Annotated in this window: 45 protein-coding genes (2 of these 45 running past the window's edge); 19 read left to right on the forward strand and 26 right to left on the reverse strand. The window is 62.5% G+C overall.

Annotated features, from left to right (window positions below; translation table 11 throughout):
- Both MKD49_RS10935 and MKD49_RS10940 read left to right on the forward strand, forming a co-directional pair.
- Window positions 1–514 carry the 3' portion of a ketopantoate reductase family protein gene (locus MKD49_RS10935; RefSeq protein ID WP_252696269.1) on the forward strand. The gene continues 374 nt to the left of window position 1, outside the view, so 514 of the gene's 888 nt are visible here — the last part of the coding sequence; the start codon falls outside the window, past its left edge; the stop codon is at window positions 512–514.
- 78 nt (window positions 515–592) lie between these two features.
- Entirely contained in the window at window positions 593–3148 is a 2556-nt protein-coding gene (locus MKD49_RS10940) for an RNA-binding domain-containing protein (protein ID WP_252696270.1), read from the forward strand.
- Window positions 3149–3553: 405 nt separating this feature from the next.
- On the opposite strand, the gene MKD49_RS10945 is transcribed toward MKD49_RS10940, so the two are convergent.
- From MKD49_RS10945 to MKD49_RS10980, 8 genes are all read right to left on the reverse strand, one after another.
- Entirely contained in the window at window positions 3554–4396 is an 843-nt protein-coding gene (locus MKD49_RS10945) for a M55 family metallopeptidase (RefSeq protein ID WP_252696271.1), read from the reverse strand.
- A 33-nt stretch (window positions 4397–4429) separates the two neighbouring features.
- Entirely contained in the window at window positions 4430–5470 is a 1041-nt protein-coding gene (locus tag MKD49_RS10950) for a P1 family peptidase (RefSeq protein WP_252696272.1), read from the reverse strand.
- Complete coding sequence (gsiD, locus tag MKD49_RS10955) at window positions 5470–6414, reverse strand: glutathione ABC transporter permease GsiD (RefSeq protein WP_034337513.1); 945 nt, start codon at window positions 6412–6414, stop codon at window positions 5470–5472. The genes MKD49_RS10950 and gsiD overlap by 1 nt, the downstream gene beginning before the upstream one ends.
- A gap of 8 nt (window positions 6415–6422) precedes the next feature.
- Window positions 6423–7343: a glutathione ABC transporter permease GsiC gene (gene gsiC / locus MKD49_RS10960; protein WP_039786532.1), complete on the reverse strand. Its 921-nt coding sequence runs from the start codon at window positions 7341–7343 to the stop codon at window positions 6423–6425.
- A gap of 260 nt (window positions 7344–7603) precedes the next feature.
- Window positions 7604–9148 (reverse strand): glutathione ABC transporter substrate-binding protein GsiB, encoded by a 1545-nt coding sequence (gsiB, locus tag MKD49_RS10965; protein WP_371925456.1) that lies wholly within the window; start codon window positions 9146–9148, stop codon window positions 7604–7606.
- Between the two features lie 135 nt (window positions 9149–9283).
- Window positions 9284–11137, reverse strand: a complete 1854-nt coding sequence (locus tag MKD49_RS10970) for a dipeptide ABC transporter ATP-binding protein (RefSeq protein ID WP_121039344.1) — start codon at window positions 11135–11137, stop codon at window positions 9284–9286.
- A 25-nt stretch (window positions 11138–11162) separates the two neighbouring features.
- Complete coding sequence (locus MKD49_RS10975; protein WP_252696273.1) at window positions 11163–12149, reverse strand: isoaspartyl peptidase/L-asparaginase family protein; 987 nt, start codon at window positions 12147–12149, stop codon at window positions 11163–11165.
- The gene (locus tag MKD49_RS10980) at window positions 12146–13123 is read right to left on the reverse strand and encodes a MurR/RpiR family transcriptional regulator (protein WP_121039338.1); all 978 of its coding nucleotides are present in this window, start codon (window positions 13121–13123) and stop codon (window positions 12146–12148) included. The genes MKD49_RS10975 and MKD49_RS10980 overlap by 4 nt, the downstream gene beginning before the upstream one ends.
- A gap of 418 nt (window positions 13124–13541) precedes the next feature.
- Between MKD49_RS10980 and MKD49_RS10985 the strand changes: the two genes are divergently transcribed.
- The 11 genes from MKD49_RS10985 to MKD49_RS11035 all read left to right on the forward strand — a co-directional run bounded on the left by MKD49_RS10985 (window position 13542) and on the right by MKD49_RS11035 (window position 25953).
- Window positions 13542–14477, forward strand: coding sequence for a LysR family transcriptional regulator (locus tag MKD49_RS10985; protein WP_039786540.1), 936 nt, complete (start codon window positions 13542–13544; stop codon window positions 14475–14477).
- 303 nt (window positions 14478–14780) lie between these two features.
- Window positions 14781–16094, forward strand: a complete 1314-nt coding sequence (locus tag MKD49_RS10990; RefSeq protein ID WP_252696274.1) for an MFS transporter — start codon at window positions 14781–14783, stop codon at window positions 16092–16094.
- Between the two features lie 78 nt (window positions 16095–16172).
- Window positions 16173–16850, forward strand: a complete 678-nt coding sequence (locus tag MKD49_RS10995; RefSeq protein ID WP_252696275.1) for a DUF2848 domain-containing protein — start codon at window positions 16173–16175, stop codon at window positions 16848–16850.
- A 109-nt stretch (window positions 16851–16959) separates the two neighbouring features.
- A complete protein-coding gene (locus MKD49_RS11000; RefSeq protein WP_252696276.1) occupies window positions 16960–18312 on the forward strand; it encodes an amidase in 1353 nt (450 codons plus the stop codon).
- Window positions 18313–18559: 247 nt separating this feature from the next.
- On the forward strand, window positions 18560–20548 hold the full coding sequence (locus tag MKD49_RS11005) for a DNA topoisomerase IV subunit B (protein ID WP_121039329.1): 1989 nt from the start codon (window positions 18560–18562) through the stop codon (window positions 20546–20548).
- Window position 20549: 1 nt separating this feature from the next.
- Entirely contained in the window at window positions 20550–21446 is an 897-nt protein-coding gene (locus MKD49_RS11010; protein WP_252696277.1) for a lytic transglycosylase domain-containing protein, read from the forward strand.
- Between the two features lie 33 nt (window positions 21447–21479).
- On the forward strand, window positions 21480–23795 hold the full coding sequence (gene parC / locus MKD49_RS11015; RefSeq protein ID WP_252696278.1) for a DNA topoisomerase IV subunit A: 2316 nt from the start codon (window positions 21480–21482) through the stop codon (window positions 23793–23795).
- A gap of 205 nt (window positions 23796–24000) precedes the next feature.
- The gene (locus MKD49_RS11020) at window positions 24001–24552 is read left to right on the forward strand and encodes a PAAR domain-containing protein (RefSeq protein WP_252696279.1); all 552 of its coding nucleotides are present in this window, start codon (window positions 24001–24003) and stop codon (window positions 24550–24552) included.
- The gene (locus MKD49_RS11025) at window positions 24549–25169 is read left to right on the forward strand and encodes a T6SS effector amidase Tae4 family protein (RefSeq protein ID WP_252696280.1); all 621 of its coding nucleotides are present in this window, start codon (window positions 24549–24551) and stop codon (window positions 25167–25169) included. Before MKD49_RS11020 ends, MKD49_RS11025 begins: the two co-directional genes overlap by 4 nt.
- Window positions 25166–25771 carry a hypothetical protein gene (locus tag MKD49_RS11030; protein WP_252696281.1) on the forward strand — a complete coding sequence of 202 codons (606 nt, stop codon included), beginning with the start codon at window positions 25166–25168 and terminating at the stop codon, window positions 25769–25771. Before MKD49_RS11025 ends, MKD49_RS11030 begins: the two co-directional genes overlap by 4 nt.
- The gene (locus tag MKD49_RS11035) at window positions 25768–25953 is read left to right on the forward strand and encodes a hypothetical protein (RefSeq protein WP_252696282.1); all 186 of its coding nucleotides are present in this window, start codon (window positions 25768–25770) and stop codon (window positions 25951–25953) included. Before MKD49_RS11030 ends, MKD49_RS11035 begins: the two co-directional genes overlap by 4 nt.
- A gap of 7 nt (window positions 25954–25960) precedes the next feature.
- On the opposite strand, the gene MKD49_RS11040 is transcribed toward MKD49_RS11035, so the two are convergent.
- From MKD49_RS11040 to MKD49_RS11075, 8 genes are all read right to left on the reverse strand, one after another.
- Window positions 25961–26125: a hypothetical protein gene (locus tag MKD49_RS11040; RefSeq protein ID WP_157845743.1), complete on the reverse strand. Its 165-nt coding sequence runs from the start codon at window positions 26123–26125 to the stop codon at window positions 25961–25963.
- Between the two features lie 67 nt (window positions 26126–26192).
- A complete protein-coding gene (locus MKD49_RS11045) occupies window positions 26193–27329 on the reverse strand; it encodes an ABC transporter permease (protein ID WP_252696283.1) in 1137 nt (378 codons plus the stop codon).
- A 1-nt stretch (window position 27330) separates the two neighbouring features.
- Window positions 27331–30078 carry a ribosome-associated ATPase/putative transporter RbbA gene (gene rbbA, locus MKD49_RS11050; protein ID WP_252696284.1) on the reverse strand — a complete coding sequence of 916 codons (2748 nt, stop codon included), beginning with the start codon at window positions 30076–30078 and terminating at the stop codon, window positions 27331–27333.
- Entirely contained in the window at window positions 30075–31151 is a 1077-nt protein-coding gene (locus MKD49_RS11055; RefSeq protein WP_252696285.1) for an HlyD family secretion protein, read from the reverse strand. The genes rbbA and MKD49_RS11055 overlap by 4 nt, the downstream gene beginning before the upstream one ends.
- Window positions 31148–32590: an efflux transporter outer membrane subunit gene (locus tag MKD49_RS11060; protein ID WP_252696286.1), complete on the reverse strand. Its 1443-nt coding sequence runs from the start codon at window positions 32588–32590 to the stop codon at window positions 31148–31150. The genes MKD49_RS11055 and MKD49_RS11060 overlap by 4 nt, the downstream gene beginning before the upstream one ends.
- 237 nt (window positions 32591–32827) lie before the next feature.
- Complete coding sequence (locus tag MKD49_RS11065) at window positions 32828–33196, reverse strand: Hpt domain-containing protein (RefSeq protein WP_134222026.1); 369 nt, start codon at window positions 33194–33196, stop codon at window positions 32828–32830.
- A 258-nt stretch (window positions 33197–33454) separates the two neighbouring features.
- Window positions 33455–33910 (reverse strand): Hsp20 family protein, encoded by a 456-nt coding sequence (locus MKD49_RS11070; RefSeq protein ID WP_134135119.1) that lies wholly within the window; start codon window positions 33908–33910, stop codon window positions 33455–33457.
- Between the two features lie 219 nt (window positions 33911–34129).
- The gene (locus MKD49_RS11075; RefSeq protein WP_252696287.1) at window positions 34130–34780 is read right to left on the reverse strand and encodes a hypothetical protein; all 651 of its coding nucleotides are present in this window, start codon (window positions 34778–34780) and stop codon (window positions 34130–34132) included.
- A 355-nt stretch (window positions 34781–35135) separates the two neighbouring features.
- Between MKD49_RS11075 and MKD49_RS11080 the strand changes: the two genes are divergently transcribed.
- On the forward strand, window positions 35136–35663 hold the full coding sequence (locus MKD49_RS11080) for a hypothetical protein (protein WP_252696288.1): 528 nt from the start codon (window positions 35136–35138) through the stop codon (window positions 35661–35663).
- A gap of 275 nt (window positions 35664–35938) precedes the next feature.
- On the opposite strand, the gene MKD49_RS11085 is transcribed toward MKD49_RS11080, so the two are convergent.
- Together MKD49_RS11085 and MKD49_RS11090 are read right to left on the reverse strand one after the other, a co-directional pair.
- Complete coding sequence (locus tag MKD49_RS11085) at window positions 35939–36565, reverse strand: FMN-dependent NADH-azoreductase (RefSeq protein WP_252696289.1); 627 nt, start codon at window positions 36563–36565, stop codon at window positions 35939–35941.
- Complete coding sequence (locus tag MKD49_RS11090) at window positions 36562–37047, reverse strand: GNAT family N-acetyltransferase (RefSeq protein WP_252696290.1); 486 nt, start codon at window positions 37045–37047, stop codon at window positions 36562–36564. Before MKD49_RS11090 ends, MKD49_RS11085 begins: the two co-directional genes overlap by 4 nt.
- A gap of 96 nt (window positions 37048–37143) precedes the next feature.
- On the opposite strand from MKD49_RS11090, the gene MKD49_RS11095 reads away from it, so the two are divergent.
- Window positions 37144–38616, forward strand: coding sequence for a PLP-dependent aminotransferase family protein (locus tag MKD49_RS11095; RefSeq protein WP_252696291.1), 1473 nt, complete (start codon window positions 37144–37146; stop codon window positions 38614–38616).
- A gap of 98 nt (window positions 38617–38714) precedes the next feature.
- Window positions 38715–39167, forward strand: coding sequence for a carboxymuconolactone decarboxylase family protein (locus MKD49_RS11100; protein ID WP_252696292.1), 453 nt, complete (start codon window positions 38715–38717; stop codon window positions 39165–39167).
- A gap of 20 nt (window positions 39168–39187) precedes the next feature.
- Here MKD49_RS11100 and MKD49_RS11105 read toward each other — a convergent pair whose 3' ends face one another.
- The gene (locus MKD49_RS11105) at window positions 39188–40033 is read right to left on the reverse strand and encodes a LysR family transcriptional regulator (protein WP_252696293.1); all 846 of its coding nucleotides are present in this window, start codon (window positions 40031–40033) and stop codon (window positions 39188–39190) included.
- Between the two features lie 152 nt (window positions 40034–40185).
- Between MKD49_RS11105 and MKD49_RS11110 the strand changes: the two genes are divergently transcribed.
- Both MKD49_RS11110 and MKD49_RS11115 read left to right on the forward strand, forming a co-directional pair.
- Entirely contained in the window at window positions 40186–40569 is a 384-nt protein-coding gene (locus MKD49_RS11110; protein WP_252696294.1) for a tautomerase family protein, read from the forward strand.
- A gap of 88 nt (window positions 40570–40657) precedes the next feature.
- Window positions 40658–41764, forward strand: coding sequence for an MBL fold metallo-hydrolase (locus MKD49_RS11115; RefSeq protein WP_252696295.1), 1107 nt, complete (start codon window positions 40658–40660; stop codon window positions 41762–41764).
- A gap of 108 nt (window positions 41765–41872) precedes the next feature.
- Here MKD49_RS11115 and MKD49_RS11120 read toward each other — a convergent pair whose 3' ends face one another.
- The 5 genes from MKD49_RS11120 to MKD49_RS11140 form a co-directional block, all read right to left on the reverse strand.
- Complete coding sequence (locus tag MKD49_RS11120; RefSeq protein ID WP_252696296.1) at window positions 41873–43069, reverse strand: PLP-dependent aminotransferase family protein; 1197 nt, start codon at window positions 43067–43069, stop codon at window positions 41873–41875.
- Window positions 43070–43154: 85 nt separating this feature from the next.
- Window positions 43155–43613 carry a RidA family protein gene (locus MKD49_RS11125; protein ID WP_121039284.1) on the reverse strand — a complete coding sequence of 153 codons (459 nt, stop codon included), beginning with the start codon at window positions 43611–43613 and terminating at the stop codon, window positions 43155–43157.
- Window positions 43614–43813: 200 nt separating this feature from the next.
- Window positions 43814–44737, reverse strand: coding sequence for a DMT family transporter (locus MKD49_RS11130; protein ID WP_121039282.1), 924 nt, complete (start codon window positions 44735–44737; stop codon window positions 43814–43816).
- Between the two features lie 60 nt (window positions 44738–44797).
- Window positions 44798–45397: a LysE family translocator gene (locus MKD49_RS11135; RefSeq protein ID WP_252696297.1), complete on the reverse strand. Its 600-nt coding sequence runs from the start codon at window positions 45395–45397 to the stop codon at window positions 44798–44800.
- Window positions 45394–46479: a threonine dehydratase gene (locus MKD49_RS11140; protein ID WP_252696298.1), complete on the reverse strand. Its 1086-nt coding sequence runs from the start codon at window positions 46477–46479 to the stop codon at window positions 45394–45396. The genes MKD49_RS11135 and MKD49_RS11140 overlap by 4 nt, the downstream gene beginning before the upstream one ends.
- A 166-nt stretch (window positions 46480–46645) precedes the next feature.
- Between MKD49_RS11140 and MKD49_RS11145 the strand changes: the two genes are divergently transcribed.
- A complete protein-coding gene (locus tag MKD49_RS11145) occupies window positions 46646–48142 on the forward strand; it encodes a PLP-dependent aminotransferase family protein (protein WP_134135103.1) in 1497 nt (498 codons plus the stop codon).
- 52 nt (window positions 48143–48194) lie between these two features.
- Here the strand turns inward: MKD49_RS11145 and MKD49_RS11150 are convergent, their stop codons facing one another.
- Window positions 48195–56162: an S-layer family protein gene (locus MKD49_RS11150; protein ID WP_252696375.1), complete on the reverse strand. Its 7968-nt coding sequence runs from the start codon at window positions 56160–56162 to the stop codon at window positions 48195–48197.
- A 149-nt stretch (window positions 56163–56311) separates the two neighbouring features.
- A protein-coding gene (locus MKD49_RS11155) for a peptidase domain-containing ABC transporter (protein ID WP_252696299.1) crosses the window boundary here: on the reverse strand, window positions 56312–57671 show its 3' portion. Its footprint extends 344 nt past the window's final position; only the last 1360 of its 1704 coding nucleotides appear in the window; the start codon falls outside the window, past its right edge; the stop codon is at window positions 56312–56314.

Consider the following 57671-nt stretch of genomic DNA (forward strand, 5'->3'; position numbering starts at 1 on the left):
GGCCACCGAGATGGCCGGACCCGGCCACGTCAAGCACCACGGCCGTGGCGAGCTGGTGATCGAACCGGCCGCACGCAGTCAGCAGGCGGCCGAGGCCCTGATTGCGGCGGGCGTGCCAACCGAAATTTCCGAGAACGTGCGCGGAGCGCTATGGTTGAAACTCATCATCAACTGCGCCTACAACGCGCTTTCAGCCATCACCCAGCTCCCCTACGGCAAGCTGGTCGAAGGCGTGGGCGTGCTGGAAGTGATGGGCCATCTGGTCAGCGAATGCAAGGCCGTGGCCGCCGCCGAGGGCGTGACCCTGGCGGGGGATGTGGACGTGGCCATCCGCAAGATCATCGAGACCATGCCCACGCAATTCTCTTCCACCGCGCAGGATGTGGCGCGCGGCAAGCCCAGCGAAATCGATCACCTCAACGGCTACATCGTGCGGCGGGGACAGGCGCATGGCATTGCCACGCCGGTCAACCTGACCGTGCATGCGCTGGTTAAACTAATCGAACGAAAATAATTAGCAAACTTACCCACAATACTTACTTATGAATTACATTATTTATTGTGTTTATAAATGTATTCAGGGGAAAGAACAATGGAGGAAGTTTCTATCGAGGGATTTGAGACGGGAAATATCCGTCGAAATTTAGCCCTCCTACTCGATTCAGGGGCATGTAACTCTGAAGTAATAACAACGATAAAAAGAGCCGACAATTTCGCTCCAATCGAATGTGAAATAATTGACTATAAAGAATCGCTTCCGGCAGATGCCTTCGGTGTCTGCAAACTGATTAGACATATCGTTGCCTTTTTCAATACGTATGGCGGCTACATAGTTTTTGGCGTTGAAGAGACTAAAGCGGAAACTGAGTTTTTGATCTGCGGATGCGACACCAGCACATTTGATCTAAAAAAAATAAAAGACAAAATTTACTCTTATGTAGGCATACATATAGCGCTTAGCTCTTGGTCGCACACTGATGAAAATGGACGAACAATTTTAATTCTCTATATTCCAAAAAGAATTGGAGAAGCCCCAGCGTATTTTGGCAAAGAAAGTGCGACCGACTCAAAGGGTAAATTTGCTTTCAGAAAAGGAGACACTTACCTTCGCTTAGGAGACAACTCGGAGCCAGCCAGTGGACCGGAGTTTGCTTTTCTTTTTAGCAAGCGCGAATGCAGGTATTTAATTTCAAATCTCGATCACATAAAGAAAAAAACGGAAACACTGGAACATAATCTCCCAGACCGCAATTTTATTTGCCCAAAATTTATCGGCAGAAAAAAAGTTATTGAATCTTTATGGTCTTGGTTCGCAGACGAATTCTCGTACGTCAGAGTCCTAGCTGGAGAAGGAGGGCTAGGCAAAAGTTCGATTGCGTACGAATTTGCCCAACAAGTTTGCGCAACAGGGCCTATAGGCTTGCAGCGCGTATTGTGGGTTACCGCGAAAAAAGAGCAATTCATAGCGGATGTTGACAAGTTTATCCAAGTGCCTGAGACCCACTACGGTTCTTATATCAGCCTGTTAGAAAGATTATGCGTTGAATCGGCCATCTCGCTAGATGAACTAAGTGGAGCAGACGATAAGCTCTTGAGACGCTTTCTAAAAGACGCGCTAGAAATCTTTCCCACTCTTGTCATTATTGACGACGTCGACTCTCTTTCTAAAGACGACCAAAGGCGCGTACTTGAACTGGCTATGCAGTTAGGAAAAACGAACTCAAGGTTCTTACTTACCACCCGGATGAACCTGACCTACTCACGCGATATTGCCATTGAAATCGAAGGATTAATCGAGGAGGAGTATCGAGACTACATTGCCCTACTGAGCGAAAGGTTCAAAGGCCCCCAGCTATCGCCAAAGGATATAGCTGCATTCCAGTCGACAACCCATGGATCTCCACTTTTTACTGATTCGTTATACCGTTTGGTTCGCAGAGGACAGTCTTGCAAAGCCGCTGCAGAAGAATGGAAAGGAAGGAAGGGCGTTGAAGCAAGATCTGCAGCCTTACAAAGGGAGATCACTAGCTTAAAGGTTGAGAGCAAACGCGTCTTACTCGCGGCAGCGATTCTACATAGTTGCTCCCTGACAGAACTTCGCCAAGCGACTCAATACACAGTTGAAACCTTAGAAGAAGCGATCGATGAGCTGTCGGCACTTTTCCTAATTTCCGCTCCAAGAATCGGTAGAGAGCCGAGATATGAAGTGCTGGATACTGTTGCAATTTTGGTTTTACAGATAAAGGATTCGCTAGTACCCGACCATGCCAAGTTCTCGGAATCTGTTCTCAAACTAAGAAAGACCATTCCGGGAACGCCATCCGTTAACCAAAATACTCTCGTCGGAAATGCAATCAATGAGGCTCTTGCGTTCATTAGGGCAGGGAACCCCGCAGAAGCATTAAACACCGTGACTATTGCGCAGCGAAGAAGCAAGTACCATCCGGATTTATATGTAATGCAGGGGAAATGTCTTCTCCTACTTGATCGACCCCGGTACGACGACGCACGCAAGGCACTACAAAAAGCATACGACGGGAAGGTCAGAAAACCTCTTCTTTTCGATCTCTGGTACGAAGCAGAAACGCAGCTAAACCACTCCGTAGGCGCATTGGCAGTCAGCGATATTGCCATCACAGATCGAATTGAACCGCAAGGCCAATGGAATGTTAACCGAGCCGTAGCATTAATAGGTGTAGCAAAGGATCATGAGAAGGCTGGTTACTTTGATAGCGCAATGAAGAGTTATGATCAAGCCGCCGACTCCGCGTTTGCTTCGTTAAACTTGATAAATCCTTCTGAACAACAAGGTGTAAAAGACGTCTTATTTGAAATTCACGATGCTATTTTTAGACAAACGAAATTTTTAAATCATACGCCCACCATTTACTTCGATACAGCTCAATATGTCCTTCGCATGACAGAAAGAAAGGATATCCGAAGGATTACACTATCAAGGTTGGTTGATTGTCTTGAGAATGGATCAAGAGAACTATCGAATATTCGCGGTAGTCTCTTCACCTTGTTAGTTAGCGAAAGAGAATCTCTTAAAGAGAAAGTGATCTCAACGTTCCAGAAAGCGAAGAAATTTCGTCAAAATGATGAAGCGTTCCTTGATGATCTGAGAATTCGGCTAACGCGACTTTAGGCCGAATCGACATTCACCGCAGCCACTCGAGTGGCTGCGCGTCGCTATTGCTTGAGGCGAGCAAAGCAGCGCTCGATGCGATTGCGTAGCCGCTAGCGGGCCTTGTCGAACACGCGCGGTTGTTGGCAACTTCACGGCGGAATTATCGCCTCGCTGCCTAGGCTCTCGATCAGTTTGATCAGTTCACGGCTATCATAGCCCTTGTCGGCCTGACGTATTGGGGGATTGAAGCTTGCTAGTGGAGCTAAGGCTAAGGCCTGGCCGAAGCCACTGCGCTGCCCGCACGTTAGCAAAATGCGCACCAGACATCGATTCAGCCTAGCGAGGCGAGACGCCGTCGCTCACTCGTTCCGTTCCCGAAAAACAGGATAAAAGCCCGTTTCAGCAAACGTAAACAGAATCCAATTAACGCAGAATTGAAGACATCGCCGACAAACTGTTGAGCACCCGCACCGCATATTCCGCCGTGGGCGCATCGAATTCGACGGTGACGTTGTCGGTACGTTCAAGAATCGGCAACTGGCTGAAGAGGTCAGTCAGCGCCACCGTCTGCGCCTGCAGGCGGCAACGCAGCGGGCCGCGCAGGGGCAGTACCGGCATGGCTGCCGGGTTGGCCACCAGCGCGGTGACCGCCTGGTGGGCGCGTTCTTCGAGCAGCACGCAGGACTGCTGGGGCGTGAGCGAATCGCCGCTGTTGGCACCATAGGCCTTCTTGGTTTCAGCAAAGACGGCATGCGGAAACAGCGGTGCATTCTCTTCGATGAAGGCATCGTCGCCGCTGCCGAAGATCACCGGCACGCCATGTTCGGCCGCCAGTGCGCCATACAGCCCGGCCTCGCCCAGCTCCTGCCCGCCCAGCCACACGCGGGCGAAGGCAAAGCTGTTGGTGGTGTGCGCCAGGATGCCGCGTCCTTGCGCGCGCGAGTGGTAACCCACCAGCATGACCGCATCGATATCGTGATCCACGCCGCCCATCATGCCCAGCACACGCGGCTTGCCCAGCACCATGCGCGCCTCGGGATGCAGCAGGTCCGGCAGCAGGTTGCGGAAGCCGCCATGCGAATCGTTGACCTTGATGGCCGTTGCACCCGCCGCCAGTGCGCCACGGATGACGGCATTGGCCTCTTCGGTCATCCAGCGCCGGGCGCGTTCGTATTCGCCATTGCCGGCGCGGGTCTGCTCGGTGTGGAAGACCCCGGCCACGCCTTCGATGTCGACGGAAACCAGGATGTTGGCACGCTTGTTCATGAGGCGGTCTTTCAGGGGAAGCAATTCAGGAATTCAGGAAGCCAGGCGCTCGCGCAGGCTCACACGGACATGGCCATCACGTCCGTGCACGGTCTCGGCTGCAAAGAGCGCATGCACGATGGCTTGTTCGACGCAATCAGCGACGGCATGGAACAGCGGGTCCAGCAGATGATCGGCCAGCAGCGCCAGGTGCAGGCAATCGGCCTCGGCCTCGATGGTCTGGGCCGTGGAGAAGGCCAGCGCAATATCGCCGCTGCCATGGCCGTAGGCGGACCCGGTGCGCGCCAGTCCGGCCCCGGCGCGGGTGGCCAGGCGTTTCAACTGCCGCGCATCCAGCGGCGCATCGGTGGCCAGGATCATGATGATGGAGCCCTTTTCGGGCGCGGTGTCGGGTGTCTCGCTGGCCGCCAATCGCGCGCCCAGCGGATCGCCCGCCAGGATCAATTCGGGCAGTCGCCCGAAGTTGGAGAGGACCAGCGCGCCGACGGTATAGGACTGCTCCGACGAATCCAAGGCAGCCACGCGCGAAGCGGTACCGATACCGCCTTTCAAACCAAAGCTGGACATGCCCCGTCCCGCCCCAACCGCGCCTTGCAGAACCTCGACCGACAAGGCTGCCATCGCTGCCTCAAAATGCTCGGGCTGCACGGCCATGGCCTGCAAGTCGTTGAGATAGCCGTCATTGCATTCCAGCACCAGCCCGTTGACCGTAGGCAGGCTGCGTCCGCATTCCGGATTGCCGCGCACCGTGTGAGCGATTTGCGCATTGAGCAGCGTCCCCACGGCAAAGGTGTTGGAGAGCGCGATGGGCGTTTCCAGCAAACCCAGTTCTTCCAGCTGCACCAGCCCCGCACTCTTGCCAAAGCCATTGATGACGGCCGCCGCTGCCGGCAGCTTTTGGGTGAAGAGATTGCCGCCATGCGGCGCAATCACGGTCACCCCGGTCTGCACCGCACCGGCATCGAGGGTGCAGTGACCGACGCGCACACCCTCCACATCGGTGATGCTGTTGCGCGCACCGGCGGGCAAGCGGCCAATATATGGCACCTGCGGCGGCACCTGCAGGTTCATCATCAGCGCTGGTCGATCTTGGGATCGAGCGCGTCGCGCAAGCCGTCGCCCAGCAGGTTGAAGGCCAGCACGGTCAGGAAGATCGCGATGCTGGGCACCAGCGCCACGTGCGGCGAGGTGACCATGTCGGCGCGGGCTTCGTTCAGCATCAGGCCCCACTCGGGTGTGGGCGATTGCGCGCCCAGGCCGAGGAAGGACAGGCCGGCCGCCGTGATGATGGAGGTGCCGATACGCATGGTGAAATACACCACGATGGCCGAGATGGTGCCAGGGAAAATGTGCTTCCACATGATGGTGGTGTCGGACGCACCAATGCTGCGGGTGGCCTCGATATAGGTCAGGTTTTTCAGCTGCAGCGTATTGCCGCGCACCAGGCGCGCAAAGGCCGGGATACTGAACACCGACACCGAGATGATGACGTTGATCATGCCGCCGCCCAGGATGGCGACGATACCGATGGCCAGCAGGATGCCGGGGAAGGCGAACAGCACGTCGCAGATGCGCATGACGATGCGGTCCCACCAGCCTTCATAGTAGCCGGCCAGCAAGCCGAAGACGGTACCGATCACGGCACCGATGGCCACCGAGAAGAAGCCCGAGGCCAGCGAGATGCGCGCCCCCATCAGGATGCGGCTGAAGATGTCGCGGCCCAGCGAATCGACGCCGAACCAGTGGGTCCAGGTCGGCGGCGAATTGAGGGCGTCGTAGTCGAAGAAGTTTTCGGCATCGAAGGGCACGATCCAGGGCGCCAGGATGGCGATCAGAATCAGCAGCAGGATGAACACGCCCGCATAGACGGCCAGGCGCTGCTTCTTGAACTTGCGCCAGAACTCGCGCCACGGGGTGCGAATCTTCTGGCCGGAGGCGGCGACTGCAGCCGGATCGGGCGGCGGCAGCGGCGCGCCGGTTTCGGAGGTAGTGGCCAGAGGCGAATTGGAGAGCGACATGATTCCCCTCACTTGAAACGAATGCTGGGGTTGATCACGGCATAAAGCACGTCCACCACCAGGTTGATGAAAATGAATTCCAGCGAGAACAGCAGGATCTCGGCCTGGATGATGGGGTAGTCACGCATCTCGACGGCATCGACCAAGAGGCGTCCCATGCCCGGCCAGTTGAACACCACCTCGACCAGGATGGAGCCACCCAGCAGGAAGCCGAACTGCAGGCCCATCATCGTCACCACCGGAATGAGCGCATTGCGCAGGCAGTGCTTGATGACCACCACGGTCTCGGTCAGGCCCTTGGCACGGGCGGTCCGCACGAAGTCCTCTTGCAGGATTTCGATGAAGGAAGAACGGGTAAAGCGCGCCATCACGGCGGCCACCGCCGCGCCCAGCGTCAGCGAAGGCAGGATGTAGTGGCGCCAGGTCTCGTCGCCGACCGTGGGCAGCCAGCCCAGTTCGACCGAGAAGACCTGCATGAGCAGGATGCCCAGCGAGAACGCCGGGAAGGAAATGCCGGAGACGGCCAGCGTCATGCCCAGGCGATCCGGCCACTTGTTGCGCCACACGGCAGAGGAGATGCCGATGATGAGACCGAACAGCACCGCCCAGATCATGGCCACGATGGTCAGCCACAGCGTGGGCCAGAAGCGCGCGGCGATCTCTTCGGAGACCGGGCGCTTGCTGCGGATGGAGCGTCCAAAGTCGCCGTGGGCGGCATTGATGAAGAAGTTGACGAACTGCTCCGGCAGCGGCTTGTCCAGGCCGAGGTCGGCGCGCACCAGGGCGACCGTCTTTTCATCGGCTTCGGGGCCGGCGGCCAGGCGTGCCGGGTCGCCCGGCAACAAGTGCACGAACAGGAAAACCAGCACCGCCACCAGCAACAGCGTGGGAATGAGGCCTAACAGGCGTTTGATGACATAGGAAAACATGGGACTCTCTGAATAAGGCTGCCCGTCGCTGGTGTGTCCACACCCTGCGGTGGAGTCGCTCCCTGCGCTGCCGGCTTGCATGGCAACGCATCGTGAATCTGTGGGGGAGGATGGCCAGCCACCCTCCCCGCTTCATTGCTGCTCTTTTCTGCTCGTTACGACGATGCAGAGAACCTGCCCAGTGCTGCAAAACTGCATGACGCGGTCTCACAGCACTGCATTTTGCATCGGCCCGCAAGGGCCGAAAACACGGCGCCTGCTTACTTGGTGAACTCGATGTTCTCAAATTCGTAAGCCTGGTCCGGCATGATGTAGATGCCCTTGAGGTTCTTGGCACGGGCATACAGCAGCTTTTCGGTGACCAGGAAGGCCCACGGTGCATCCTTCCAGACTTCCTGCTGCGCGTCCTTGTACAGCGCTTCCTTTTCCTTGCGGTCGGAGACGGTCAGGGCCTTGGCGATGTCGGCATCGACCTTGTCGCTCTTGTAGTAAGCGGTGTTGAACAGACGCGGCGGGAAGGATTCCGATGCCAGCAGCGGACGCAGGCCCCAGTCGGCTTCACCGGTGGAGGACGACCAGCCCACGTAGAACAGGCGGATCGGGGCAGTGGCGGGATCCTGCCAGCTTTCCACACGCTCCACGCGCTGGCCGGCTTCCAGGGCCTGGATCTTGGCCTTGATGCCCACTTGCGCCAGCTGCTGCTGCAGGAACTGGATCACCTTCATGGCGGTGGTATGGGTGTAGGCCGACCACAGTTCGGTCTCGAAGCCGTTCGGATATCCGGCTTCGGCCAGCAGGGCCTTGGCCTTCTTCACGTCATAGGGCCACGGGCCGGTCTTGAAGGCGTAATCCACGCCCTGCGGCAGCACGCCATCCATCGGGGTGGCATAGCCATTGAACGCGACCTTGGCCAGGGCATCCTTGTTGATGGCGTAGTTGATCGCTTCGCGCACCTTCGGGTTGTCGAACGGCTTCTGCTTGACGTTCATCGACATGTAGCGCTGGATGATGGAGGGACCGGCGATCACGTCCAGGTTGCCTTTGCTCTTGAGCAGGTCAGCCTGTTCGTAGGGCAGCGGATAGGTGAACTGGGCTTCGCCGGTCTGCAGCATGGCCGAGCGCGAGTTGTTGTCCACCACCGGCTTCCACAGGATCTCGTCGACCTTGGGGTAGCCCTGCTTCCAGTAACCGTCGAACTTGGCCACCTTCACGTAGTCGGTCTGCTTCCATTCCACGAACTTGAAGGGACCGGTACCGACCGGGTGGAAGGCGATGTCCTTGTTGCCGTACTGCTTCAGCGCAGCCGGGGAGATCATCGCGGCCGACGGGTGCGCCAGCACGTTGATGAAGGCCGAGAACGGCTCCTTCAGCACGACCTTGACCGTGTAGTCGTTGAGCACTTCGGTCTTGGCGATGCGGTTGAAGAGGTTGTAGCGCTTCAACTTGTTGTCCGGGTTGGTCACGCGGTCGAAGACAGCCTTGACGGCGTCGGCCTTGAAGACGGTACCGTCATGGAACTTCACGCCTTGCTTGAGGCGAATGGTGTATTCCAAACCATCCTTGCTCACCAGGTAGCCTTCGGCCAGCACCGGGATCAGCTTCATGTCCTTGTCGAAGCCATAGAGGCCTTGGTAGAAGGACTTCATCACCGACAGCGACAGCGTATCGTTGGCGTCATACGGGTCCATCGTGGTGAAGGTCGACGCTACGGCCACGGTAGCAGTCTTGGCGGCAAAGGCATTGGCCGCGCCGAACTGCAGGGCGGCGCCCAGGGTACCCAGGGCCAGCCATTTGGCGGCGCTCATTGCTTTGTTTTTTGCGGATGCGGACATTGGTCTCTCCTGATCAGTGACGCTTGAGTGGTTACAGCTTGATTGAGATTACTGCGCTGACTGCATTTACCAAATTACAGATACGACTGGGGAACATCACGCCCGCGCTCAAAAAGCGCCGGCAATACGGTGCTGGGCCACGAAGTGCCCCGGAGCCACTTCCCGCAGCGGCTCCACCTTGGGCTCATCGCCCACCAGCCGGATCGGGCTGGGAATTTCATCGGTCATCAGTTTCTTGCCCGGCTGGCGCAGGGTCGGATCGGCCACCGGCACGGCCGCCATCAGCTTGCGCGTGTACGGGTGCTGGGGATTTTCGAAGATGGCGCGGCGCGGTCCGATCTCCACGATCTGGCCCAGGTACATCACCGCTACCCGATGGCTGATGCGCTCCACCACCGCCATGTCGTGCGAGATGAAGATGAAGGAGATGCCCAGCTCGGCCTGCAGGTCCAGCATCAGGTTGACGATCTGGGCCTGGATCGACACGTCCAGTGCCGACACCGATTCATCAGCAATGACGATCTTGGGATTCAACGCCAGGGCGCGGGCGATGCAGATGCGCTGGCGCTGGCCACCGGAAAATTCATGCGGATAGCGCTGGCCATGCTCGGGCGTCAGGCCCACGCGGGTCAGCAGTGCATCCACGCGCTCTTGTGCGCCCTCCTTCAGGCCGTGCACCAGCATCGGCTCCATGATGGAGTAGCCCACGGTCATGCGCGGATCGAGCGAGGCGAAGGGATCCTGGAAGATGAACTGGATATCACGGCGCAGCTCGCGCAATTCCGAACGCGGCAATTGCGCCAGGTCGCGGCCGCCGAACTCGACCTTGCCGCCGGCAATGTCGACCAGGCGCAGCAGCGAGCGGCCGGTGGTGGACTTGCCGCAGCCGGATTCGCCGACGATGGCCAGGGTCTCGCCGGAATAGAGATCGAAGCTCACCTTCTCGACCGCATGCACGCGCTGCTTGACGCGGCCGAAGATGCCGCTCTTCACGTCGAAGCGTGTCGTCAGGTCGCGCACCTTGAGGATGGGCTGGCGCTGCGCGGCAATCTCCGCCTGCGCCTGCAGTTCGCTGGCGATCAGGTCGGGACGCACCTCGGCCTGCGGCGCGATGCCGAAGCGCAGCGGCTTGTCGGTGCCGCGCATGGAGCCCAGGCGCGGCACGGCCGCCAGCAGGGATTGCGTATAAGGATGCGCGGGCGCGGCAAAGAGTTGCTTGACTTCGTTCTCTTCCACCTTCTCGCCCCGGCACATCACCACCACGCGATCGGCCACTTCGGCCACCACGCCCATGTCGTGGGTGATGAAGATCACGCCCATCTGCATCTCCTGCTGCAGCGAACGGATCAGTTGCAGGATCTGGGCCTGGATGGTCACATCCAGCGCCGTGGTCGGTTCATCGGCGATGAGCAGCGAGGGCTTGCAGGACAGCGCCATGGCGATCATCACGCGCTGGCGCATGCCGCCGGAAAGCTGGTGCGGATGGCGGCCCAATACGCGCTTCGCTTCAGGAATGCGCACCATCTCCAGCATGCGCAGCGCCTCGGCCTGGGCGGCGGCGCGGCTCATGCCCTGGTGCAGGCGGATCGATTCGGCAATCTGCTCGCCGACGGTGAAGACCGGATTGAGCGAGGTCATCGGTTCCTGGAAGATCATGGCGATCTCCGCGCCCCGGATGCTGCGCATGGTGGCGTTGTCAGCCTGCGCCAAGTCCAGCGACTGGCCGCTGCGGCGCAGGAACTGCATGCTGCCGCTGGCGATCTTGCCACCGCCGTGTTCGATCAGGCGCATGATGGCCAGCGACGACACCGACTTGCCCGAGCCCGATTCACCGACGATGGCCAGGGTCTCGCCCTGGTTGACGTGGAAGGACAGGTCGCGCACCGCATCGACCGTCCGTTCGGAGGTGGCAAAGCGGACATTGAGCTGACGGACATCCAGCACGCGTTGGGACTGTTGCATCTTGATTCTCTCCTGCTCGGCCGCTTCAGGCCGGTGCTGCGTAAATGGCGGTGACCGGGGCCAGTTCGCCACAGCCCCAGGCGCGATACATGCCTTCGGTATTGAAGGGCAAGGCCAGGTTGCCGTGGCAGTCAATGGCGATGACGCCACCGCGTCCGCCCACCTTGGGCAGGGTGTCGAAGACCACGGCGCGGCTGGCTTCTTCCAGCGACTGGCCGGCATAGGCCATGCGTGCGCCGATGTCGTAGCAGGCGGCGGTGCGCATGAAAGCTTCGCCGGTGCCGGTGGCCGACACGGCCACGGTGGCGTTGTTGGCATAGCAGCCGGCGCCGATGATGGGCGAATCGCCTACGCGGCCAGGCTGCTTGTTGGTGATGCCGCCGGTCGAGGTGGCCGCAGCGAGGTTGCCGAACTGGTCCAGTGCGACGGCACCGACGGTGCCGAACTTGTTGTCCGGATCGATGGGTTCCTTGGGCTCGGCAGCTTTTTCTGCGAAGGCGAAGGAGGAGGCATCGTGGTCCAGCATCGCGCGCGACTGGCCGCGCACGCGCTGCCATTGTTCGTGGCGGGCATCGGTATGGAAATAATCGGGCTCGACCGTGACCGCACCATGGCGCGCCGCAAAGGCTTCGGCGGCAGGACCGACCAGCAGCACGTGTTCGCTCTTTTCCATCACCGTGCGTGCGGCCAGGATGGGGTTGCGCAGCTTGGTCACGCAGGCCACCGCGCCCGAGGAGAGGTCGGCACCGTTCATGACGCAGGCGTCCAGCTCATGCTTGCCTTCGCTGGTGTAGACGGCACCATGGCCGGCATTGAAGAGCGGGCAGTCTTCCAGCAGGCGCACGGCTTCGGTGACGGCTTCCAGTGCCGAGCCGCCGGCATTGAGCACGGCCTGGGCGGCGGCGACGATGTCGGACAGCGCCTGGTGATAGCGGGCCTCGTCCTCGGCCGAAAGCGAAGCGCGCGTGATGGTGCCTGCGCCGCCGTGGATGGCAATTACCGGAGTGGTCATGCGTTGGTCTTTCCTTTGGTTGGGGCGCGCTTGGCGGCCGCCCGCGCGGGCTTGCCGACCGGCGTGGTGCCGGCGCGCTGTTGCTGCTGGGCCAGGTACAGCCACGGCAGCACGAATTCAGCCATTTGCGTGGCGGCCTGCACCGAGCGGCGTGCGCGATGCGCCACGGCATCGCACAGGGCCTGGATCAGGATCAGTGCGGCCGCATCGGAAGTGGGCGCCAGGCGGCCGTCGGTCTGGGCATACAAGGCGACATCGGCCAGCGGCACCAGCGGCGAGCCGGGCGTGTCGGTGAGTGCGATCACGCGTGCGCCCTTCTCCACCGCACGCTGGGTGAGCCAGACGGTGTCAGCCGCATAGCGCGGGAAAACCATCGCAATCACCAGGTCATCGCTGTCGAGCTTGAAAAACTGGCGCGCCGCCTGCGAGGGTCCGCCTGCCATGGCCACCGAACTGACGGTGCGCACATAGGGCTCCAGCGTATGGGCCATCAGGCCGGAGAGATAAGCCGAGGCGCCGAAGCCGGTGATGAAGATGCGCTGCGCCGAGAGGATCATGTCGACCGCCTGCTCGCAGTGTTCCGGCGTGAGCATGCGGCGCGTCGCCTCGATGTTGGCAATGTCGCTGTCGAAGGCGGCGGCCATGATCTCGGCGCTGGTGGCAGTGCGCTGCACCTGCTCGCGCAGTTTTTCCACGGGGGCCAGGGTGGTCGCGAAATCCGAGACCAGCGCAGCACGGAACGAGGCATAACCGTCGAAGCCCAGTGCATGAGCGAAGCGGTTGGCGGTGGCCACCGAAATGCCGGCCGCTTCCGACAGTTCGTCGATGGTCATGGTGGCGGCGCGGAAGGGATTGCCCAGCACATAGTCCGCCGTCTTGCGGTGCGACTTGGACAATTGCGGATACAGCTTGCCCACAGCCTGTGCTACCGCACCGGCTCCCTGCAAACTGATGTTCTTCGGCTGTTGTGTCACCGCCCGCTACCCCGTCGTCATTGAATTCACTGCCCTCTGCAAAAAAACGCAAAAAAAATAAATCGTTTAAATCATTTATTTCATTTGCAGAGCGCCCTGCCACCACTGTTCTTGCAATGTTCTTGTGCTGTTGCGCCCGCTGATGCGGGCGTATTTATCATCGCGCAGGACTTGTCATTTGCATCAGTCCTGCCGAAAAAAATGTAAATATATTTTCATTTTCGCGGCGAGTAAAGAAAAAATACTTTCAAAAACCGAATATCCTTATAACGCACCAGAAGCACGCGATTGCCAACATGAAATGCACCAGATGTGCGCCAGATGAACGAAGATTCATTGCGCAGTGCACCAAAAATGACGGCCTGGATCACGACCTGAAGGCGATAAAATACGCCCCTTCACTCCGCCCTGCCCGCTCATGAATATCCGCTTCCTTGAAACCTTCGTCTGGCTGGCCCGCTTGCGCAATTTCCGGCTCACGGCCGAGCGGCTGCACACCACGCAGGCCGCCGTCTCCAGCCGCATCGCCTCACTGGAACAGGATTTCGGCGTGCGCCTGTTCGACCGCAGCGCGCGCGAAGTGGCGCTGACTGCCGATGGCAGCAAGGCGCTGGTGTATGCCGAGCGCATGGTCAAGCTCATGCGCGAAATGAAGGACGACATGTCCGACCGCGAGGTGTTTGCCGGTGTCATTCGCATCGGGGTGATCGAATCCATCGTGCACAGCTGGTTTCCGGATTTTCTCGGACGCCTTCACAAGGCCTTTCCGCGCCTGCAGATCGAGATCGTCAGCGACACCACCATCCACCTGCACGAGCAGTTCAGCAAGAGCAACCTGGACCTGGTGCTGCAGGCCGAACCGGTGATCGGCCCGCAGGTCAGCAATATCGCGCTGTGCGAATTCCCCATGCGCTGGGTCGGCAGCCCCAAGCTCGACATCGGCAGCGAGACGCTGTCGCTGGCGGACCTGGCGGCCTTCCCCATCATCAGCTTCGCCCGCAATTCGGGGCCGCATGCAGTCATCGAGCGCTTGTTCTCGGGCAGCGAGCGGGGTGAGCGCACATTGCACATCAACTGTATCGCCTCGGTGGCCACCATGATCCGCCTGGCCACCGATGGATTCGGCATCACGGCCGTGCCGCCGGCCATCATCCAGCGCGAACTCAACGAAGAGAGCCTGCACCTGCTGCGCGTGGATACCGAGTTCCCGGCACTGGCACTGATCGCCTGCTTCCGCTCGGACCATGAGAATCCGCTGACCGAAACCGTGGCGCGCATCGCGCAGGAAACGGCTTCCGACTTCGCACTCAATTGGGGCCAGGAGATCGCGCGGCTGCCCGCCCCGCTCGGCTGAGATCGCCCGCCCTCCCGCCTGCACGCTGCCCGGCGCGCCGATGCGCGGGCACGCATGAACAGCACCATCCTGAAGCAAACAGCGCCCTGCTTTTGCTCATAAGATTTTTCAATCAAGGCCGTTCAGATTTTCTTGTTGGACAGCGCCCGCCCTGCATCCCCATACTGAATTCAGACCGGCGCCTTCGGGCTGGCACCGGAACATGCCCGGCCCTGCAGTGCTTGCCGCCGCTCCCATCCCGTCCATGCAGAACACAACACGGCGCCGTCACACGGACGCCGGTCACACTTGAGGAGGTTTTACATGTCGTATTCCCCATCCGCTGCGGCCACCGCGGCGCCCCCGGCCAGCAGCAGTGCCAGCCTCGAGGCGACCTATGGCAAGATCGCCTGGCGCCTCATTCCCTTCCTGGTCTTCCTGTTCGTGCTGGCCTGGATCGACCGCGTCAATGTCGGCTTCGCCAAGCTGCAGATGCTGCAGGACCTGCAGTTCTCGGAGGCGGTGTATGGCCTGGGCGCGGGTATTTTCTTCATCGGCTATTTCCTTTTTGAAGTGCCAAGCAACCTGCTGCTGGAAAAGATCGGCGCCCGCAAGACGCTGGCGCGCATTACCATCCTCTGGGGGCTGGCCTCGATGGCCATGGCCTACGTCACCACGCCGACCAGTTTCTATGTGCTGCGCTTCCTGCTGGGCATCTTCGAAGCAGGCTTCTTCCCCGGCGTGGTGCTGTATCTGACTTACTGGTTCCCGGCCAAGCGCCGTGCCCGCGTCAATGGCCTCTTCATGACCTCCTTTGCCATCGCCGGTGCAGTCGGCGGCCCGATTGCCGGGCTCATCATGAGCGGCATGGAAGGCGTGGGCCATCTGGCCAACTGGCAATGGCTCTTCATCATCGAGGGCATTCCGTCGATCCTGGCGGGCTTCGCCGTGCTGGCCTGGCTGCCAGAAAAACCGGCCAACGCCAAGTGGCTGAGCGATGCTGAAAAAACTGCCGTCACGCAAGTGCTGGCCGCCGAGAACAGCGCACCGGGCAAGCATTTCTCCTTCAAGGATGCCTGTGCCAACTACCGCGTCTGGATCTGCGCCGCCGTGTATTTCTGCGTGGTCAGCGGCAATGCCACCATCGCTTTCTGGGCACCGTCCATCATCAAGGAAATCGGCGTCAAGGGTAACCTGCAGATCGGCCTGATCTCGGCCATCCCCTTCGTGGCCGGCACGCTGGCCATGGTGTGGAACGGCTTCCACTCCGACAAGACCGGCGAGCGCCGCCTGCACAGCGCCATCGCCACGCTCATCGCCTGTATCGGCTTGATCGCCACCGGCATGACGCTGGGCAATGCGACGCTGGCCCTGTGCTCGCTGACGCTGGCGGCCATCGGCATCCTGGCGGCCTTCCCGGTGTTCTGGTCGATTCCCGGCGCCTTCCTGGCCGGCACGGCAGCCGCCGGCGGCATCGCCCTCATCAACTCCATCGGCAACCTGGCCGGCTTCGTCGCCCCTTACATGATCGGCGCGTTGAAGACCAGCACCGGGTCGCTCTCCTCCGGCCTGTATTTCGTGGCCGCGCTCGAATTCCTCGCCAGCTTCCTGGTGGTGGTGTTCGTCAAGAAGCACTGATGATGCACTGATCTCCCCCTCTGGCTGGCCGCCTCCCCGGCCAGCCTCTCCTGAATCACCCTGTAGGAACAGAAACTCATGAAGCTGACCTTTACCCTCCCCGACCAATCCCCCCTCCACGCCGAGATCGATACCCTGGTCATCGCCGGCTGGGCCGGCCGCGACATGGCGGCCATCGAGCATCACATCGAAGAACTGGAAGCCCTGGGCATCTCGCGTCCCAGCGCGGTGCCGCTGTTCTACCGCGTCTCGGCCAACCAGCTCTCGCAAGCCGCGCAGGTGCAGGTGCTGGGCGAGGCGTCGTCCGGTGAAGTGGAGACCTTCGTCTTCAACAGCGGTGGCGACCTGTATGTCTCGATTGCCTCCGACCACACCGACCGCAAGCTGGAAGCGCACAGCGTGGCCTTCTCCAAGCAGGCGTGCGTGAAGCCCGTGGGCAACAGCGCGTGGAAGCTCTCGGAAGTGGCCGAGTACTGGGATGAACTGGTGATCCGCTCCTGGATCGAGGAAGACGGCAGCACCAAGCTCTACCAGGAAGGCACGCTGGCCTCGCTGCGTACGCCCGGCGACCTGATCGCGCGCTTCACGCAAGGCGGCGCCACCCTGCCCGAGGGCTGCGGCATGACCTGCGGCACCGTGGGAGCCATCGGCGGCATCCGTCCTGCGGCATCCTTCACGATGGAACTGTTCGACCCGCGCCGCCAACGCGCCCTGCGCCACCATTACGTGGCCGAGTCGCTGGCCGAGGTGGCCTGATTCCACGGGGCGGCCCAAGGGGCCGCCCATGCGCCTTTGTTGGATGCGCCAGGCAATGCGATACTTGCGCATCTGCGAATTTGTCACCGATCACACCGACTCCCTCATCATGCCGAGCACACTCTCCCAACTGGCCGCCGACCTCGATGCCGGCCGCATCACTTCCTTGCAATTGACCGAACAAGCCCTGGCCCGCATCGCCGATCCGGCGGGCGAAGGCGCGCGCGTCTTCACCAGCGTCTACGCCGACCAGGCGCGCGCCGCTGCCCGCGCTTCCGATACCCTGCGCGCGGCCAAACTGTGCCGGTCGCCGCTGGAAGGTGTACCGGTCTCGGTCAAGGATCTGTTTGACGTGGCCGGCGAAACCACCCTGGCCGGTTCCGTGGTCCTGCGCGGCAAGCCCGCTGCCACCGCACATGCGGCCGTGGTACAGAACCTGATGAAGGCCGGTGCCATCGTCATCGGCAAGACCAACATGACCGAGTTCGCCTACTCGGGTCTTGGCATCAATCCGCATTACGGTACGCCGCAGAACACCTGGGAGCGCAACGTCGAGGGCGGCCGCATTCCCGGTGGTTCTTCTTCCGGCGCGGCCATCTCGGTCACCGATGGCATGGCCTTTGCGGCGGTCGGTTCGGATACCGGCGGTTCCGTACGCATCCCCTCGGCACTGAATGGCCTGACCGGATTCAAGCCCACGGCCTCGCGGGTGTCCATGCAAGGTGTACTGCCACTGTCCGCTTACCTGGACTCGATTGGCCCGCTGGCTGTATCGGTAGAGTGCTGCGCCATCATGGACGCTGTACTGGCCGGTGAAGCCTATGTGTCCGTAGTCGCCCACCCGCTGCGCGGCCTGCGCCTGCTGGCCCCGACCAATGTGGTGCTGGACGCCATGGACGAGACCGTCGGCAAGGCCTATCGCGCCGCGCTGGACAAACTCGCCGCCGCCGGTGCCGTCATCGTCGAAGCCGAAGTGCCGGCCTTCAAAGCCCTGGCCGCCATCAACGCCAAGGGCGGCTTCACCGCTGCCGAAGCCTACGCCTGGCATCGCGCCCTGATTGCCGAGAACGCCGCCGGCTATGACCAGCGCGTGGTTTCGCGCATCCTGCGCGGCAAGGACATGAGCGCCGCCGACCTGCTCGACGTGCTGCACGCCCGCCCGCGCTGGATCGCCGAAGTGCAGGCGCAACTGGCCGGTTACGATGCGCTGGTGATGCCGACCGTACCCATCGTGGCGCCGCGTATTTCCGAGCTGCAAGCCAGCGACGATGCCTATTACGCCGCCAATGGCAAGATCCTGCGCAACCCGACGCTGATCAACTTCCTCGATGGCTGCGCCGTCTCCCTGCCCTGCCATGCGCCCGGCACTGCCCCGGTCGGGCTGTCGCTGGCGGCGGCCGGCGGCGAGGACAAGCGCCTGCTGGCGATCGCCCTGGCGGTGGAAGGACTGTTGGCCGCCTGATCCGGAGATTTGCTCCCGTGACAAGGCTTGCGTGCGCGCAAGCCTTTTTTGTGCGCGTTTTTAGCCGCATTTACATGCTGTTACCGACAAGTCCTGCCCGGTAGGGAACATTCCGCCTTGCCAGACGCCGAATCCACGGAATTTTCATTAGAATGCGCTTTTGCAGCGCAAGATGGCCCCTTGGCGGGCCGCCGCGCTGGACGAACAGACAACAACCCTCCGGCATCAGCCACGACCACTCATCTGCATGGCAACCAAAAAAACAACCCCGTCCGATTACAGTGAATCATCGATCCGTGTCCTCAAGGGACTGGAGCCGGTCAAGCAGCGTCCGGGCATGTACACGCGCACCGAAAATCCGCTGCACATCCTCCAGGAAGTGATCGACAACGCCTCTGACGAAGCGCTGGGCGGCTACGGCAAGAGCATCATCGTCACCATCAACGCCGACGGCAGCGTCAGCGTGGAGGACGATGGCCGCGGCATCCCGGTCGGCCTGCACCCGGAAGAAAAGGTCCCCACCGTCGAGATCGTCTTCACCCGCCTGCATGCAGGCGGCAAGTTCGACAAGGGTTCCGGCGGTGCCTATGCCTTCTCGGGCGGCCTGCATGGCGTGGGCGTCTCGGTCACCAATGCGCTGGCCACGCGCCTGGAAATCACGGTCTGGCGCGAAGGCGGCGTGCACACGCTGGCCTTCTCGGGCGGCGACGTCATCGAGAAACTGCAGTCGCGCCCCGCCACCCGCGAGGACAAGAAGTCCGGCACCCGCGTGACCGTCTGGCCGGACGCCAAGTATTTCGACTCGGCCACCATTCCGCTGGGCGAGCTGCAGCGCCTGCTGCGTTCCAAGGCGGTGCTGCTGCCGGGCGTGAAGGTCACGCTGATCAACGCCAAAACCGGCGACACCCAGAACTGGCAGTACGATCAAGGCCTGCGCGGCTACCTGATGGAGCAACTGGCGCAGACCGGCAGCGGCGAAACATTGATCCCGCTGTTCGAAGGCGAACAGTTCGCCGGCAAGGATGCCGAAGGCTTCGCCGAGGGCGAAGGCGCCTCCTGGGTGGTGGCCTGGACTGAAGAAGGTGCCGTGGTGCGCGAGTCCTACGTCAACCTGATCCCGACTTCCAACGGCGGCACCCACGAATCGGGCCTGCGCGAAGGCCTGTTCTCGGCGGTCAAGAGTTTTGCGGAAATGCATTCGCTGCTGCCCAAGGGCGTCAAACTCCTGGCCGAGGACGTGTTTGCGCGCGTCTCCTTCGTGCTCTCGGCCAAGGTACTGGACCCGCAATTCCAGGGCCAGATCAAGGAACGCCTGAACTCGCGCGATGCCGTGCGACTGGTCGCCGGTTACTCGCGTCCGGCGCTGGAGCTGTGGCTGAACCAGCACGTGGAATACGGCAAGAAGCTGGCCGAGCTGGTCATCAAGCAGGCCCAGAGCCGCCTGCGCTCGGCGCAAAAGGTCGAAAAGAAGAAATCTTCAGGCGTGGCCGTGCTGCCGGGCAAGCTGACCGATTGCGAATCCTCGGATGTGACGCGCAATGAAATTTTCCTGGTGGAGGGCGACTCCGCCGGTGGCTCGGCCAAGATGGGCCGCGACAAGGAATTCCAGGCCATCCTGCCCTTGCGCGGCAAGGTCCTAAACGCCTGGGAAACCGAGCGCGACCGCCTCTTCGCCAACAATGAAATCCACGATATCGCGGTGGCCATCGGCGTCGATCCGCATGGCATCAACGACACGCCCGATCTCTCCGGCCTGCGCTACGGCAAGATCTGCATCCTCTCGGACGCGGACGTGGACGGCTCGCACATCCAGGTATTGCTGCTGACGCTGTTCTTCCGTCACTTCCCCAAGCTGATCGAGAACGGCCACATCTGCGTGGCGCGCCCGCCGCTCTATCGCGTGGATGCTCCGGCACGCGGCAAGAAGCCGGTGCAGAAGCTGTATGCGCTGGACGATGGCGAACTCGAAGCCATCGAAGACAAGCTGCGCAAGGATGGCCTGAAGGAAGGTGCCTGGAGCATTTCCCGCTTCAAAGGCCTGGGCGAGATGAATGCCGAGCAGCTGTGGGAAACCACCATGAACCCGGACACGCGCCGCCTGCTGCCGATCAGCTTCGGCGAGCCTGGCGTGCAGACCTCGGAAGAGCGCTTCAACATGCTCATGGGCAAGGGCGAAGCGGCCTCCCGTCGCGCCTGGATCGAAGAGCACGGCAACGAAGCCGAAGCGGACATCTGACATGCGCCGCCCCGCGTTCCTGCACACCAGCGCTCTCGCCTCCCTTTTGGGTGCGGCGGCGCTGCTCTGTGCCGGACCGGTACAGTCGCAGCAAGTGGTCCGGTACACCGATGCCGATGGTGTACAGCACATGCGGGTGGAAGCAGCGGACAGTGGCCGGGACAGTACCGGTACGGCTGCCGCCGCAAAGAAGCCCAAGACCATTGTGTACCGGTACACCGATGCCGATGGCGCGGTGCACTTCTATGCCCAGACCCTGGACGACCCGGACAAGCTCATGGCCAGCAGTGCATCGCTGCTCAACCATCCCGGCAGCAAGGAAGCGGTGACGCCGGCCGATCCGCCTTTCGTGCGGACCATGCTGTCTCATCGCGATGCGCGCAAGTACGACGACCTGCTCACCGAAGCGGCCGGCGAATTCGGTCTGGATGCGGCGTTGCTGAAGGCGGTGATGACGGCCGAATCCGGCTTCAATGCCACGGCCGTCTCCAGCAAGGGCGCGGTGGGCCTGATGCAGATCCTGCCCGATACGGCCGAGCGCTACGGCCTGCAGGGGGATCGCCGCAAGACGCTGCACCAGAAGCTGACCGATCCGAAGATCAACATCCGCCTGGCCGCGCGCTATCTGCGCGATCTGATGGCGATGTTCCCGCAGCACGTGGAACTGGCCATTGCCTCCTACAACGCCGGGGAAGGCGCGGTGCAGAAGTATGGCAACAAGATCCCGCCCTATCCCGAGACACAGGGCTATGTGCGGCTGGTGTCGCGGTTCTATGAACTGTACCGGCCCGCCGGCGCGCTGCGCCTGGCCGCAGGCGAGCGCGGCAACGCCAATGCCGGCGGCAATGCGCGCCTGAAGGTGACGCTGCCCCCGCGCGAGCCCGCCATCAACGATTAACCCAGTCAATACGAACACAACAAGACAAGCTCCATGACCGATCAACCGACCCTGTTTGACCAAGCCCCGGCTGCGCCCGATGGCGAATCGCTGACGCTGTCCACCTTCGCCGAACGCGCCTATCTCGATTACGCGATCTCGGTGGTCAAGGGCCGCGCCCTGCCTGATGTCGCCGACGGCCAGAAGCCGGTACAGCGCCGCATCCTCTATGCGATGAACGAACTGTCGCTGAACTCGGCGGCCAAGCCGCGCAAGTCCGCCGCCGTGGTCGGCGACGTGCTGGGCAAGCTGCACCCGCACGGCGACCAGTCGGTGTATGACGCGCTGGTGCGCATGGCGCAGGATTTCTCGCTGCGCTATCCTCTCATCGACGGCCACGGCAACTTCGGTTCGCGCGATGGCGATGGCGCAGCGGCGATGCGCTATACCGAAGCCCGTCTGACCCCCATCAGCAAACTGCTGCTCGATGAAATCGACATGGGCACGGTGGATTTCCAGCCCAACTACGATGGCTCCACCGAAGAGCCGCGCCTCCTGCCGGCGCGCCTGCCCTTCCTGCTGTTGAACGGCGCCTCCGGCATTGCCGTGGGCATGGCCACTGAAATCCCCTCGCACAACCTGACCGAAGTGGCCAAGGCGGCCGTGGCGATGATCCGCAATCCCAAGATCACGCACGCCGAACTGATGGAACTGATCCCCGGCCCGGACTTCCCCGGTGGCGGCCAGATCATCACGCCGAAGTCGACCATCGCCGAGATGTACCAGAGCGGCCGTGGCAGCCTGAAGGTGCGAGCACGCTGGAAGATCGAAGACCTGGCGCGCGGCCAGTGGCAGGCGGTCATCACCGAACTGCCGCCGGGTGTTTCCTCGCAGCGCGTGCTGGAAGAAATCGAAGAACTGACCAACCCCAAGCTGAAGCTGGGCAAGAAGTCACTGACGCCTGAACAGCAGGCGCAGAAAGCAACCATCCTGGGCCTGCTAGATGCGGTGCGCGACGAGTCCGGCCGCGAAGCGCCGGTGCGCCTGGTGTTTGAGCCCAAGTCCAAGAACCAGGACCAGACCGAGTTCATGAACACGCTGCTGGCGCAGACCTCGCTGGAGACCAGTGCCTCGCTGAACCTGGTGATGATCGGCGGCGATGGCCGTCCGCGCCAGAAGAACCTCACCGACATCCTCACCGAGTGGATCAGCTTCCGCTTCGACACGGTGACGCGCCGCACGCAGTTCCGCGTGCAGAAGGTCAACGACCGCATCCACATCCTGGAAGGCCGGGAAGCGGTGCTGTTGAACATCGACAAGGTCATCAAGATCATCCGCGAATCGGACGAACCGAAGCCGGCACTGATGGACGCCTTCAAGCTCTCCGACCGCCAGGCCGAAGACATCCTGGAAATCCGCCTGCGCCAGTTGGCGCGACTGGAAGCCATCAAGATCCAGCAGGAGCTGGCCGAACTGCGCAGCGAGAAGACCACGCTGCAGGACCTGCTGGACAATCCGTCCTCGATGAAGCGTCTGGTCATCAAGGAAATCGAAGGCGACGCCAAGACCTACGGCGATGCCCGCCGCACCATCATCGAAGAAGCCGAGCGCGCCACCTTCGAGCAGAAGGTGATCGATGAGCCGGTGACGGTGATCATTTCGCAGAAGGGCTGGGTGCGCGCGCGCACCGGCCATGGCCACGATGCGGCGCAGTTCACCTTCAAGGCCGGTGACAGCCTGTATGGCGCGTTTGAATGCCGCACCGTGGACAACCTGCTGGCCTTCGGCTCCAACGGCCGGGTCTACACGATTGCGGTGAACGCGCTGCCCAACGCGCGCGGCGATGGTGTGCCTGTGACCACGCTGATCGAACTGGCCAGCGGCAGCAGCATCCAGCATTACTTTGCCGGTCCGGCCGATACCACGCTGTTGCTGGCCTCTGATGCGGCAGCTGGTTTCATTGCCAAGGCGTCCGACATGTTTGGCCGCGTCAAGGGCGGCAAGAGCTTCTTCACGCTCGATGAAGGTGCGCTGCCGCTGGCACCGACGCCGGTGGCGGCCGATGCCAGCGCCGTGGCCTGCGTGTCGGCCAATGGCCGCCTGCTGGTGTTTGGCCTCGATGAGATGAAGACGCTGTCTTCCGGTGGCCGTGGCGTGAACCTGATGGAGCTGGAAAAGAACGAGAAGCTGGTCGCCGCCCAGGCCATCAGCCAGAAGGGCGTCGTGGTCCATGGCACCGGCAACATGAGCAAGCCCAAGGAGATTGCCTTGAGCGGCGAGAAGCTGCTGGCGCACGTGGGCAAGCGCGCACGCAAGGGCCGCGTGCTGGAATCGCGCATCAAGGCGACGGGGTTGCGTTCGCAGGGTTGATACCCGGTTTCTTTTTGCGGTGAAGTCGCCCCCTGCGCAGTTTGGCAGGGGGCGATTTTTTTGATGGCTTGCACAACTGATTGCTTCGTGGGCAAGGGGTGGTCGAAGCATTTCGAATGCGGGGTGGAGTTTTGGGTGTTGGCGTGGAAGAGCCAACGCCTGCTGGGGAGAATGCGCGCTCATTGTTGAAAGCGAGGAGCGCAAAATGAAAATCATCGGATGGATTCGTGAAGGCGACCGGGCCGCTTGCGGCGCAACGGTTATCGAGGGCGACCCTACCTGTCGCAGTCATGGACGCGCTTATGCGTTCGTCGGTGCGCGAATGGCTTGCCCCAAGAATTGCGTCATTGCGCAAGGGTTCGTGCGCTCGACGCTAACTAATGGACGTGCGCAGGTTATTCATGGCATGAAAACCAGTGGGGGCTGTCCATGCCTCTCCTCGCTTAACGACATCGATGGCGTAGGAAATAGCGGCGGAGAAACTATCGCTGAACAATACTTCCGCAATGCCGATGGGCAGTGGACCGGTATCACCGCGCATTGTCCTCCCGACGAGCGCTACGACGAACAACTGCACATCGTCGCACCAACGATAGAAGGGGTTCCATACCACATCGAAACAACTGACGGCCGCAGATTCTCCGGCCGTATTTTGGCTAATGGACTACTTCCTCGAATCGATACTTATGAGGAAGATGAATACACAGTTTTATGGGGAGACGATGCTCTGGCAAAGAGTCAAAGGAGCGCGTCATGACAGAAAAAAAGCTGGTGCAGCAGAGAAAGGTACGTACCAACTCAATCAAGGATTCAGTGTGCAGGGTTGAGGCTCCTTCGGTAAGGTTCTCCGAACTGTGGGCCTCTTATCCAGGGGGAAGTCCTTGCGATGGAAAAGAACAGGATGGGAAGCCAGCATTTAGCGACCAGTGTGCTATTCGCGTAGGTGTCGCTTTAAAGAAAGTCGGTGTGACCTTCAAATCCTATCCGAGCAAGGGGAAATGCTGGTTCAAAGGCCATACAGATCACTTGCTACGAGCCAGAGAGCTTGCAGAATGGCTCAAACTCCAGCCGTTTGTAGGTTGTACCAAACCCGTCGACATCAAAGGCACTGACTGGCAAGAGCGAATAAAGGAAAAGACGGGGATCGTCTATTTCGAGGATTACTGGCGTCGAACAAACCGTAACGGCACTGAAGAAAGTCAGCCCACCGGCGATCATATCGATCTCTGGAATGGCCACAGGTTGACGACAGGTAGCGGTAGCCTCAGGGCAAGGCTGACGACATTCAGCAGATTTACGCTAGGTTTCGACAACGGCCTGATTTATTCGGATCTGGGCAAGGCGACCCAAATTCTTTTTTGGGAGATCAAATGAGAAGCTGCTTTGCACCTCCATTACTTAGTATTGTGGGCATTGCATGCGGAACTGCAGCGGGAGCGCTCAATACCGCCTTCATTACGAATTGCGGAGAAAGTTGCCCGGACGACCCGCTGCTGTGGGCGCTGGGATGTTCCATCACATTTCCCCTTATCGGCCATCTTCTGCTCAAAAAGACACGGCAAACGGTCGCCAATACCATGCTGGTTGCCGTGGCACTGGCAGCCACCGTCCTGCTACCGGCCCTCGCGATGTATGCCTGCAGCCTTCATGAGAAATATTGGAGACTGCATGGCAAGCAGGTTTTCCCGGATATCGAATACAGCCTCATGGTGATTTCAGAGGACCCACTCCCCGCACTGGGCATCGCCGAGGCTGAACGCTGTGTCATCAACAATGACCTGCGTTGTGGCGAAAACCCGCAAGTGATTCCAGCCCTGTGCCAAAGCGGATTCGTATCACTGCCACGGAAACATTGGTCTTCTTTCAAGCGACTCCCGAACGAAGATCTGCAAGGCCCCGCGCCTGCCAATGATGACCGGAAATATTATTTAAATGATTTATGCCAGCAACAGGCTACATCAGTGAGTCAACCATGAACAAGATCAAGGCTGCGGTTTCTCACCACGAGCGTGAAATCGCCGAACTGCGCGCGAACCCTGTACTGGCCATCGAGTACCTGAAGGCCGCTGTGGAGTCACTGGACAGTCCGGATGACCTCCCTGCCGCGTTGCTGGCACTGCGCGCCATCAGCGAAGCCTATGGTGATGCCGGCTCTTGAAAACTCGTCACCCAATCGCCACCGACACCCGATACACCAACACCCCCAGCAATCCAAACGCCCCCGCCAGCATGCAATAAGGTGCCCAGCGTTGCGCGCGCTGGCCGTAGCCGATCAGCAGCAGCGCAATGCTGATGAGCGGTATCCAGGTAGAGGGGCTGTTGAAGTCCATGGTGATTGCTCCCGGTTGATTGCATCGCTAGTCATGTGGGCAGCGCAGTTGCGCGTGCCCTCCTCCATCACGCCATCTGGCTGATGGTCTTTCTGAACCGGCCCAGTGCAGCTACAAACAGGATCAGGCCAATTGCCAGGATGGCCAGCAGTTGCGGCCAGATCACTTCCAGGCCAGCGCCCCGGTACAGTATGGCTTGCCCCGCCGCGACAAAATGCGTCGTCGGGGCGGCCAGCATGATGTCCTGTACCGGTACAGGCATGCTCTCGCGCGGCGTGGAGCCGCCCGACAGCAATTGCAGCGGCAACAGCACCAGTACGGTGAGCATCCCGAACTGCGGCATCGAACGCGCCAACGTGGCCATGAAGATGCCCATCGAGGTAGTGGCAAACAGATGCAGCACCGTCACCAGCATGAACAGCGCCAGCGAGCCCTCGATGGGCACCTGCAAGGCGCCCCGCACGATCAGCAGCAAAGACATCAAGGCCGCCAGTGCCACGACCGAGCCCATCGCCCACACCTTGGCCAGCATGATCTCGGCCGGACTCACCGGCATCACCAGCAGGTGTTCGATGGTGCCGTGCTCGCGCTCGCGAATGAGCGCCGCCCCCGTCAGGATGATGGAGAGCATGGTGACGTTGTTGATGATCTCCATGAGCGAACCGAACCAGGATTGCTCCAGGTTGGGATTGAAGCGCATGCGCAAGGCCAGTCCCACCGGCGCATCGCCAGCGGCCTCGCTACGCCGCACGAATTGCGTGACCTCGTTGCTGACCATCTGCTGGATGTAGCTGTTGCCGGTAAAGGCCTGGCTCATGCGCGTGGCATCCACGTTCAACTGGACCGCCGGCGCGCGCCCGGCCAGCACGTCACGCTGGAAATCCGCCGGGATGTCCAAGACGAAGGTGAAGTCGCCCGCATCGAGCCCGGCATCAGCCTCGCGCGCCGTCACCAGCCGGGCCACCTTGAAATGCGGCGGATAGAACAAGGACGCAATGCGCGCCGACAGCGGCGAGCCATCATTGTCGACGATGGCGATGGCCGCATTGTGCAGGCTCTCCGGCATGGCCGTGGCGGCCACATAGATGGAGAGCGTGAAGGTGTAGGCGATCAGCACCAGCATGGCCGGATCGCGCAGCAAACTCCACAGTTCCTTGACGCCGAGACGAAAAATGTTGGACAGGCTGGCAGGCGCGCGGCGCATCTCATTGCTCCTGCTTCTTCAACAGCCACACCGACAACCCCAGGATCACCGGTGCGGCCAGCACCAGCGGCCAGAACGAGGCCCCCAGGTCACCCACCGCCAGCGCCTTGCTGAACACGCCACGGCTGATGGTGAGGAAATGCGTGGCCGGATAGACCTGTCCGATCAGCGCACCCATCCCTTCAAGCGAAGAGACCGGATTCAACAGTCCGGCGAACTGCACGCAGGGAATGATGGTGCCGATCATGGTCACGAAGAGGGCGGCAATCTGGCTGCGCGTAAAGGTCGAGGCAAGCAGCCCGAAGCCGGTCGAGCAGATGATGAACACCAGCGCCGCCAGCGTCAGCGTGAAGAGACTGCCCTTGACCGGCACCCCGAACACGGTCACGGCCAGCAGCGTCAGCATGGCGAAATTGAGCATGCCCAGCACCAGATAAGGCAGCTGCTTGCCCAGCAGGAATTCGGTACGCGTGACCGGCGTGACGTAGAGATTGAGGATGGAGCCCAGCTCCTTCTCGCGCACCACCGACAGCGCCGTCAGCATGGCCGGGATCATCATCAGCAGCAGCGGGATGATGGCCGGCACCATGGCCGGGAGGCTCTTGACGTCAGGGTTGTAGCGATAGCGCGTCTCGATGGTGGCCGGCTGCGCCAGGCGTTGACCCAGCCGGTGCGTGGCCATGTCGGCCAGCCACAGTTGATGCATGCCCAGCACGTAACCGCGCACGGTCTCGGCGCGCGTGGGCATGGCACCATCGACCCAGGCCCCTACTTCCACCGGCTTGCCGCGTGCGATGTCACGGGCGAAGCCGGGCGGGATTTCAATGGCCAGAGAGATCTCGCCGCTGCGCATGCGGCGGTCCAGGTCCTGGTAATCGCGGATGGGCGGCTGCTCGATGAAGTAGCGCGAACCCGACAGGTTCAGCGCATAGTTCTGGCTCAGGCTGGTCTGGTCGCGGTCGAGCACGGCATAGCTGAGGTTTTCCACGTCGAGGTTGATGCCATAGCCGATGATGAACATCAGGATCACCGTGCCCAGCAAGGCCAGGGTGGCGCGCACCGGGTCGCGCCGCAGTTCCAGGCTTTCGCGCTGGCTGTAGCTGAGGGCGCGGCCCAGGCTGGTGCGCAGGCGGCCATCGCCAGCTGGCGCGGGGTTCCGGGCCGATGTGACTTTTACTTCAGGCGCAGGCGGCATTGCGCCCTTCCCGGCCGCTTCTTCCAGGTACCCAATGAAGGCTTGTTCCAAAGTAGCCGACCCGCGCTGGCGGATCAGCTCCTCCGGCGTGGCGCTGACCAGCACGCGCCCGGCGTGCATGAGCGAAATGCGATCGCAGCGCTGGGCCTCGTTCATGAAATGGGTGGAGATGAAAATCGTCACCTGGTCGCGCCGCGCGAGATCGATCATCAATTGCCAGAACAGGTCGCGCGCGATCGGGTCCACGCCCGAAGTCGGTTCATCCAGGATCAGCAGCTCCGGCTTGTGCACCATCGCCACGGCCAGCGAGAGCCGCTGGCGGATGCCCAGCGGCAGGCTTTCGGGCAGGCTGTCCATCACCTCCTGCAGGCCGAAGCGCTGCGCCATCTCGTCGGTGCGCGCCGCGATCTGCTCCTGCGGCACGCGATACAGCCGTGCATGCAGCACCAGATTCTGGCGCACGCTCAATTCGCCATACAGCGAAAAGGCCTGCGACATGTAGCCCACACGCGCCCGCGTAGCCATGTCGCGCGGATCGACGGCCTGGCCGAACAGCCAAGCCTGGCCTTCACTGGCAGGCAGGAGGCCGGTCAGCATCTTCATGGTGGTGGATTTGCCGCAGCCGTTGGAGCCCAGGAATCCGAAGATCTCGCCGCGCCGGATGCGGAAGTCCACATGGTCCACCGCCACAAAATCGCCGAAGCGCATGGTCAGGCCGCGCGCTTCGATGGCGAACTCGGCTTGCCGCGCCGGGTCCAGCGGTGTCACCTGCACGGGCTGGTGGCCGCGCCGTTTATCGGGTGGCAGCAAGGCAATGAAGGCCTCTTCCAGTGCCGCCGTGCCGGTGCGCGCATGCAGCTCGGCAGGCGTGCCGGTGGCCAGGACCTGGCCGTCATCCATGGCCACCAAAAAATCGAAGCGGTCGGCTTCTTCCATGTAGGCCGTCGCCACGATGACGCTCATGCCGGGCCGCTGCTGGCGTATATGCGCGATGAGGTCCCAGAACTGCGCACGCGAGAGCGGATCGACGCCGGTGGTGGGCTCGTCCAGGATCAGCAGGTCAGGGTCGTGGATCAGCGAACAGCACAATCCCAGCTTCTGCTTCATGCCGCCGGAGAGCTTGCCCGCCGGCCGCGCCAGGAAAGGCGACAGGCCGGTGCCGGCGGTCAGCGTATCGATGCGCTGGCGGCGCTCCTGCGCGGACTGGCCGAACAGGCGGCCAAAGAATTGCAGGTTCTCCTCCACCGACAGCGTCGGATACAGATTCTTGCCCAGACCCTGCGGCATGTAGGCGATGCGCGGGCAGACCGCTTCACGATGCGCGGCCCGGCGCATGTCGCCACCGAGGACCTCCACGTCCCCTTCCTGCAGGGCACGGGCACCGGCCACCAGCGACAGCAGGCTGGATTTGCCCACGCCATCCGGCCCGATCAGGCCGACCATGCAGCCGGCCGGAATTTCCAGCGAGATCGCCTGCAGGGCCGGCTTCTGGCCATAGCGCAGCGACACGCCCGACAGGCGCGCCACCAGGCTTTGGCCAAGGCTCTCTGTCATTGCGGGACCTTCACCGCCAGCGTGGCGGGCCAGTCACGCGCATGGTCGGTCCGCACCCAGGCCACGCCGGGCAAGCCGGTCTTGACCAGGGTCAGGTGCTGGCGCAGCAGCGCCGGATCGATCTTCGCCTTGACGCGAAACATCAGCTTCTGCCGCTCGCTGGCGGTCTCTACCGTCTTGGGCGTGAACTGCGCGGTACTGGCCACGAATGAAATACGCGCCGGGATCACGTATTGCGGGGCGGCGTCCAGCACGATGCGTGCCTCGCCACCCAGCGCCAGCTTGCCGGCGACGGTCTCGGGAACGAAGAAGGTCATGTAGACATCGCTCAAGTCCACCAGGTTGAGCAGCTTGCCGCCCCCGCCCAGCACTTCACCCGGCTGAGCGATGCGGTATTGCACGCGTCCGGCGCGCGGGGCCACGAGCGTGCTGTCGTCGATGTCGACCTTGACGCGCTGGACCGTGGCCACAGCGGCCGTGACCGTAGCACGCGCACCGCTGACCTGGGTGCGTGCGGCAGCGACGGCGGCCTGGGCGGCGGTCACTTGTGCCTTGGCGGCGGTGACGGCGGCTTCCATGCTGAGCACGCGGGCACGGTCATCGTCCACTTCCTGCAGCGAGGAGGCGCCTTCCTTGACCAGCACCTCCGAGCGCGCCAGGCGACGCCGTGCCGCATCCAGCTCGCTGGCGCGCTGCGCGGCCTGGGCCAGCGCGGCCTGATGATCGCTCTCACGCACGGCCACTTGGGCCTCGGCACTGGCCACGGCCGAGACCGATTGCTGCTGGCGCGCCTGGGCCTCGTCGCGCTGGGCTTCCAGCGAGAGTACCTGCATGCGGGCCAGCGGCTGGCCGGCGCTGACGAAGTCGCCTTCATTGACGAGGATGGCATCGACCCGGCCACCCAGCTTGGTGGCCACATCCACTTCGGTGGCTTCGATGCGGCCGTTGCCGTTGACGAATCCCTCGCCGGGGCCGCTGTGGTGCAGGCGCAGCCAGGCATAGGCCGCACCGCCGGCGAGGAGCACGGCCAGCGCGGCGGCCAGCAGGGGTTTCTTGGCGTGAGGGAGCGTCATGGTCGGGGTCCGGAAGAAAGGGGGAAAGCCGCAGGCGCATTGCTGTCGCCACCCAGCGCCGCATACAGCGCCACCGACGAGGACAGCAGCGCACGCCGGATCTGCACCCGTTGCTGGCGTGCGCTCAGCAGGTCGCGCTGGGCATCCAGCACGTCGAGGAAAGGCGCAGCGCCGTTGTCATAGCGCAGCGTGGACAGGCGCGCCCGCTCGGTCTGCACTTGCACAGCCGTCTCGGCAATGGCCAGCTGGCGGGTCAGCCACTGGCGCGCGGCCAGCGCATCGGCGACGTCGCGGAAGGCGGACTGGATGGTTTTTTCGTAATTGGCCACGGCCAGGTCGCGCCGCACTTCGGCCAAGTTCAGGTTGTTGCGCAGGCGGCCTGCCGTGAAGATCGGCAGCGACAGGCTGGGCGAGAAACTCCAGGCATGGCTGCCATCGCGGAACAATCCGCTCAGTTCAGCGCTGGCCGTGCCGAGCTTGCCCGTGAGCGAAATGCCGGGAAAGAAGGCCGCGCGTGCCGCACCAATGTTGGCATTGGCCGCTTGCAGGCGGTGCTCGGCAGCGGCCACGTCGGGGCGGCGGGTCAGCAGCAGCGAGGGCGTGCCGGGCGGCAGCTCCGGGAACGCAGACTCCAGTGCCGGCCGCGCCTGGCCGACTGGCAGCTCCAGCGGCGAACCGACCAGCAGCGTGAGTGCATTCAGACGTTGTGCGCGTTGCTGCTCCAGTTGTGCGCCCAAGGCCTGGGCTTGCGTGAGCAGGGTTTCGATCTGGGTCAGGTTCAGGCGCGAGGTGGCACCGACCTCGACCCGGCGCGCAAAGATGCGATAGCTCTCCTGCCGGCTGGCGATGGTATCGCGGGCAATGGCCAGGCGTTCGTCGATCTCGGCCAGCTCCAGCCAGGCATCGGCCACCTGGGCTACCAGGCTCAGGGCCGCGGCACGGCGGGTGGCTTCGCTGGCCAACGCGGTTTGCAGCGCGGCGTCATCCAGGCTGCGCAGGCGGCCCCACAGGTCCAGCTCCCAGGTGCTCAGGCCCACGCCGGCCTGATAGGCGCTGCCGACCAGCGGGCGTCCGGTCAGGTTGAGGTCGGCCGGAGTGCGCGAGCGATCCAGGCCTGCCTGTGCGCCAACGGTGGGAAACAGGTCGGCGCGCTGGATGCCGTAGAGCGCCCTCGCCTCCTCGACCCGCAAGGCCACTGCCCGCAGGTCGCGGTTGTTGGCCAGAGCCTGGGTAATGAGGGCTTGCAGTTGCGGATCGCGGAACCAGGCTTGCCAGCCGAGTGCCGGTGCGGCTTCACCCGCGCCATCGGCCTGCTGCGGATAGTGCGCCGCCACCGGTGCAGCGGGCCGCTGGTAATCCGGCGCCATCGACTGGCAGGCCACCAGCAGGAGCGGCAAGGCAGCCAGCAAGGGACGGATTCGCAGAGAGGGTTCGCACATCGTGATTCTCGGCATCGGCAGGAAATGGAGCGACGGAAAGCTTCGTCAAAAGCTTCGTCTTGAGTGACCACATTATGAAGAGCCCTGCTGAAAACCCGATTGATGTACGTCAGGTTACTGACTGATGAGTCGGTAATTTATGAAGAATGTGACGGGGGGGAGGCCTGAGAGAAGGCGTCTGCGGGGGAAGTGCAAAAAGTGCGAAAAATGCGGAAAGACGCGCCGGGCAGCGTGGCTTTATTGCGCCACGCCGACCTGGTCGACGTAATGGCGCACTTCGGCGGCAACGGCGGTGAACAAGCTCTGCAATTCGGGCAGCTGCGGCTGGGCGCTTTGGGGCGGTTCGGCGCGGGACTGGGTTTCCACGCTCTTGAGCAGTTCGGTCAGCACGCCGGCCCCGACCAGGGCGGTCATACTTTTGAGGCTGTGTGCCTCGCGTTTGACCTGGGCTGCGTCATCGGCGCGGATGGCTTGCGCCAGCCGGTCGAAGGTGGCGGGAGCGCTCTGGGCGAAGGTGCCGAACATGTGGCGGCAGGCAGCGGCATCGCCACCCATGGCATCGAGCAAGGGTTCGGGGTTGATGTGCTGGTATCGGTGGTCGTTCACGCGTTTCTCCCTGTGGCCGACGCAATATACGCAAGATATTGCTCCTGTGCCAATTTGTTTTGAGCAGCTGGTCCGGCGTACGGGCGCGCCGGGTCGTGAGCGGTGACTGAAGTACGGTGAAGTGTGTAACGTAACCAAGCAGGTAACTGTCGTCAATCACAACCGTGGTGACGCACGCAAAAAACCGCCCGGTGAGACGAGCGGTTGATGGAAGTGCGGCCCTGCAGACGAAGGCCGCACCCTGCTGCAGTGAAGCGATCAGGCAGCGCGTTCCAGGCGCTGGATGTTGCTGTCCTCGGCGGCACCGATTTCGATCTTGCGCGGCTTCAGCGCTTCGGGGATTTCACGGACCAGCTCGATGTTGAGCAGGCCGTTTTCCAGATTGGCACCGACCACCTTGATGTGGTTGGCCAGCTGGAAGCGCTGTTCGAAGTCACGGGCGGCGATGCCACGGTGCAGGAAGTTGACCTGCTTGTCTTCCTTCTGCTTGCGGCCGGTGATCTTGAGGGTTTCGTTTTCGGTCTCGATGTCGATTTCGCTGCGGGCGAAACCAGCCACGGCCATGGTGATCCGGTATTTGTCCTCGGCCACCAGTTCGATGTTGTACGGCGGATAGCTGGGCTGATCAGCGCGCTGGGCGTTGTCGAACATCTGGGCCAGGCGATCGAAGCCGATAGCGGTACGGTACAGGGGGGAGAGATCAAAAGTACGCATAAAAATATCCTTTCAGTTAAGCGATGTTTTCGTCGCAGACCTCAACGTCGAGCATCTGCTGGTACCGATCTAGGGATGGGGATTTTGGTTTTCAAGGGATTTTTTCGAAAAAATTGAAGGTTCTCTATCCCGGCTTTTTCCTCATTGCAACTCGTTGCCGCATTCCATTAATCACGTTCGCTCGCGTGCGTACTTGTTACCAGTCAGGATGAACAGGTCCTAGTGGTGGGTCATGACCGAAAGGTCGAAACTGATCATGCACCTTGTGAGAGGCAAATAATTTATCAATATGCGCTCTCCCTCTTTTCTATAAAACAAATAGGCATCGAAGTGAGGCGTATGGAATGGATCGGACTTTTTCTCAATCCAACCCAAATTCAGAGATGCGATCTTTTCCGCCAACGAACGAGCATCCAGACACATAGGTACCACGTAGGGATAAGGAGACCTTCCGCGGCCCCACCAATCAAATCCGAAATAGCTGGCTTTGGGCACAACAGTAATTCCCGTTCCGAAATACCAGTCGACGGTGGCATTGCTAAAAACCTTGTACCACCTGCTGTCAGCATTAAGTGACGCAGGATATAGTTTTTCTGAATTCTGAATCGTCATATCAAAAATCTTTTCGATTTTTTCTTTCGACAGATCGTCAGCGGGTGTCCGCAACACTTGTATCAATTTTTCTTGAATATCATCGGGGGTGAATGGAAATGGCGGCTTCCACGCCCCTTGTGCCCATATTTCTTCAGCACTAACTTCTGGCTGTTTTATCGGGAGTGGTGGCATCACTGCCAGCGCAGTTTGATTGCAGGTGATTAGGGCCGCAACAAAAGCTAACAATAAAAAATCAGCCCTCAATTTGCTGTTCATTTTTTCTCCCAGAAGGATGCGGCATCGTCCTGTCGCACATCTTCTCGCATTAGCCTGACGTTTTGCTGAACCTGTCTAAAAGGTCCGGCAAGATCAGGAAGCGCACCTCCTATTCAAAACAACCGACATAAAAAGGGGAACTTGATTGTCATCTATTAAAGCAATTCCAGAGATTCCATTCACTGCCCCATCACTTGGCCTTATCATCGGTTTTTACTGTGCGATGCGACCCGTTGAGCAAGCTTCCTCGGTATCCAAATGTGTCTTGCAAATTCTTGAAGAAAACTTAAGGGCGCTTCCATCAGTACACAGAGCAGATCGGATAGCCGCTTGATCCAATAACGGTACTAAAAAAATGGTGAACCTGGTCTCGATCATCTGCTTGCTAACTATCCCCGCACTGGCACAAGCGCAAATCAACATCGGCTTCTACAAGCAAGAAAAGAGCGGCCTGAGCCTCTACACGACCGCCCCTCTGACGGCAATTCACAGGATTGCACTTTGTGCTGATCCGTCTGATAACCCGTCAGCTTGCCATTGGCTCAAACCAAATGAGTTCAAGCAAGCTGAACCAGTGGATGATGTCATGGCAGAGCAGACAGTGATGCACTACCGCATGAGCAGGCACATCAGTCCTGGCATCAAGACAGGACAGGGCATCGCGATCATCAACGCTGAGCAGGTCAGGCGCTCGGCCAACAGCAGCTTCATCGCAATCGCCCAGCGCAAGCACTACAAGATTCTGATTTGTACGGGTGTTGAAGGAATCAACCTTGAGCTGCTCGATGGCCCGCGCAAGCTTCACAGCCTGTATTTCTATCTCGGTTACGATACCCTTCCCACTTGTGAAAATACCGGGCCGATCGACGTCAAGAGCCAGTAAATCGGAATATCAAATCACTACCAGACATAGAAGACGTGCTGAAAGCCTTCCTCGCCACAATGGCAACAACAGAAGATGCCTCATGGATTCTTTATGTTGTCGCTCTTTTTCAGGTCTCGGTTGCGGTCCTTCATCTTGAAAAGCGGTTCCACCATCGGACCATATCGACCATCCTTCTGGTCGTCTCCGCTCTGCTGGTTCCACTGCTTTTGATCGCCGGGTTTTACATTGCAATGCGACCCGTCGCATAAGAGTCACCGTATTTCGAATGCGTCTTACGTCTGCCAGCCCCTTGAAAATTGCCGATCCAGCTCCAAGGCAACACGCTCGCGCTCGTTGCGCACCGCCTGCGCGCCCGCTGCCAGGCCCTCCATGACCGTAAAACGCAAGTCATGCAGCCCGACGGTCGCCAGCGCCACCTTCAGATAGGGCGTGAGGAAATCCGGCTGCCGCGCCGACGCGCCGGTGAAGCGCCCGCCGGAGACCACCGCCACATGCACCGGCCGGTCACGCAGCAGGCCCGCTTTGCCATCCGGGGTGATGGCAAAGGTCCGGCGCACCCGCACCACGTGATCGATCCAGGCCTTCAGGACCGAGGGCGCCGTGTAGTTGTGCATGGGCGTGCCGATCACCACCTGGTCAGCCTGCTCCAGTTCTTCAATGAGACGGTCCGACAGGGCCAGCGTGCCCTGCCCCGCATCACTGCCGTCCAAGGCAAAGGGGGAGCCCAGCGCATCGGCATAGACAGCATCGACATGCCCGATGCCGCTGGCGTACAGGTCACGCAGGATGACCTCGGCCTGTGGATGCTGTGCGCCAAGGCGCTCGACGATCTGACGGGACAGCCACCAGGCATTCGAAGCCTCCTGCCGCGGCGACGCAAGCAGATGCAGAATCTTCATGCGACAGCTCCGATAGCCTTGCCGAAGCGCAGTGAGCCAGTCAGCATGCCCTGGCGGAAATAGAAGCGCTGTGCCAGCGCATTGGCCATGCCGGTATCGAGCACGAGACGCACGCAACCGGCCTGGGCCGCCACCTCCTCCATCGCAGCCAGCAGCCGTTCGCCCCAGCGCTTGCCGCGCTCAGTACCGGCCGCCACCAGGTCATCGACATAAAGGAAAGGACCGTAGACCAGGTTCTCCTGGAAGCGGTAACCGGCGAGCGCAACGACCTTTCCCTGATCCCAGGCGGCCAGGATGCGGTAGCCCTGCGGGATGGCGCGGCCGATGCGCTGCAGGAACTCGTCGCTGTCGCGCAGGTGCGGACGCAGTTCGTGCATCACGGGAAAACAGGCTAGCTGGTCGGAGGCGCTATCGGCGTGGCGTAGCGCGTCGTCGGTGAGGCGCCAGTCGGGCGCAGGAGTGATTTCGGAAACTGGATCCATGGTAAAAGGGTCGATGCGATCAGAGTGGAAAGAGCTTCATCCTAATGAGCCGATGGCATAATCGGGAGATCCAAGAAATGACATTTCGACTGGTCCATGATTTCCCTGCCTCCCTCATCCTTGATCCGCCTCGACAGCAGCACCGGCGAAGCGTACTACCGCCAGATCTACGCACGCCTGCGCAGCGCCGTGGCTGACGGACTGCTGCGGCCGGGTGATCGGATTCCCTCGGCACGCGCACTGGCGGCCGAATTGGGATTGGCGCGCGGCACGGTAGAGGCCGCCTATTCGCTGCTCGCCGCCGAAGGCTACGTGGAGGCGCGCGGACAAGCCGGCACAGTGATCGCCGCCGGGGTCCGCCCGGCAGTGCAGGCAGCGGCCAGCAAGGCAACGGCGGCTCCTTCGCGGACATTGCCTGTGGCCGCGCGCCATCCTCTCCTGCCGGAAGAGGGACAGGCCGAACCCAAAGGCCCGCGTCCCTTCCAGATGGGCATCCCGGCGCTGGACGCCTTTCCGCGCAAGATCTGGGCACGCCTGGCCGCACGCGCAGCGCGGGCCACGCAAGCCGCCGACATGCTCTATCCCTCCCCGGCCGGACTGATGGCGCTGCGAACGGAAATTGCGCGCTACCTGCAATTGTCACGCGGTATCGATTGCCGCGCCGAACAGGTCTTCGTCACCTCCGGCTATCGCGACAGCCTCAACCTGATCACCCGCACCCTCCTCCAGCCGGGCGACAAGATCTGGGTGGAAGACCCCGGCTACGCCCCGACCGCCGCCCTGCTGCGCGAAGCCGGCATGCAACTGGCCGGCGTGCCGGTGGACGCCGACGGCATGCAGGTCGAGTACGGCCAGCGCCATGCCGCCCACGCACGCGCAGCCGTGGTGACGCCAGCGCATCAGAGCCCGACTTGCGTGGCCCTGTCGCTGCCGCGCCGCCTGGCCTTGCTGGAATGGGCCGCGCGTGAGCAGGCGTGGATCGTGGAAGATGACTACGACGGCGAATACCGCTACGTCAGCCGCCCCTTGCCCGCACTCAAGAGCCTGGACCGCGAGGACCGCGTCCTCTATGCCGGCACCTTCAGCAAGGTGCTGTTCCCGGCCATTCGCCTGGCCTACCTGGTGGTGCCGCAATCGCAAGTGGAGCGCTTCAGGCAGAGTGCGCAGCTCTTCTCCGGTGCCGCGCCGGCCCTGACGCAGCATATCGTGGCCGACTTCATGGCCGAGGGGCATTTTGCCCGCCACATCCAGCGCATGCGGCGCCTGTATGCCCAGCGCCGTACCGTGGCCATTGCCGGTCTGGAAGGCGTATTGCATTCCCATGTCCGGATCGATTCGCCGCCCGGCGGCATGCATCTGCTGTTGCGTCTGCAGGGCCGCCGCTCGGACCGGCTGCTGGCGGAAAAGATGCGCCAGCACGGCATGTTCAGCCGCGCCCTGTCGGAATGCCTGCTGGCACCGCGCCCCGGAGTGCCACCGATGATCATGCTCAGCTTCACCAACATCGACAGCCGCCGCCGTGCCGCCGAGCTGGCAAGGCGTATCCTGCCCCTGCTGGCACCGGTCTGACATGGACTAGTGCAAATCACCATTCTTGGCACTTATCGACTGGTCCATGCAGGTGCATGATGGCGACTCGTTTCCATCACATCCAGGAGCTAGTCCCCATGTCCGCCCGCATCGATCTCTACAAGAATGCCACCGCCGCCTACGACGGCCTGCTGGCCGTGAACCGTCATCTCAAGCAATGCAGCCTGCCCGCCGACCTGGTGGAGCTGGTGTTTTTGCGGGTGTCGCTGATCAACGGATGCGCCTACTGCATCGACAAGCATTCGCGTGACCTTCTCAGCAGCGGCATGCCGGTCGACAAGCTGGTGCTGGTCCCGGTCTGGCAGGAAGCCGGCCCGCTCTTTACCCCGCGCGAGCAGGCCGCGCTGGCCTGGGCCGAAGTGGTCACGCGCATCGACCAGACGGCCGCGCCGGATACGGATTACCAGGCCGTGACCCAGCACTTCACCGCACAGGAGTACAGCGAACTGAGCATCGCCATCGCGCTGATGAATGCCATGAACCGGCTGGCCATACCCGGCCGCATGCCGCCACAGGCAGCACGCGCCTGACGCGTTGGTGCGGGCGGGCCTCAGGCCGACTTCAACGCCGCCACCAGCGTGCGCAGCGCACTCTGCAGGCGCGGCTCCTTGAGCCGGGCATGCAGCCTTACCTGGGCCAGCGGCAGCTTGGGCAAGCCCAGGCGCTCGCCCACGTCCACCGCGCCGGGCGGAGCGCTGCGGTGGAGCAGCGCCGACACCGCCAGACCCGCACTGACCGCCGCCCCCACGGCCAGAATGCCGCCACCGACGAAGACCTCCACCCAAGGGATCCCCGCCGCATCGAGCCGCCGCAAGGACAGCTCGCGGACGCGGCAGGCCGAGGAAAACGTCGCCACCCGCAAGGCCGGACCGGCCCAGCATTGCGCATCGGGATGGGCGAACCAGCCGATGCGCTCTTCCATGACCAGCTTGCCGCCCTTGTCCTGCGGTTCGCGGCGCACGATGACGGCATCGAGCTCGCCGCGCTCATAGGCTGGCATCAGGTCATGCGAGGAACCCACGCGTACCTCCACCACCACGCCGGGATCGACCGCGTGGACCTGCGCCAGCGCACGCGGCAAGGTGGCGCCGGCCACGTGGTCGCTGATGCCGACCGAGAAGCGGACCGGCCCCTGGTCCAGTTGTTCCAGCGCGCGCTCATGCGCGGCCAGCAGGCTGCGTGCGGCCGGCAGGAACTGCTGCCCTTCGGCCGACAGGCGCACTTGGCGCGGCGTGCGTTCCAGCAGGCGACGGCCCAGCCGCTGCTCCAGCTTCTTGAGCTTGAAGCTGATGGCCGATTGCGTGCTGTCCAGCGCTTCGGCCGCACGGGTGAAGCTTTGCAGGTCGGCGGCCAAGACGAAAGCCTGGACGGCGTCCAGATCCAGCGGTTTATCCATGGTGAAGGGTCCTCACGGTCCGAAATCCATGATGAAGAATTTCAATCATTGAAATCATCAATCAGTGGTTTTTCAAATGATTGCGCAAGCATAGCATGCAAGGCATGGAGTGAACGCGCTCCGCCATTTCCATCACCCGCAAGGAGAACATCATGCCCCTGGTCCGCATTTCCGTATTGCGCGGCAAGTCCCGCAGCTATCGCCGCGCCATTGCCGACAACATCTACGAAGCCCTGCGCGAGAGTTTCAACGTCCCCGAGGAGGACCGCTTCATGGTCATCACCGAGCATGATCCGGAAGACCTGGTCTTCAGCCGCAGCTACATGGGCATGGCGCGTACGGATGACTTCGTGCTCATCCAGCTGACGGTCAGCAATACCCGCACCCAGGCGCAGAAGAATGCGCTCTACGCCGCCATCGTGGCGCGCCTGCAGCTGGACCCCGGCATCGGGCAGGATGACGTGATGATCAGCCTGGTCGAGGGCGACAAGGGCAACTGGTCATTCGGGCGCGGGCTGGCACAGTACGTGATGTAGCGCCGCCGGGCGCAGCGCCTGCAGGCCGCGCTGCGGCCTGCTAGGATGTCGCTCATCGTCATCACTGCGCGGCTACCGCGCTTCTTCCATGCCCCCTGCGACATCCTGCCTGCGGCAGCCTCTGCGACACCTCACCCGTGGCCTGGCGGTCGTGCTGCTGGCGGCCGGGCTGACTGCCTGCTCTTCCTCCAGCAAGTACTACGATCCCAACAAGAGCAATCGCACCGAGACGGGGTTTCGCAACAACTACCCGCAGCCCGAACGCGGTTCCCTCTTGAAATGGCAGTGGGAGCGCCTGACCCAGGGCCTGCCCAAGCCGCCCGAAAACAATTACCATTTTCCCGTCGTCAAGCCCGACCTCGCCTGGCTCAAGAGCAACCACGGCAGTCCCAGCGTGACCTGGATCGGCCATGCCACTGCGCTGGTACAACTGGGCGGCAAGAACGTGCTGACCGATCCGATGTTCTCGCAGCGGGCCTCGCCCTTCTCCTTCATCGGACCGTCGCGCAAGGTGCCGCTGCCGGTACAGATCAGCGAGCTGCCGCATATCGACGTGGTGGTGATCTCGCACAACCACTACGACCATCTGGACCAGGCGAGCGTGGAGCAACTGAATCTTCAGGCGGGCGGACCGCCGCTGTTCCTGGTGCCGCTGGGGGTGCGTGACTGGTTCCTGTCGCTTGGCATCACCAATGTGAAGGAAATGGACTGGTGGGACAAGACCGTGATGGACAACCTGGACATCTACTTCGTCCCGGCCACGCACTGGTCGGCGCGTGGCGTGTTCGACCGTTCAGAGACCTTGTGGGGTGGCTGGGTCATCCAGGCGGCGGCGCAGCAAGCGGGTGCCGAGCCCTTCTCGGTCTATTTTGCGGGGGATACCGGCTATTCGAAGGACTTCCGCGACATCGGCGAACGCTTCGGCCGATTCGATTTGGCGCTCATCCCCATCGGGGCCTATGCGCCGCGCTGGTTCATGCAGAACCAGCACGTGGACCCGGCCCAGGCCGTGCTGATCCATGAGGACGTGCGGGCCAAGCGTTCAGTGGCCATTCATTGGGGGACCTTCGAGTTGGCCGACGATCCGCTCGACGAGCCGCCCAAGGAACTGGCCAAGGCCCTGCGTGAGGCGGGGTTGCCGCAGGAGCAGTTTGTTGCGCTCAAGCATGGGGAGACGCTCAAGCTGGATCAGTAAATCGGGAATGCATCAACAACAAGGCCCGCATCGTTTCCGATGCGGGCCTTGGGAAGCATGCGATAGCGAAAACGCGCTACGGCTGCAGTGCGAACCGGGCTGAACTGATTACAGTTTGGAAGCGATCAGCTTGCCCAGGCGCTCCACACCGGCGCGGATCTGCTCCGGCGGCACGGTCACGAAGGACAGGCGCAGCGTGTTCTTCTGCGCCACGTTGGCATAGAACGGTGCGCCGGGGACGAAGGCGACCTTCTCCTGTTCCACTGCTTCGTTCAGCAGCGCGCCGGCATCGAGGTGCTCGGGCAGCGTCACCCAGATGAACATGCCGCCTTCCGGCTTGCTCCAGCTGCAGCTGGCCGGGAAGTACTGTTGCAGCGCGTCCAGCATGGCCTGGCACTGGTCGCCATAGAGCTTGCGGATGGTGGGCACGTGCTGGTCCAGGAAACCGTCCTTGATGGCTTCGTACACCACCATCTGGGTCAGCTGCGCAGTGTGCAGGTCGGTGGCTTGCTTGGCCTGCTCCATCTTCAGGATCAGCGGGCGCGGCGCCACCACGTAGCCCAGGCGGATGCCGGGAGTCAGCACCTTGGAGAAGGAACCCATGTAGATCACGCCCGACGGATTCATCGACAGCATCTTGGGCAGCGGTGCATTCTGGTAGCTCAGGGCACCGTAGGGATCATCCTCGATCAGCGGCAGGCCCAGGCGGGCACAGGTTTCCAGCAGCTTGAAGCGGCGCTCGGTGGGCAGGGTGCGGCCGGTCGGGTTCTGGAAATTGGGCAGAGAATACAGCATGCGCGCGCCACCGGCGATGGCTTCGATGGTCTCGGGTTGCAGGCCGAATTCGTCGCTGGGCACCGACTCGAACTTGGCACCATACAGCGAGAAGGCCTGCAGTGCGCCCAGGTAGCTCGGGGTCTCGACCAGCACCTTGCTGCCTTCGTCGATCATGACCTTGCCCAGCAGGTCCAGGCCTTGCTGCGATCCGGAGACCATCAGCACCTGTTCGGCAGTGATCTGTGCGCCATCGGTGGACAGCGATGCGGCGATCCATTCACGCAGCGGCAGGTAGCCATCGGTGGGGCCGTATTGCAGGGCCATCTTGCCTTGCTGGCTCAGCACGCGGTCGAAGGCGGTCTTCATGTGCTCGACCGGGAAGGTCAGCGGCGAGGGCAAGCCACCGGCGAAGGAGGTGATGTCCGGACGCATCGTCACCTTCAGGATTTCGCGGATGGCCGAGCTCTTCATGGCTTCGGCGCGCTGGGAGAACTGCCACTGCAGCGGTGCGGGATTTTCGAGTTTCATACGGGTCGTTCAGTCTGTGTTCGGTGTGTGATGTGGTCGGGCCGGGCGGCTTCTGTGGCCGCCACTGCCCTGTCATGCAAGGCGATCAGGCGATCTCGGCGATCATTTCGATTTCGACGCAAGCGCCCATGGGCAGCTGCGCCACGCCGAAGGCGGAACGGGCGTGCTTGCCGGCGTCGCCGAAGATTTCGCCGATCAGCTCGGAAGCGCCATTGGTCACCAGGTGGTGTTCGGTGAATTCGCCGGTCGAGTTGACCAGGCTCATCAGCTTGACGATGCGCTTGACGCGGGTCAGGTCGCCGCCACAGGCCGCCTGCAGGGTGGCGATCAGGTCCACCGCCACGGCGCGCGCGGCCAGCTTGGCGTCGTCGGTGCCGATGTCGCGTCCCAGCTGGCCGACCCATACCTTGCCATCCTTCTTGGCCAGGTGGCCGGAGAGGAAGACGGTATTGCCGGTTTGTGCATACATCACATAGGCTGCTGCCGGGGTGGCCACGGCGGGCAGTTCGATGTTCAGTGCTTTCAGCTTTTCATAGACGGACATGCGGTACTCCCTGTTGGACAGCGCCCGCTTGCGGCCAAAAGGCAAATGGCTCGCGCGTTGCGCGTTGACAAAATGTGAAAAAACAAGTGCTCGATTATCTCAAAAAACAGCCGCTTTAGCCCGACCCAGCTGAACTATTTCGGCTCGCAAACCCGGTCAGAGCTGCGTCAGCGGCTTGCCGCCCCCTGCCTGCGCGGCCTTCAGCGACGCACCGCCATGCGGCGGCCGATGGCCACCACCACGATCACGGCCAGGGCAAAGAGCATGTTGCTCGCATCCAGCGCCTCATGGGCGATCACCGCCGCGCCCAGCAGGCTCATGAAAGGTTGCAACAATTGCACCTGCCCCACCCGGGCGATGCCGCCCAGGGCCAGGCCCTTGTACCAGAAGAAAAAGCCGATGAACATCGAGAACAGCGATACGTAAGCAAAGGCCAGCCAGGCTGGCGACGAAGCGCTCACGCCGTACTGCCAGCCCAGCCAAACCGACACCGGCAGCATCACCGGCAAGGCCACCACCAGCGCCCAGGCGATCACGTTCTGGCCGCCCATGGTCTGCGCCAGGCGTCCGCCTTCGGCATAGCCCATGGCCGCAGTGACCACGGCGGCAAAGAGCGCGAAATCAGCCAGATGGAAACTGCCGCCCCCTTCGCGCAGGGCAAAGGCGATCACGATGCCGGAGCCCGCCAGCGCGGCCAGCCAGAAACCTTTCGAAGGCCGCTCACCGAAGCGCAGCGCGCCGAACAGGGCCGTGGCCAGCGGCAGGAGGCCGACCACCACGGCACCATGGGCGGCCGGGACATAACGCATCGCAATCGAAGAAAACAGCGGGAAACCCACCACCACCCCCAGGGCGGTGATGATCAGGCCGCGCAATTGCTGCCGGGTCGGGCGCGGGGCCTTGATCCAGGCCAGCAGCGCCAATGCGCAGACCCCTGCCACGACCGCGCGGCCGAACGCCACGAAGGCCGGGTTGAGCTCGGCCACCGCAATGCGCGTGAAGGGCAGCGTGAGGCTGAAGATGGCCACGCCGATCAGGCCCAGCCACATGCCGCGGCTTTCGTGACGGGCCGTGCCGGCGCCGGGCGCTGCTGCGGGGTGGCTGGTCTTGCTGCTGGCTTGCATGAAGGTCCCCTGTGGTCAAAACGCGTTATTGATATAAATGATTTCCATGTCCTGCTGCTGTTACAGCCAGATCGCCAGCGCCGAATAGAGTGTCAGCAAGATCATGACCGCCGCAAAGATCGTGCGCCACCGGGGCTGTTCGAGATAGCGCCGCAAGAGCGCACCGGCACCGGCCCACACCGACACGCAAGGCAGGTTGATGGCACAGAACACCGCACAGTAAATCAGGATGGCCAGCCATCCGGACTGCTTATGCAACAACGGCATGAAGGCCGAGGCGCCGGTGATGGCCATCACCCAGGCCTTGGGATTGGCGAACTGGAACATGGCGGCCGCCCAGAACGACATCGGCCGCACCGCCCGCTCACCCGCCCCGGAGACGGCCATGCGGCGCAACTGCCAGGCCAGGTAGAGCAGATAAGCGCAGCCCAGTGCCTTCAACAGCAGCACCACTTGCGGCACCGCCACCACCAGCTCGCCTATACCGAATGCGCATACGGCCAGCAGCACGCCGAAGCCGAAGGTGATGCCCAGCATGTGCGGCAGCGAGCGACGAAAGCCGAACCAGATGCCCGAGGAGGTCAGCATGATGTTGTTCGGCCCCGGCGTGATGGAGGAGACGAAGGCAAATGACATCAGCGGCAGCAAGGCTTCGATCATGCGTTTCTCCTTTGCGCGGCCTGCGCCAGCGACACCACCTGGGCCGGCGCCAGCAGTGCATCGGCGGCCGCAACGGGGCGCGCCAGGATACTGGCAAACACGTCATGGTCGACATTGCCGCCGGACAGCGTGACGCCGATCTTCTTGCCGCGCAACCGCGTGCGCAGTTGCAGAGCGGCCGCCAGCGCACAGGCCCCCGCGCCTTCGGCCACGTTGTGGGTGGCGATGAAGGCCAGCTTCATGGCGTCCATCACTTCGTCATCGGTCACCGCGACGACCTCGTCGACCTCGGAGAGCATCACGTCCAGCGACGCCTGGTCCGGTACGCGACAGGCGACGCCATCGGCGATGCAGGTCGAGACCGGTGCCTCGATCTTGCGGCCCGCTTCGAACGAGAGCTTGTAGGCCAGCGCATGCGCCGAGACCACGCCGATGATGCGCGTCTTGAGCCCCAGTGCATTGCGGGCCGCGACCGCGCCACACATGCCCGAGCCCTGGCCGATGGGCACCAGCACCACGTCCAGCTCGGGCTGGGCGGCGAACAATTCCATCCAGTAGGTCGACACGCCCGCCACCAGGTCGCGATGGAAGGAAGGAATCATGTGCAGCTGCTGCTCGCGGGCCAGGCGCTGGGCGTGCTCGCGGCTATCCTGGAATTCGCGGCCGTGTTCGATCAGGTCCACGCCGAGTGCGCGCATGGCGGCGTTCTTCTCGCGGCTGTTGCCCTCGGGCACGACGATGGTGGCGGGAATGCCGAAGCGGCGCGCCGACAAACCCACCGACTGGCCGTGATTGCCGCGTGTAGCGGAAATGACGCCGGACAGTTGCGGCTGCTGCCGGGCCAGGTGATGCAGATAGACCATGCCGCCTCGCACCTTGAAGGCGCCGGTCGGTGCGTGATTCTCATGCTTGACCCATACCTCGGCACCCAGTGCCTGGTTCAGCAGCGGCCAGCACAGTTGCGGGGTCGGGGCCATGCCGGCATAGACGATGCCGGCCGCCTGCTCGATCTCGCCCAGGCCGGGCAACAGTTCGCTGGCAGTACGCGGGGCTTGGCTGGCTTGGATGGACAGGCTGGTCATGACAATGGTCTCCTCGAAAAGATGCGAAACAAGAGCACTGATCAACGTGTCACCCGGCACTTTGCCGCCAGGCCACTTACTCTTGCATTGGCTGACATCCTAGCCGACAATACCAGTACAGTACCTATACACTTTTCCAAATAGTTTCAAACATTGTCACGGTAAAATGACCAATACAGTCAAGCATCTGCGCAGCATCCCGTCCAAGACAGTTGCCGCTGACGCCGCCCTCCCCGGCTGGCCCATGCTGGTACGCGAGAGCGGAGAATCGCTGGTGGACCAGATCGTACGCGGCGTGCGCGCCCGCATCGACGACAAGCTCCTGCGCGGCGGGGCACGCATGCCCTCGATCCGGCAGTTTGCGGATGCCCACGAGATCTCGCGCTTTACCGTGGTGGAAGCCTTTGACCGGCTGGTGGCCCAGGGTTATCTGGAGTCACGCCGGGGCTCGGGCTTCTTCGTCAAGGAACGGGTGGCCGTCGCCAACGGTTACGGCAACCTGGCGGCCCAGGCCGAAGCGGTGGCCGAGGCCGAACGCGGGCTGGATGTGGTCTGGCTGGTGCGCAACATGTTCCGCCAGATGCCGCCGCACAAGATGCCCGGTGGCGGTCTGCTGCCACCGGACTGGCTCGATGGCGAGCTGATCGCCAACGCCCTGCGCGCCATCAGCCGCGACAATCCTTCGCTGCTGCTGGGTTATGGGACGCCGCTGGGCTTCCTGCCGCTGCGCCAGCAATTGCAGCTGAAACTGGCCGAGCTGGAAATCGCCGCCGCGCCCGACCAGTTCGTGCTGACCACGGGCGTGACGCAAGCCATCGATACCGTGGCACGCCACTTCCTGCGGCCGGGCGACGTGATCTTCGTGGATGATCCGGCCTGGTTCCTGATGTTCGGTTCCTTTGCTGCACTGGGGGCCAAGATCGTCGGCATTCCGCGTCTGGCCGATGGCCCGGACATCGCCCAGCTGCGCGAACTGGCCGAGATCCACAAGCCCAAGCTGTACGTGATCAACTCGGTGCTGCACAACCCGACCTCGACCTCGCTGTCGGCCGCCAAGGCTTTCCAGGTGTTGCGCATCGCCGAGGAACATGACTTCATCATCGTCGAGGACGACATCTATTGCGACATGCATCCGGGCTCCGCCGTGCAGGCGGCCACCCGTATTGCGGCACTGGACCAGCTACAGCGAGTGATCTATCTGGGGGGATTTTCCAAGACGCTGTCGGCCAACCTGCGCGTGGGCTTCATCGCCACCTCGGCCGAACTGGCGCGCAGCCTGGCTGACCGCAAGCTGCTCTCGACGCTCACTACCGGAGAAATCGGTGAACGGGTGGCCTACCGGGTGCTCTCCGAAGGGCATTACCGCAAGCATGCGGAACGCCTGCGCGCGCGCTTGAACGGTGCGCGCGACAAGGTCATGCGCCAGCTGGAACGCATGGGCATGGAAGTCGGTGATCCGCCGCCCTGCGGCATGTTCCTGTGGGTCGATACCGGGCGCGATACCAACGTCATGACCGAAGAAGCGATGGAACAGGGATTCCTGCTGGCACCGGGCAGCCTGTTCTCGCCTGCGCAACTGCCTTCCACCCGCATGCGCATCAACGTCGCCGGGATGTCGGACCCCGGCATCTGGCGCTTCCTGGAAAAGGCGATGGATCGCTGACCATCGCCCCGTTCCCGCACGCAGCCCCGCTTCAGATCATCGTCACATCACATCAGGCAGTGACCAGGTGGATGCGGGCAATTTCCTGGTTGCTGGCGTTGTAGAAGGCATAGTCGGTCGAGCCGGGGAAGTAGACGTAATGGTCCGAGCCGTTGGCCATGATCTGCAAGCTCTCGGAGGTACTCATCTTGACCGTGAGGATCTTCGAGATGCCGCTGCCGGCCATGCCCATCTGACGCACATCGTCGGCCGTGATGATCACGTTGGTACCGCTGCCGGCACTGACGTCCAGCGTGGTGATGCCAGTGACCTTGCTGGAGAAGTTGCTCAGGTTCAGTGACGTCCCCAGGTCCGCAAAGTGCAGCGTCGTGACCCCTGCGCCACCGCTGATGCTGTTGATGTTGGAGGAGCCTGTGGTCTGGTTGACCATGTCGCTCTGGGCCCCTGCCGAACTGTGCGAACCGGCGCTGACGTTGATGAGGTTGTTGCCGCTGCCGACCGTCACCGAATTGTGGCCGCCATCGACCACGTTGAACACATCAGTGCCCGAACTCGCGCCACCGCCGCTCAGTACGTTGGTGGTCGCCGTGCCGCGTGCCGACAGCACGTTGGCCGCGCTGTTGCCGGTCAGCGTGCTGTCCACGTTGGCACTGCCTTCCAGATTGGCAATGCCGACATAGCTGTCGCCGCTGGCATCGCCGCCGCTGCCCCCCGCACCCGACACCAGGCTGGCCGTGATCGCGCTGCCGGTCGAATACAGGTAGCTGACCGTATCGCTGCCCCCTGCCCCGCCGTTGAAGACGTTGGCCGCGCTGTTGGCGTAGAAGGTATCGCTGCCGGCGCTGCCGGTCGCGTTCTGGATGTTGACGTAGGTATCCCCCGCCGCATAGCCGCCGCTGCCGGTGCCGTGATACAGGTCCACCACAACCGCCGTGCTGCCCGAGCGCGCGTAATTGACCGTGTTGTTGCCGGCCCCGCCATCAAAGGCGTTGGCCACGCTGCTGGCATAGAAGGTATCGTTGCCCGAGCCGCCGGTGAGGTTGGCGATGTTGGTGAAGGTATCGCCCACCGCATAGGTACCGGTCGCCGCCAGCGTATTGGTGAGGTCCACCGTCACGCCGCCGGTATCGTACTCGTAGCTGACCGTATCGACCCCGCCGCTGCCGCCATCGAACTTGTTGGCCTGGGTGCTGGCCTTGAACAGATCGCTGGAGGCGCTGCCGATGACGTTGTCGATGTTGACCAGGATATCGCCCTGGGCGTCGCCGCCGGTGCCGGTGCCGTTCTTGAGGTCGATGGTCACCGCCGCTCCCGAACCGGCATAGGAGGCATAAGTGAAGGCGCGATTGGCCAGCACCGCGGTAATGGTGTCGGCCCCGCCGCCGCCTTCCAGCACGGACTGCGTCCCCACCGTGGCAAAGCCGGTCAGCGTGTCGTTTTGGGCACTGCCGACCACGTTCTCGATGGCGGTGTAAGTGTCGCCCTGCGCATAGTTGCCGCTGCCCACGCCGGTGGACAGGTTCACCGTCACGCCGGTGCTGTCGCTGCTGGTGGAGAGCGAATAGTTGACCGTATCGGAACCACCCGCGCCGCCGTTGAACTTGTTGGCATTGGCGCTGGCGAAGAAGGTGTCGTTGAGACTGCTGCCGATGACGTTGTCGATGTTGAACAGCGTATCGCCCTGGGCATCGCCACCGGTGCCGGTACCGGCCTGCAGGTTGATGCTCACACCCGCTGACGAACCGGCATACGATGCGTAGGTGTCGGCACGGTTGGCCACCACCGCAGTGAGGCTGTCGGCCCCCTGGCCGCCGGTCAGCACCGAAGTGACGCCGGCCGTCGCGTAACCGGTCAGGGTATCGGCCCAGGCGCTGCCGATCACGTTCTGGATGTTGGCATAGGTATCGCCCTGGGCGTAGTTGCCGCTGCCGATACCGGTCGAAAGATTCACCGTCACGCCGGTGGAGCCGTTGCTGCTCGGCGTACCCGCATAGCTGACCGTATTGGAACCAGCGCCGCCGTCCAGGAAGTTCACTGCCTGGCTGGCCACGATGGTGTCGTTGCCGCTGCCGCCGGTGGCATCCTGGATGTTGGCGTAGGTATCGCCATTGGCCAGGCTGCCCGTGCCGCCGCTGCCGGTACCGGTGAGCAGGTTGATGGTTTCATCGGCGGTCGAGTTGACGTAGCTCACGCGGTTGTGCAGCGAGCCGGTGCCGCCATCGAGCGCGTTGGCCGCCGCGCTGGCGATGAAGACGTCATCGGCGGTACCGCCGGTGGCGTCCTGGATGTTGGTGTAGGTATCGCCGTCGGCCAGGCTGTTCGCGCCACCGCTACCGGTGCCGTTGAACAGGTTGATGGTTTCGGAGACGGCCGAGGTGCTGTAGTTGACGCGGTTGTGGGTGCCGCCACCGCCATCGAATTTGTTGGCCGCGCTGTTGCCGTAGAAGGTGTCGTTGCCGCCACCACCGGTGACATCCTGGATGTTGATGTAGGTATCGCCATTGGCCAGGCTGCCCGTGCCGCCACTGCCGGTGCCGGTGACCAGGTTCACGGTTTCGTCGGCGCTGGAATTGGCATAGCTGACCAGGTTGTGCGAGGTCGACGTACTGGTACCGCCGTCGAAGAAGTTGGCCGCGCTGTTGGCGATGAAGACGTCATCGGCCGAGCCGCCCGTGACATCCTGGATGTTGGCATAGGTATCGCCATTGGCCAGGCTGTTCGCGCCGCCGCTGCCGGTGCCGTTGAACAGGTTGACCGTTTCAGCCACGGTGGAGCTGCTGTAGTTGACGCGGTTGTGGCTGCCGCCCCCGCCATCGAAGAAGTTGGCGGCCGTCGTACCGTAGAAGGTGTCATTGCCGCTGCCACCGGTCACGTCCTGAATGTTGGTGTAGGTATCGCCATTGGCCAGGCTGTTGGTGCCGCCGCTGCCGGTGCCTGCGATCAGGTTGACGGTTTCGTCGGCCGTGGAGTTGGAATAATTGACCCGGTTGTGCGTGCCGCCATCGCCATCAAAATTGTTGGACGCACTGTTGCCGTAGAAGGTGTCGTTGCCACTGCCACCGGTCGCATCCTGGATGTTGGTGTAGGTGTCGCCGGCGGCAAGCGTGCCGCTGCCCAGTCCCGTGAAGAGGTTGATGGTTTCGTCAGCTGCGGAGTTGACATAGCTGACGCGGTTGTGCGAACTGGCCGTGCTGGTGCCGCCATCGAAATAGTTGGCCGCCGCGCTGGCCACGAAGAGATCGTCAGCCGAACCGCCGGTGGCGTCCTGGATGTTGGTGTAGGTATCGCCATTGGCCAGGCTGCCGGTGCTGCCCGTGCCATTGCCGGTGAACAGGTTGATCGTCTCCGCGACGGTGGAGGTGCTGTAGCTGACCCGGTTGTGGCTGCCGCCGCCGCCATCGAAATTGTTGGCGGCAGTGTTGCCGTAGAAGGTGTCGTTGCCACCGCCGCCGGTGACGTCCTGAATGTTGACGTAGGTGTCGCCATTGGCCAGGCTGCCGGTGCCGCCACTGCCCAGTCCGGTCACCAGGTTGACGGTTTCGTCAACGGTGGAATTGGTATAGCTCACCCGGTTGTGCAACGAGCCGGTGCCGCCATCGAAATTGTTGGCCGCCGCGCTGGCCGTGAAGACGTCATCGGCGGTACCGCCGGTCACGTCCTGGATGTTGGTGTAGGTATCGCCATTGGCCAGGCTGCCGGTGCTGCCCGTGCCGGTCCCGGTGAACAGGTTCACCGATTCGGAGACGGTGGAACCGCTGTAGTTGACCCGGTTGTGGCTGCCGCCACCGCCATCGAAACGGTTGGCCACGGCATTGCCGTAGAACGTGTCGTTGCCGCTGCCGCCGGTAGCGTCCTGGATGTTGGTGTAGGTATCGCCTGCGGCCAGGCTGCCGGTACCGCCACTCCCCTGGCCGCTGATCAGGTTGACCGTTTCATCGACACTGGAATTGGCATAGCTGACGCGGTTGTGCGTGCCGCCGCTGCCATCGAAATTGTTGGCCGCGGCATTGGCGATGAAGGTGTCATCGGCGCTGCCGCCGGTCACGTCCTGGATATTGACGTAGGTGTCGCCATTGGCCAGGCTGCCCGTACCGCCCGTGCCCACGCCATTGAACAGGTCCACGGTCTCGGCCACGGTCGAGTTGACGTAGCTCACGCGGTTGTGCGAACTGGCCGTGCTGCTGCCGCCATCGATGAAGTTTGCAGCCACGTTGGCGATGATGAGGTCATCGCCCGAACCGCCGGTCACATCCTGGATGTTGGTGTAGGTATCGCCGGCCGCATAGGTGCCGCTGCCGCTGCTGGTGAAGAGGTTGATGGTCTCGCTGGCGGTCGAGTGCGCATAGCTGACGCGGTTGTGCAGCGAGCCCGTGCCACCGTCGAAATTGTTGGCCGCGAGACTGGCGACGAAGGTGTCGTCGTAGATGCTGCCGGTGAGGTCCTGCACATTGACCAGCTTGTCGCCGGCCGCATAGCCACCGAAGGTGCCGCTACCGTTGCTGAAGCTCAGGTCCACCGTGACCGCGGCATCCGAGCTGGCATAGCTGACGCGGTTGTGCGAGCTGGCCGTACTGGTGCCGCCATCGATGCTGTTGGCCTCGCTGCTGGCGATGATCACATCGTCCAGCGCGGAGCCGATCACGTTCTGGATGCCGGTATAGGTATCGCCTGCGGCAAAGCCGCCACTGCCACTGCCGGTCACCAGGTTGACGGTGACGGCTGCCGTCGAGAAGGCGTAGCTGACCGTATTGGAACCGAGCCCGCCAGCGAAGACGTTGGTGTTGTTGTCGGCGATGAAGGTGTCATCGTAGGCCGAGCCGATCACGTTCTGGATGCCGCTGTAGGTGTCACCGCCGGCGAAGCCGTTGCTGCCGGTGCCATGGAACAGGTCCACGGTGACGCCGTTGCCGTCGCTGGCCTTGGCGTAGCTGACCGTATTGGTGCCGCCCCCGCCGACGAAGTCGTTGGCCGCCAGGCTGGCGATGAAGGTGTCGTTGCCGGTGCTGCCGGTGACGTTCTGGATGTTGACGTAGGTATCGTTGTCGGCATAGCCGCCGCTGCCGCTGCCCAATACCAGGTCCACCGTGACCCCGGCGTTCGATGCGGCATAGCTGACCCGGTTCGAGCCGGCCCCGCCGTCGAAGTTGTTGGCCGCTGCACTGGCCACGAAGGTGTCATTGCCGACACCGCCGGTGAGATCCTGGATGTTGGAGAGCTTGTCACCCTGCGCATAGCCACCGGACGTGCCGGTGCCATCGGTGAAGTTCAGGTCCACCGTCACTGCGGTGGTAGAGGCGGCATAGCTGACGCGGTTGTGGTTGGAGCCCGCGCCATCAAAGGTATTGGCGTCGGCGCTCGCCACGAAGGTGTCGTCATAGGCGCTGCCGATCAGGTTCTGAATGTTGCTGAAGGAGTCGCCCGCCGCGTAGTAACCGCCGGTACCGGTGCCGATGGCATTGGTCAGATCGACCGTCACGCCACCGGTCGAGAAGATGTAGCTGACCGTGTTGGAGCCACCGCCGCCGTTGAAATTGTTGACGTCGGCGCTGGCAATGAAGGTGTCGTTGAAGGCGCTGCCGATCAGATTCTGGATATGTGCCAGCACGTCGCCCTGGGCATAGCCGCCGGAGGTGCCGGTGCCGTCGGTGTGGGTCAGGTCGACCGTCACTGCGGCATTGGAGTTGGCATAGCTGACCGTATCCGAGCCGCCCAGTCCGCCGTTGAAATTGTTGGCGGCGGCACTGGCGATGAAGGTATCGGAGTAGGAGCTGCCGACGATGTTCTGGATGTTGGTGTAGGTATTGTTCTGCGCGTAGCCGCCGCTGCCGCTCATGGTGATCATGTTCACCGTGACCGCGCCGGTGGAGGCACCGTAGTTCACCGTATCGGAGCCACCGCTGCCGCCATCGAAGTGCACGCTGTCCACGCCGGCGATGAAGACGTCATCGAAGGCCGAGCCGACCGCATTCTGGATGTGGTTGTAAGTGTCGCCTTCAGCATAGCCGCCGGTGCCGCGTCCGGACACGAAGTTGATCGACACGCCGGCCGTCGAGCCGGCATAGCTGACGGTATCGCTGCCGCCGCTGCCGCCGTCGAAGCTGTTGGCGTCGGCGCTGCCGACGAAGGTATCGTTGAAGGCGGTACCGATCACGTTCTGGATGCGGACGTAGGTATCCCCCGCCGCCGCTCCGCCGCTGCCCACGCCGCTTTGCAGGTTGACGTTCACGCCGGCATTGGAGCTGGCGTAGGACACCGTATTGGAGCCCGATCCCCCATCAAAACGATTGGCCTCGCCACTGGCGACGAAGATGTCGTTGTAGTCGCTGCCGATGACGTTCTGGATATGTGTATAGGTATCGCCCTGCGCGTATCCGCCCGTACCGGTGCCAGTGACCAGGTTGACTGTCACGGCACTGTTCGAGGAAGCGTACGACACTGTATCGGACCCGCCGCTGCCACCGTCCAGTCGATTGACCGCCGCGTTGGCGACGAAGGTATCGCTGAAGGCACTGCCGCGCAGGTTCTGGATGTTGCTCAACTGGTCGCCCTGGGCATCGCCGCCGGTGCCGGTGCCGGTCACCAGGTTGACCGTCACGCCAGCCGATGACCCGGCATAGCTGGCCGTGTTGACGTTGGTGCCAGTGCTGTTGACGCCGCCCACGATCTGGTCGGCACCCGCGCCGCCCTCGAAGAAGGTATTGCCGGTGCCGCCGATGAGGACGTCGTTGCCGGTGCCGCCATAGATCACGTCATTGGCGTTGCTGCCATAGACGGTCACGCCGCCATTGCCGGCATGGATCTCGTGCGGCAGGCCCTGGGCCGGCAGGACCAGTACCGGGTCGCCGGTGGCCGGATCGAGATAGCTCAGGTCGCCATAGCCGGTGGCATCCTTGATGGCCACGTGGCGCGTGTCGTTGAGGGTGAGCTGGCCATTGGAGGTGGCCACCACGGTACTGAAGCTCAGATCGAAGGCCTGGTGTACCGGTGAGGCTGAATTGGCTTCCACCGTACTGTACTGGAACTGTAACGGGAAGTCGGTCTGGCCGGCCGCCACCGTCATCTGGAAACGTCCGCCACCAAGGTCGGTGCCGTTGACGATGGACATCCCCGCCGGCACGCCCGAGACCGTCACCGACAGCACCGTGCCATTGCCGGTGATGGTGACGTCGAACACCTTGATGAAGGTGCCGGCATTGTTGCCCGCCGCGTAAATGGTATGCACGCTGTCGGGCGCATTGATGACCTGGGTGCTGAACTGCAGCGGCAGGCCGGCGTCGGTGGCCGAGACCGGAATGCCGCCGCTGCCCAAGAGCGTGTCGCCGGTCTGCGTGGTGGTGGCCAGGTTGACCAGCTTGATCGCCATCGACGGTTGCGAGGGATCGACCACGATGGTAGATGGCTTGCTGCCCGGACGTTCCGGCGGCAGTTGCGGTTCCACCGGCTTGACCGGCGCTTCGTTGGCGTTGGGATTGGCGGTCTGGGCAATCACCGATTGCGGCTGGACCGGTTGCGTGGTCGGCTGCGATTGCGAGGCCGCTGCGGCGGCCGCCGTGCTGGTCACGGTCGAATGGCTGGTGTCGCCGGCCGTCAGCGGGCCGGTGGAATTGGCGGTCTTGCCGGTGCCGCTGCTGCTGGTCAGCGAGGCGGCGTTGTCACTGATGATCTGGGCGAACTGGGTCGCGCCTTCACTGCCGACGCTGGCCGAGTTGCGGTCCACCGTGACCTGCTGGGCCGGGGCCACGTTGGGTGCAGAGGCGACCGGATCCGAATTGAGCACGCGCGACTGGTCGTTCGGCTTGAGCGAGATCTTGCCCACGGTATCGAGCAGCTTGCCGGTATCGGCGCTGGTGTCGGAGAACCTGACCTTGGACTTGTCGTCCATGGCTTCCATGGCCCCGCCGGCCAGCACCACCTTGGTGCCGTCGGCCATGTGCAGCACCATGTCCACGTCGACCACCTGCACGTGCTGTACGGCCGCGCGGTTGGCGCTGACCTGGAAGCTGCCGGCCTGGTCGGGCATGACCACGCGCACGGGTCCTGCTACCTTGTCCGCGGAGTTCGCTTGTGATGAGCTTGCGGTTGCCATGTTTCCTCGCTATCGAAGATCGTTCGGATGTCAAATCTGAATCTGAAACTGAATCTGGTTCGGGGTGACCCTGCCGGGCAGCGTCACTGCAAAATCTGGTCGCGCGGTCCGTCTGCCACGATGCGCCCGCCGTCGATGACGATGATGCGGTCCACGTGGCGCAACAGCGCCGGGCTGTGGGTGGCCACCACCAGCGTGCGCGGGCCGGCATACGCCGCCAGTCGCTCGATGATGCGGGCCTCGGTCTGCTGGTCCACGCCGGTAGTCGGTTCGTCCAGCAGCAGGATGCGCGGGGTGCAAGCGATCACGCGCGCCAGTGCCACCATCTGGCGCTGGCCGCCGGAGAGATTGCCGGGGGCCTTGATGGCCTGGTCCAGGCGCAGCTCGCCGCGCGCGATCAGGTCATCCAGCGAAGACACCGCCAGCGCCGCTTCATAGACCTGCCCCGGCACGCGGTCGCCCACGAAAATGTTGGCCGCTACCGTGCCATCGAACAGGAAGGGTTCCTGCGGCTTGAAGCCGATGCAGCGCATCCGCACCTCGGGGGCATAGGCCGTCACGGCCACGCCATCGATGAGGACATGCCCTTCGTCGGGCTGGTGCAGGCCGGCCAGGGCACGCAGCAGCGTCGACTTGCCCGAGCCGGAACGCCCGACCAGGCCGACCTTCTCGCCGGGCTGGATGGTCAGCGAGATGTTTTTCAAGGTGGCGTTTTCCTTCTGGTCCAGGTGCAGCAGCAGATTGCCGACCTGGATCAGGCCGCGCATTTCCTGGCGCAGCACATCAGCGGCCGGCGTCTCTTTCTGCTCTTCGAACAGCTGGTCAAATTCGGCACGGGCGCGGCGGAACATCTCGATGCGCCCCAGGAGTGCTGCCAGCGACGACAGCACCGTGGTGGCGCGGCTGATCAGCAGCGAGCAGGCAATCAGCGCGCCGACGGTGAGCAGGTTGTCTTCCACCAGATAGACGCCGACCACCAGCGTGGCCACCGCGATGAAGGTGTAGCCCACGGTGGAGATGGCATAGCTGGTATTCATCCAGAAGCGGCTCTTGGCCTGGGCCACGGCATTGGCACCGGCATCGGCCAGGAAGGCGCGCATGAGGCGGTCCTGCAGCGGCGTGGTCTTGAGCGTTTCCATGCCGTAGACGATGCTGGCCAGCTTGTCCACCTTGCCGGTACCGGCCTTCATGGCCGCATGCGCATAGTCATTGGCCGGGACTTTGAGCAGCAGCTGCATGCCGACCAGCAGCGCCCCGCCCACCAGCAGCACCCACACCATGTGGCCGCCGATGAGGCCAAGCACCACCAGGTACAGCGCGAGAAACGGCAGGTCCACCAGCAGCAGCATGTAGTTGGACGAGAGCAGGTCGCGTGCGGCCGAGAGATCACGGTAACGCGCCAGCACCACGCCCACCGGTGCTTGTACCTTGGCCGTCAGCAGG

The organism is Herbaspirillum sp. WGmk3 (assembly GCF_023952535.1).
Taxonomy (GTDB): Bacteria; Pseudomonadota; Gammaproteobacteria; order Burkholderiales; family Burkholderiaceae_D; genus Herbaspirillum; species Herbaspirillum huttiense.

Coding starts and splice junctions, on each gene's coding strand:
- MKD49_RS10940 (WP_252696270.1), top strand. CDS start 593: ATGGAGGAAGTTTCTATCGAGGGATTTGAGACGGGAAATATCCGTCGA.
- MKD49_RS10945 (WP_252696271.1), bottom strand. CDS start 4,396: ATGAACAAGCGTGCCAACATCCTGGTTTCCGTCGACATCGAAGGCGTG.
- MKD49_RS10950 (WP_252696272.1), bottom strand. CDS start 5,470: ATGATGAACCTGCAGGTGCCGCCGCAGGTGCCATATATTGGCCGCTTG.
- gsiD (WP_034337513.1), bottom strand. CDS start 6,414: ATGTCGCTCTCCAATTCGCCTCTGGCCACTACCTCCGAAACCGGCGCG.
- gsiC (WP_039786532.1), bottom strand. CDS start 7,343: ATGTTTTCCTATGTCATCAAACGCCTGTTAGGCCTCATTCCCACGCTG.
- gsiB (WP_371925456.1), bottom strand. CDS start 9,148: ATGAGCGCCGCCAAATGGCTGGCCCTGGGTACCCTGGGCGCCGCCCTG.
- MKD49_RS10970 (WP_121039344.1), bottom strand. CDS start 11,137: ATGCAACAGTCCCAACGCGTGCTGGATGTCCGTCAGCTCAATGTCCGC.
- MKD49_RS10975 (WP_252696273.1), bottom strand. CDS start 12,149: ATGACCACTCCGGTAATTGCCATCCACGGCGGCGCAGGCACCATCACG.
- MKD49_RS10985 (WP_039786540.1), top strand. CDS start 13,542: ATGAATATCCGCTTCCTTGAAACCTTCGTCTGGCTGGCCCGCTTGCGC.
- MKD49_RS10990 (WP_252696274.1), top strand. CDS start 14,781: ATGTCGTATTCCCCATCCGCTGCGGCCACCGCGGCGCCCCCGGCCAGC.
- MKD49_RS10995 (WP_252696275.1), top strand. CDS start 16,173: ATGAAGCTGACCTTTACCCTCCCCGACCAATCCCCCCTCCACGCCGAG.
- MKD49_RS11000 (WP_252696276.1), top strand. CDS start 16,960: ATGCCGAGCACACTCTCCCAACTGGCCGCCGACCTCGATGCCGGCCGC.
- MKD49_RS11005 (WP_121039329.1), top strand. CDS start 18,560: ATGGCAACCAAAAAAACAACCCCGTCCGATTACAGTGAATCATCGATC.
- MKD49_RS11010 (WP_252696277.1), top strand. CDS start 20,550: ATGCGCCGCCCCGCGTTCCTGCACACCAGCGCTCTCGCCTCCCTTTTG.
- parC (WP_252696278.1), top strand. CDS start 21,480: ATGACCGATCAACCGACCCTGTTTGACCAAGCCCCGGCTGCGCCCGAT.
- MKD49_RS11020 (WP_252696279.1), top strand. CDS start 24,001: ATGAAAATCATCGGATGGATTCGTGAAGGCGACCGGGCCGCTTGCGGC.
- MKD49_RS11025 (WP_252696280.1), top strand. CDS start 24,549: ATGACAGAAAAAAAGCTGGTGCAGCAGAGAAAGGTACGTACCAACTCA.
- MKD49_RS11030 (WP_252696281.1), top strand. CDS start 25,166: ATGAGAAGCTGCTTTGCACCTCCATTACTTAGTATTGTGGGCATTGCA.
- MKD49_RS11035 (WP_252696282.1), top strand. CDS start 25,768: ATGAACAAGATCAAGGCTGCGGTTTCTCACCACGAGCGTGAAATCGCC.
- MKD49_RS11040 (WP_157845743.1), bottom strand. CDS start 26,125: ATGGACTTCAACAGCCCCTCTACCTGGATACCGCTCATCAGCATTGCG.
- MKD49_RS11045 (WP_252696283.1), bottom strand. CDS start 27,329: ATGCGCCGCGCGCCTGCCAGCCTGTCCAACATTTTTCGTCTCGGCGTC.
- rbbA (WP_252696284.1), bottom strand. CDS start 30,078: ATGACAGAGAGCCTTGGCCAAAGCCTGGTGGCGCGCCTGTCGGGCGTG.
- MKD49_RS11055 (WP_252696285.1), bottom strand. CDS start 31,151: ATGACGCTCCCTCACGCCAAGAAACCCCTGCTGGCCGCCGCGCTGGCC.
- MKD49_RS11060 (WP_252696286.1), bottom strand. CDS start 32,590: ATGTGCGAACCCTCTCTGCGAATCCGTCCCTTGCTGGCTGCCTTGCCG.
- MKD49_RS11070 (WP_134135119.1), bottom strand. CDS start 33,910: ATGCGTACTTTTGATCTCTCCCCCCTGTACCGTACCGCTATCGGCTTC.
- MKD49_RS11075 (WP_252696287.1), bottom strand. CDS start 34,780: ATGAACAGCAAATTGAGGGCTGATTTTTTATTGTTAGCTTTTGTTGCG.
- MKD49_RS11080 (WP_252696288.1), top strand. CDS start 35,136: ATGGTGAACCTGGTCTCGATCATCTGCTTGCTAACTATCCCCGCACTG.
- MKD49_RS11085 (WP_252696289.1), bottom strand. CDS start 36,565: ATGAAGATTCTGCATCTGCTTGCGTCGCCGCGGCAGGAGGCTTCGAAT.
- MKD49_RS11090 (WP_252696290.1), bottom strand. CDS start 37,047: ATGGATCCAGTTTCCGAAATCACTCCTGCGCCCGACTGGCGCCTCACC.
- MKD49_RS11095 (WP_252696291.1), top strand. CDS start 37,144: ATGATTTCCCTGCCTCCCTCATCCTTGATCCGCCTCGACAGCAGCACC.
- MKD49_RS11100 (WP_252696292.1), top strand. CDS start 38,715: ATGTCCGCCCGCATCGATCTCTACAAGAATGCCACCGCCGCCTACGAC.
- MKD49_RS11105 (WP_252696293.1), bottom strand. CDS start 40,033: ATGGATAAACCGCTGGATCTGGACGCCGTCCAGGCTTTCGTCTTGGCC.
- MKD49_RS11110 (WP_252696294.1), top strand. CDS start 40,186: ATGCCCCTGGTCCGCATTTCCGTATTGCGCGGCAAGTCCCGCAGCTAT.
- MKD49_RS11115 (WP_252696295.1), top strand. CDS start 40,658: ATGCCCCCTGCGACATCCTGCCTGCGGCAGCCTCTGCGACACCTCACC.
- MKD49_RS11120 (WP_252696296.1), bottom strand. CDS start 43,069: ATGAAACTCGAAAATCCCGCACCGCTGCAGTGGCAGTTCTCCCAGCGC.
- MKD49_RS11125 (WP_121039284.1), bottom strand. CDS start 43,613: ATGTCCGTCTATGAAAAGCTGAAAGCACTGAACATCGAACTGCCCGCC.
- MKD49_RS11130 (WP_121039282.1), bottom strand. CDS start 44,737: ATGCAAGCCAGCAGCAAGACCAGCCACCCCGCAGCAGCGCCCGGCGCC.
- MKD49_RS11135 (WP_252696297.1), bottom strand. CDS start 45,397: ATGATCGAAGCCTTGCTGCCGCTGATGTCATTTGCCTTCGTCTCCTCC.
- MKD49_RS11140 (WP_252696298.1), bottom strand. CDS start 46,479: ATGACCAGCCTGTCCATCCAAGCCAGCCAAGCCCCGCGTACTGCCAGC.
- MKD49_RS11145 (WP_134135103.1), top strand. CDS start 46,646: ATGACCAATACAGTCAAGCATCTGCGCAGCATCCCGTCCAAGACAGTT.
- MKD49_RS11150 (WP_252696375.1), bottom strand. CDS start 56,162: ATGCCCGACCAGGCCGGCAGCTTCCAGGTCAGCGCCAACCGCGCGGCC.